This window comes from Bacillus sp. AFS040349 (genome assembly GCF_002577655.1).
Taxonomy (GTDB): domain Bacteria; phylum Bacillota; class Bacilli; order Bacillales; family Bacillaceae; genus Metabacillus.
This window is the reverse complement of record NZ_NUMC01000011.1, coordinates 4,742-61,126: the sequence shown is the minus strand read 5'-3', so window position 1 is coordinate 61,126 and position 56,385 is coordinate 4,742. Positions and strand designations below refer to the sequence as shown.

Here is a 56,385-nt window from a genome sequence, read left to right as displayed (position 1 = left end):
TATTGGGGGTTTGACCACAGTCACTTAAAAAATCCTCAACCGATAACTATTCATTGCACATTCCCCAAGCTGTTGTACAAGATGATAATTGGCTACACCACCAACAACAGCGCCGATTCCTGGAAGTATTTGCATTAGTTTTACAAGATCTATATAGTCGCGATATTCTTGTTGAAAGATACGCCAATCTAAGTCTTTGATTTCTACTTTTTTTGTTTCCCAATTTTCAATGATTGCAAGAGTGTCTTCTTTATGTGTATCACTAGAGAAGGCTAGTTGAAACACATAAAGCAAAAATAATCTTTCCTCATATTCCTTCGTACTGTATCCATAATGGTTTGCAACTTCAAAAAGAAACTTCATTTTAATACTAAGAAATAACGGAAAATCTGCTAAGCCTAAAAGAAGTCCACCTGCTCCCGTTGAAGCCCCTTCAATCGCAGCTGTTTTTTTGTACATTCCAATTGATTTTCTCACCAAGTTTTCTCGTTGCTCAAATGTTAGGTCCTCAACATTTTTAGGAAATGTTGTGATATTAGATCCTAGTAATGTTGCCTCGACCATCTTTTTAATACTCTCGGTAACAGTATGGTGTACTTTTTCTGGAATCATTCCGTTCATTTTGTTTTGTGCTTTCTTAGATGAACGCTCCCAAAATGATGCTTTTCTCAATAGCTTCTGTTTCCACATTTTCGCTTCTTCAGCAGCTTGTAATTCGTAGCTCATACCTAAACATCCTTTTCATTTTTCTTTATTCTATTTTTCATATAAATAAAAACAAAAAGATAGGAAAATAAAGCTGTTGCAATAAGGGTTCCGACAAAAATAGAAACAGTTGCAAAAAGGAATGTGATGAGTGAATAAATCACCGTTTGAATTAAAAATACTGTAAACATTATTTTTAAGAAGCTTGATAATCTTTTCTTTTCAGCATTTGGATATAAGTTAGTCAACTCTAATAATTCAAAATGTTTGTATAAACTCATGATCTGAATGCCAGTTAAAAAAATAAATAGAACGGATACAACGATGTAGCCTGTTAACTGTTCATTTAAGAATGACAAGATTATGCTTCCGATGATTATTAGCCGAACAATAATGCCCAAATAATCGCCTGATCGAATTAATGCACGCACATACAAATACTCATATACATTTTCCTGATGATACTTTACTTGCTTGACCATCCAATCAAGATAGGCACGACGTTTAGCCTGTTTCTTAAGCTTAGGCACATCGGTAAATAAGTTTGCAAGCTTATAAAAAGATTGCTTCTTTCCTTCTTCTCTTTTAATAAGCTGCTCCCATTTTAATGCCTTTTGTTTCACATTGTTTGAAAAGTACAAAACATACCCTGTCATAATAACAAACAGAACAATTAAGAAAAGGTAATCTTGAGAGAAAATAAAATAAATAACAGATACATTTAATACAAATCGTACAATTAGATCACTCCATTTTGCTGAAGCTTCTGTATAAAAACTCATTGCCCAGCTTACCCTTAAATTCCAAAACTTGACGAGTAGTAAGAGTCCCAAGCAAATAAGTAAGGTCCTTCCGTTTGCATCTGTTACCTTAAAATACAAGGGTGTAAATAATATTAAAGGAACAATAACGAGAAAGCTTTGTGTAATAAAACTGTATCTAAAAGCTTTTTGAAAATATCCTCTTAGTTTAAATTCCATCGGGAGTAAAAAAACAATGTCAGCTTCTTTCAACAATGTTCTAACACTTGACGTTATGACGATAAACGCAAAAGTTAATGTCATAATTACGATAGCCGGAAAATCAGGAGATAATGTTTCAAGCCATCTTTGATAAGTTAAAGCTCCACCCGCTCCTAAAAATATAAAAACAAAAAGAAGGTGGTCATTTAACATATACTTCAAGTACATTCTCGTTTCATTTATATGTTGATTTACTCGTGTCTGCCATATTTCATTAACGCTCTTCATCTTGATCTTCCTTTGTTAACTGAATATAAAGATCATCTAAAGTCGCATCTCTCATTCCAAATTGTTCCCTTAATTGAAGTAATGTTCCTTTTGCGCGAACTTCTCCGTTATGTAAAATAATAAAAGAATCACAATATCTTTCCGCTGTTGCTAATATATGTGTTGACATAAGAATGCCTGATCCTTGTTTTTTAGCTTGATCCATCATTTCCAATAATGAATTTATAGCTAATGGATCTAATCCAACAAAAGGCTCATCAATAATATAAAGCTCAGGTTCAACTAAGAAGGCACACATTATCATAACCTTTTGCTTCATTCCCTTTGAGAAATGAGCTGGAAACCACTTTAACCTCTTCTCCATCCGAAATTCCTTTAATAACGGCTGAAGTCGTTTTTCGAAAGTGTCCTTATCAATTCCATATGCCATCGCTGTTAGCTCTAAATGTTCATACAGTGTTAACTCATCATATAAAATGGGTGTTTCTGGTATAAAGCTAAATTGTGAACGATAGGCTGCAGAATCTAAAGCAAAGGTATTCCCATTAATGGAGACTTGTCCTTTATGAGCTTCCATTGTTCCAATAATATGCTTGATTGTTGTACTTTTACCAGCACCATTTAGACCGATAAGACCAACAATATTACCTTTTTCAACCTCAAATGAAATATCCTTTAAGACAGGTTTTCGAGTATACCCACCTGTTAAATGTTCAACCTTTAGAAGCGTCATGATCACGTTTCTCCTTTTACTGTTTAATTTGTTGATTTAAATTTAGCAGTAAAAATTGTAGAGTTTTTTCACTGCCTTCTTTTTATAGTATCAAAATTTAAAATCACTTGCCTAAACTTAGAAAGCTTTTTCGCATAATCTTGGTTTTCTGGGACATCATAATTAGTGAGGAAGGGTTAATTGTTAAAAACAAAACCTTTAAATGAGGTGTTTGTCCCAGACAATTTCTATTAACTCAAGGGATCATTGCTTTACCATTGAAAAAACACTCGCGAAATGAGGTGTTTACGGGCCGCTATTCTGTTGAATTAGATGCCTGCATGTAACATCATTTTGTAAATGAGGTGTTTGTCAAAGACAATTCCACTTTTTGTTATGTTATATAAACAACTAACAAGGGGATGATTGTATTGAACAATGGTCATCACACATCAGATAGCATTTAAATAAATGTTAAATGAGGTGTTTGTCAAAGACAATTATATTGTTTTTACCCATTGATGATTGAACTCTCACGAAATGAGGTGTCTACGGGCCGCTATTTTCTTAAATAAACGCTCTGTATAGCATCATTTTATAAATGAGGTGTTTGTCAAAATACAGTTTCCGAAATGTTAGAACGTTTATTTAGTAACAAGGGGATGATTGCATTGAACAATGGACTTCACACATCAGATAGCATTTAAATCTAAATGTTAAATGAGGTGTTTATCAAAGACATTTTCCCATAACATGAGTTTTTTTCCTTCCTCGGGAACAGGGTGAACATTCGTTTCACTCTGTTCTTTTTCTTTTCTCTTATGGTAAAATATAGTTGTTTCGTAACTAGTAGTTAAACATAACATACTTGCTTTACAAATAATGTTGAAAGCTGTTGAATAAGATTTTTTTTGAAGGAAGTGAAAAAAATGAGTGACTGTATTTTTTGTAAAATTGTTAAGGGAGAAATTCCAAGTGCAAAAGTATTTGAAAATGAACATGTTATTGCCTTTCTAGACATTAGTCAGGTAACGAAAGGACATACGCTTGTTGTTCCAAAAGTACATAGAGAAAACATTTATGAATTAACACCCGAAATTGCGAGTAAATTATTTGAGGTTGTTCCCCAAATTGCCAACTCCATAAAAGAACAATTCCAGCCTGATGGCCTAAATTTACTTAACAATAATGGAGAAAAGGCCGGACAATCTGTTTTTCATTATCATATGCATATCCTGCCAAGATACGGCAAGGGAGACGGATTTGGTGCTGTATGGAAGTCACATGCAGATCAATATACACCAGAAGATCTCCAAGAAATTGCTACCACAATTAAAGAAGGAATTAAATAAAAGGGCCATGACGGCCCTTTTGTTTTTTCAAGACAATAAATGAAATTTGTTTTTTCCTGCCTTCTTTGCGATATACATGGCTTCATCTGCCATCTTAATAAGTGAATGATAGTCTGTCCCATGTTTGGGCGATTGCGCAATCCCAACACTTGCTGATACAGTGATCATGATCTTATTGATTTTATAAGGTTCATTTAGTTTCTTAATCACTCTGTCAGCTAATATTCTTAATTGCTCTTTGTCCCTCTTCATATCTACAAGCAAAACGAATTCGTCTCCACCAAGCCTAGATACTGTATCCACCTCACGAACGACATGTTTAAGGCGTTCAGCTACAAGTTGCAGTAAAATATCACCTGTTTCATGACCATAAGAATCATTAACTCCCTTAAAACCATCTAAATCCATAAAAAATACAGCAAATTCTTCTTCTGCTGAAATTAAATCGTTCATTTTTTTTGTTAGATATCCTCTGTTAGGGAGATTAGTAAGGGAATCAAAATTTGCTCTTTTTTTCCATTTGTTATTATAGTTTTCAAGTGTTGCAAGCATATCGTTTATTTGCATGGCTAAGTGGCCAATCTCATCATCACCGTGACTACCAACGCTATGTCCATTATTGTTGTATGAACGAATGTTTGCAATGCTTCGCTTTAACGATAAGATTCGCGAAACGAATATCTTATCAAAAGTAAAATAAAGTACAGTACAAATAATTGTGACTAGGACTAAAAAGGAAAGAAGATTCAGTAGAATTAACATCCTGCCATTTTTATAAATGGTTCGTTCGCTTTTCACTTCAATATACGAAAGTGGATCACCTTTCAGATCCGTTAGAACACTGTAGCCAGCTATTGTAGTATCACTTACCTCGTCGATATATAAATTTTCATTTTCTAATTGCTTCACCTCTTGTTTAGTCAATTTCTTAGGTGAGTCTTGAAAAAAAGAAAGATCAAGCTCTATGATATTGCCTAATTCACTAACAAGTTTTTGATCTAATTTTCTAGTGAAAATTAGTGTTCCATTTGAAGGCCCTTCATATTGACTGTTTAAAATCGGGTGAGCGGATAATAGCATGATTCCGTCAGGAGTTTTAATTAAGCCGTTTATTTTTTCTTTTGAATGTAGAACTTTTTTAAGTTTATATATATCTAGCCAATTGCTATCAATATAATTTTTAATAGTTTTTCCTTCAGAATCCATTTGTTTAACATAAACAATCTGTCCCCTATTATTTATGAAGATCATATGATCAATATTGTTTTGTAGAAATGTCTCAGAGGTAAGATTCGATTGAATATAAAAATCGTTTTTATCTTCAATAAAAGAAATGGTGTCATCCCATGCAGCATAATCCAAATTCAAACGATCCAGTGATTTTAATTCATTATTTAATAAGTTACGTGTTTGGTTAATTTGCGTTGTAACCTGCTCTTGCTCATATATATGATGAATTCGACTCGTGATTATTCCAACCAATAGAACGATAATGAACATAAATAAAGAAATTATACTAATTGAAGCAATTAGTAGCTTTTTTCTTAGAGTCATGAAAACCTCCTTTTTGTATGCAGTTACTCATTGTATCATTTTAATATTTGGGAATGTTTATACAAATATCAACTTCCATTCAAGAATAGAATGTGATTTTTAACCCAAACTTCTTTACTATTTTAGAGTTTATCAAACTCCAAGTCATTAAGAAATGTTTTTCAAATGAAATGTAAACGTTTTCTGCACTAACATTCACAAAGATGAAAATTTTCAGTCTACATTTCCTTCTCTATTCATGATAGGATATGAGTATTATTTTACGTCCATATCAAGGAGGGCAATACATTGAGAGCATATAATTTTAATGCTGGACCAGCGGCAATTCCATTACCCGTGCTAGAGCGCGCACAAAAAGAGTTAGTAAATTTTAATAACACAGGTATGTCTGTTATGGAGCTTAGTCACCGAAGTAAAGACTATGAAGAAGTGCATAATCGTGCAAATTCATTATTAAGAGAGCTTCTAGGGATTCCTGACAATTACGAAGTCCTTTTCCTACAAGGTGGAGCAAGCCTACAGTTCACTATGATTCCAATGAACTTCCTTAACTCAGGTCAAACAGCACACTTTGTTACAACTGGTGCTTGGTCAGAAAAGGCTTTAAAAGAAGCAAAAACGTTTGGGGAAACTCGTATTTTAGCTTCAAGTAAGGAAGAAAATTACACACACATCCCAACAAATTACTCATTAAATGATGTTGAAAATGGTGCTTACCTTCATATCACATCAAACAATACAATTTTTGGTACTCAGTGGAAGGAATATCCTGAAAGCCCCATTCCTTTAATCGCTGATATGTCTAGTGATATTCTTTGTACTGAAATTGATGTAGAGAAATTTGATCTTATTTACGCAGGAGCTCAGAAAAACCTCGGACCATCTGGTGTAACTGTTGTTATTGTAAAGAAAGAGTTTCTAGAAACAGCAATAGAAGATGTTCCAACGATCTTAAAATATTCAACTCACTCTAAAAATAATTCATTATATAACACACCTCCTACTTTTGCTATTTACATGCTTTCCTTAGTACTTGAGTGGGTAAAAGAACAAGGTGGAGTGAAACAGATTCAAAAAATCAATGAAGAAAAAGCTGGCTACATCTACTCTGCAATTGATGAAAGTAATGGATTTTACAAAGGACATGCTGAAAAAAACAGCCGTTCTTTAATGAATATTACCTTCACACTTCAGAACGAGGAACTTACAAAAAAATTCCTTCAAGAAGCAAAAGAGCGTCAATTTATCGGCCTTGCAGGTCACCGCTCAGTAGGTGGATGCCGTGCTTCAACTTACAATGCTGTTCCTAAGGAAGCATGTGAAGCATTAGCAAAATTCATGACAGAATTTAAAAATCAAAACAGTTAATAAGATGTAAGGGGCTATTCCTTATTTGGAGGACAGCCCCTTTTTTTGGTATTAACACTCAAAGAAAAAACCTGTACGGAATAAGTAATTGTTGCTATAATAACGATAAGCTCTCGCAATAGGAAATGAGTTCACTATTGGGGAGATTAGTTTATGAGATTAGAAGAGGAGAGATGAGAAAATGAACACAAGAGTATTAGTTATTTTATCTTTATTTGCGGCAATTGGGGCTGTTTTGCATATGGTGATGCCTCCATTCTATAATGGAATGAAGCCTGACATGATTTTATTGATGATGTTTATCGGAATAATTATGTTTCCAAGTATGAAAAATGTTACTTTACTCGGTATCGTAACTGGATTTTTATCTGCGTTAACATCAACATTCCCTGGTGGATTTCTACCAAATATCATTGACAAAATCATTACAGCATTTTTATTTTACGGCTTATTCTTAGTCGTAAAGAAAATTGCCAATAAAGTTGCCACAGCTACTGTACTCGCTGTTATTGGTACAATTGTTTCAGGAACAATCTTTTTAACTGCTGCCTTATTAATTGTTGGACTACCAGGTGGTGTCGCATTTACAACATTATTTCTAACTGTTGTTCTTCCTGCCACTTTATTTAATGGAGCAGCCATGATAATTATCCTGCCAATTGTTCAAAGTATTTTCAAACGCTCAAAAAACTTAACAGTTGCTTAATAACGTATAAAGAAAAACCCCGATCACATTTGATCGGGGTTTTTCTTTCATTATTTTAAGTACGCAGATCTAAGTCATCTTTCACCCGGATCTCCATTACTGATTAAAAAACATTAAAATAACACCAATTAACAGCATGATGACTCCTCCAGTAGCAAGTACAGACACCTTTTGTTTCACTACCTTTTTAGGTGGATAAGATGTTGATTGTTGTAGAAGTTTAAAATAATGAAAAGCCCCAATAAATAGTAATAAGCTTATGACAAAAAATAAAAAGATAACACCTGACATGCTCATCCTCCCTTCAATCTTGATGCATTTTTGAAATTGCCGGCTTGGTGAGATCTTATTGTGTTTTGCCTACCCTGAAGCAAAATCTTAAAAAGAGCCTAAATGTACGAAAACCTGTCCATCGAAGCACGAACCGAAGTGGACAATAGTAGGAAGTAAAGAAGGACTTTCTAAATATTTATGCTAACTTTTATGTAACTATGTATAATGTTTAATGAAGACACCTTTGGGTATGTTGATAAGAGGTTGTACGAGTGTTTTAATGATCTACATAAAATATGGAGGGATAGGAATGGCAAATAAAAATTCTTTACTATTTGGTCTCGTTGTTGGAGGAGTGATCGGCAGCATTGCCACATTACTTTCAACTCCTTCTTCAGGAAAAGAATTACGCGGACAATTAAACTTAAATCGAAAGCAACTCGAAGATCTTTTACACCAGCTGAAAAATGAAAGCAAAGCATTGAAAGAACAAGTTATAAAAACGGTCAAAGATGGTTCAGTAGTTATGAAAGAGGTATCTTCTGACTTTAAAAAAACAGTAGAGCAATTTCAGCAAGAAATTGAACCACATAAAAATGACTTGATGAAGGAAATTGAAGAAATTGACATCAGAATAAAACAACTTGAACAAACCTTAAAGTAAAATATATCCTCTTAGGATATGAATTATTTTTCTATTTCATCGAAAAGTGTGATGGACAAGCATTGTCTTCACACTTTTTTTTATTCTTTAACCATTGATATTAAAGGGTTTACAAAAATTTTTAAAAATTTTGTAAATTTATATCTTTATTAATCTTTATTTTATTGGCATAATAGAGAATAATAATAGGGAGATCAGGGGTGACGGCTGATGAAACATAATGAAAGGGAATTTACAGTAAAAGAAGCCTTGTTATTTAGTCAACGCGTTGCACAGCTTAGTAAAGCACTATGGAAAACAATTGAAAAGGATTGGCAACAATGGATAAAGCCATACGATTTAAATATTAACGAGCACCATATTTTATGGATTGCCGATCATTTAAACGGAGCTTCAATTTCAGAGATTGCTAAATTCGGAGTTATGCACGTATCTACTGCCTTTAACTTCTCAAAGAAACTTGAGGAAAGAGGTTACTTAGAGTTTTCCAAAAAAGCCAATGACAAGCGTAACACGTATATTAAACTTACAAAACAAGGTGAGGAAATACTTTCAAAGCTTTTAGAAGACTTTAGTCCAGACAGAAACTCTGTATTAAAAGGTGCTTTACCACTTCAAAATTTATATGGGAAGTTTCCAGAAATGATGGAAATGATGTGTATTATTCGTAACATCTATGGCGAAGACTTTATGGAAATCTTTGAACAGTCATTCCACAGCATAGAGGATGCATTCAATGATACCCAAGGAAAAGAAAAAGAGTCTAAGTCTGAACAATTAATTTCATCAACTTAATGAACGATCACTACATTAATTCCAAAAAATCATCCATAAGAGGTCTGTATAATTTTTGCTTATGCAAAGCACGGATTGTTTCATATAAATCCAGCTTTGCATTTAATTGGCCGGCAAATTGCGTAAGGAGGTCTGTAAAGATCACTAACCCTTGCGCTTTTTGTTCATTATGGTTTTCACTAAGCTCATGACAAACGGTATGTATTTCTTCAATTTCTTCCTTCGATAATCCTTTACTCATCACCATATGATAAAAAGGAAATTTTTCCGGCTCAAGCATTTTAATGAATAACGTTTGATAATATTCCAATGTCTCCAAACGCTTCTCTATAGAATCCATTTGTTACCCTCTTTCTCGTACATTATTGTCCTTTATTTTATAGTATTAGCGAATTTTAAGAAAGTTTTAACGAATACTTTTGTTATTAAAAATTAAACAACTAGTATGAAGCAACATCTAAATTGATACTTTTTATCTAAAAGGGATCCAATTCCAAATTCCATATTGATTTTTTCTTTGCACCGTCGTACAGTATGGTAGTACTTAGTTTTAACAAACGTGGACGGTGAGACGATGAGCTGCTGGAAAACCATCAACCTTACAAAAGATATTGGACTATATAGAATCATATTAATATCTTTATTAACGATGATTCTTTCGTTTATTTTAACCTACTTACCTATTAATCTTCTTTATTCAAAAGTACATCTCAAAGACGGACACTTTTTAATGTTTGTCCTGTTATTAATTAGCATGCATCCTTTTCATAAACTGCTCCACATTATTCCTTTAATTCTTTGTGGCTGCAGAGTTTCAGCGAAGCTTAAACTTTTTCACTTATTCCCCACCATTCAATTAAAAGCATGTCAGGGAATGAAAAAAAATGAAATGATTGCTTCACTTCTAACACCTTTTGTCACTTGCTCGATTCTTTTTATACTTGGGAGTATATATTTGCCTACCTACATGCATTATTTTAGCATTGCAATGGCATTTCATATTGGACTTTGTGTTCCGGATTTTCTCCTTTTAAAACATCTACTCTTTGCTCCTAAGCAATGTTTTATCGAAGAATTTGAGGATGGTTACGAAGTTCTTGTTCAAAATAAATAGAAAAAGTGATAAGCTCCGGCTTGTCACTTTTTTATTTGTTATAAAGCTTTAACTTAGGGCTATAATAAGGGCAACTATGTGTCTGTAATTTCTACTAAGGCTTGCCTTTGCAGTGTTATCTTGACATATATTTGAAATGTAATAGTTGTCAATGCTATCTTTTTCTCCAATAGTCTGGTAATCTAATATGTATAATGAGGGAAGGGGGATCTCAAAATGATAATCTTCTTTATCTTGTTTGCAGTCTTTATCTTGTTTTATATAAACAAGCTTACAAATGCTTTATGCTTAGTTCGCGAGATTCCTGAAGACCGCCAAACAAAAGTTTTTAGAACAATAAATGTTCTTATTACCATTTTGTTAATCTCTTCATATATTGAAATTCTGTATACGTAATTCATATGTTTTATCTTCTTAGTAGCCTCGGTTAAAATGATCTCATGCTCCATTCTTGTAATCGTTATGTATGAGTGTCTTAAAAACGCATGTCTTTATTTTCCTCGGGGCTCGAAATTTCATAATGGTAAAATACAAAAACCATACATATCTAAAAGTTAAAAAGCTAACAGGGACACCCTGTTAGCTTTTCTTAATGTTTATCTTATAACCATGCTGCACCAACAATGATTAACAAGATGAACAATACAACGATTAACGCGAATCCACCTGTATATGCACCGCTCATTATTACACCCCCTTTTCAAGGTGATACAAATTATTTATATGACTTTATTAAAGGTAAGAAGCTCCAATAATAATTAATAGGATGAACAATACTACAATCAAAGCAAAGTTTCCTGTAAAACCGTGGCTCATAATTAATTACCTCCTTTATCTCTTTCCCTATATCTTATGGTCATTTGTACTAATGTGATTGGACTGTTGCCCAATTCCTTCATATTTATCTTAATGTCTTATAAAGACATTGTAAGATTTAAAGATAAGAAGCTCCGATGATGATTAACAGAATGAACAGTACAACAATCAAAGCAAAGTTATTTGAAAAACCAAAGCTCATAATGAATCCTCCTTTATCTTTTATACTTTATTCTATGGTCATTTGACTTGAGGTGATTGGACGTTTGCCCAATTTCTTCATATTTTATCCTAGTGTCTATTTAAGACATCTCATTAGTGTCGATTAAAGATAAGAAGCCCCAATGATGATTAGTAGAATGAACAGTACAACAATCAAAGCAAAATTATTTGAAAATCCAAAGCTCATAACAAGTACCTCCCTTATCTTTTTCTTTATCATAAAGGTCATATTTGTTCATAATGGTTGGATGGTTGCCTATGATTTATGTCTTGAACATACAATCAAGGACATCTCATTTTATTAAAGGTAAGAAGCTCCAACGATGATTAACAAAATGAACAGCACAACGATTAAAGCAAAGCTATTTGAATAACCAAAGCTCATAACTAATTACCTCCTTTTCTCTTTACACTTATATCCTATATAAATTCAGGCTTTTTGTTTGGACGTTTGCCCAGATTTGAGGAATTAGCTTATTTTTTCTTTAGGTATGCTTTGTTCATATACAAAGCCATAGTTAATGAGTTTTCTTTATTAATGATTTTAGCTTTCTTCTTATTTGGAGAAGATACATAATAGTATCCATTCTCCCATGGAATTCCTAATCTGAAAAAACTTTTTGAACTTGTCACATTATGGTATAGTATTTCTTGTACTATCTAAAATACATAGCAAGCTAGATACTGTTAAATTTCATAACTAGGAGTTGTAGTAAAGATGAAAAAGATCGCAATTGTATTAGCAGCAGCAACTAGCATACTTGCACTAAGTGCTTGCAACAATAATGCTGACTCTGAAGTTGTTGTAGAAACAAAAGCTGGTAATATTACGAAGGACGAATTCTACGATGCAATGAAGGCTCGTTTCGGTGCAGATGTGTTAACAGAGCTCGTTCATGAAAAAGTATTAAGTGAAAAATATGAAGTAACGGATGAAGAAGTTCAAAGTGAATTTGATAACTTAAAAACACAATACGGTGCTCAATTTGAAAGTGTTGTCCAAACTCAAGGTGAAGATGTTGTAAAACAAATGGTCAAAGTGGATCTGCTTAGAAAGAAAGCAGCTGAAGCTGAAGCCGAAGTTACAGATGAAGATATTAAGGCTTACTACGATACACTGGAAGGTCAAATTAGAGCAAGCCATATTTTAGTTGCAGATGAAGCAACGGCAAAAGAAGTAAAGGAAAAATTAGATGCGGGTGAATCATTTGAAGATCTTGCAAAAGAATACTCTACAGATCCTGGTTCAGCTCAAAACGGTGGAGATCTTGGATGGTTTGGTGAAGGTGCAATGGTTAAAGAATTCCAGGATGCAGCCTTTAAATTAAAAGAAGGTGAAGTAAGTGCACCTGTTAAGTCAGATTATGGTTTCCACATCATCAAAGTAACAGAAACAGTGAAACCACTTGAAGAAATGAAAGAATCCTTAAAAGAAGAAGTACGCAACCAAAAAATCCAACAACCTGATACAATTCAAAATGCGTTAGACAAAGCAATTGAAGAATCAAATGTAGAAGTGAAGGATGAAGATTTAAAGGATACTTTTAAAGCAGCAGAAGAACCAGCAGAAAAAGAAGAAGAAACAAAAGAATAATTCCAATAATTAAAGGCTCTCGTCGTTTTGACGAGAGCCTTTGTTTGTAGAAATATCTTAGCTTGCTGTTTGATCGTCTTGTAGCTCCGGTTGCTGTGTTAATAGATCTCTTTTTTTCTGACGTTCCTTTTCAATACGGTCAAGATACACTTGACCCTCCTGTTCAATGAACGTATCATCAATTTGTTTATCTTGTCGTGCTGTTTTAAACGCCATATATCCACTTACAAGAATCCCTATAATACATAAATAAATCCACCACGGCATAACAAACATTATACTTCCTCCCCTTTTAAAGACTTGTACACTTGAACAAGCTCTTTTGTAGGAGAATATGAACGAAATAGCGATTTTATTCCTATTTATTTATGAAATGTTGGCTTATAAAAGGAACGGTTATCAAGAGCAAATACTCTTTCTGTGTATTCCCCTGGCTTAACTCGTTCAAGGGCACGATCCATCATATTCATTTTTGCATCAAGATTATCAATATAATGTAAAATTTCTGCTTCTTTGATCATAGGTGGTTTTGGACTACCCCATTCAGCCTTTCCATGATGACTTAAAACGAGGTGCTGTAGGACTACTACTTCTTCCCCTTCGATTTGAAGGTGTTCAGCTGCTTTAGCAATTTCATTTACCATAATGGATATATGACCTATAAGGTTTCCTTCAACTGTATAAGTTGTGCTAACTGGTCCAGACAATTCAGTAACCTTTCCTAAATCATGTAGAATAACTCCAGCATAAAGAAGATCTGTATCTAGACTAGGATATAAAGCAGCTATTGATTTTGCCAAATCAAGCATTGAAACAACATGATAGGCTAAACCAGATACAAACTCGTGGTGGTTTTTTGTCGCTGCTGGATATTCAATAAAAGCAGCACCGTGCTTTTTCAATAAATATCTTGTAATACGTTGGATATTTGAGTTTTTCATTTCAAAAATGTATTGTGTAATCTTCTCATTCATCACTTCTTTTGCTATAGGTGCAGTTTCGAGAAGATCTGAAATCTCAATTTGCTCTTCGTCATGCTTCGGACGGATCTTGCGAATTTTCAACTGATTTCGTCCACGATAATGATGAATATCTCCTAATACTTTGACAATGCTTTGCGGGGAATAGAGGACTTCATCATCCTGTGATGCATCCCAAAGCTTTGCTTCTATTTCCCCTGATGTGTCTTGTAAAATTAAAGTTAAAAAAGCTTTACCATTGCTTGCAATTCCTTTAGTGGAAGTTTTGATTAGTAGGTGTACTTCAACTTGTTCTCCAACGTCATAATGCAAAATCCCTTTTCCCATTTATATATGCTCCTCTCGGTTGGATCTTCTTTATTATTTCGCTTCTTACATTTTTGGCATTGCTGTGATCGCCAATCTTTCAAACATCATCAATTTATAATCGTATGGCTAGTATAGCATAGTTCCTTTATTCTTTCGGCTGCAAAACACTTTCATTAACCCAAACTAACTAACATTTATTTGTGATAGGTTAACCATATTCTGAGACTGATAGGTATTTGCGATATGCTCGTGACATGTAAAATAAATCACTTGATTCTCTTCTTTAAGTCCATTTAATAAAGAAATGGTGTTTGATGTTCTGCGATGATCAAAATGTACAAAGCTATCATCCATAATAATTGGCAAATTCACTTGCTTGTTAATATTTTTTATAATCGCTAGTCGTATCGATAAATACAGTTGTTCCGAGGTTGCTTGACTTAACTCTTCAGCAAAAAACTTTGTTCCATCATGTCGTTCCACTATAAATGACTGCTTATCACTTGGTAAATATACATTGTGATACATCTTAGATGTAAGTCTTGTAAAAAAGTAAGTTATGGATGTCAGTAACTCAGGTAATTTTTCTTCTCTGTGTCGCTGAACTGTTTTTTGTAGCAAATCTTTAGCAAGTGCTCTAACCATCCATTTTTCTGCTTCCTCTTTAACAATAGCCTTTTTATTTTCAAAAGAATGCCTTAGATTTGAATATGTTCCGCTCTGTTCCATCTCTTCTAATTTAATGAGAGTACTGGATTGTTCTTGTTGGAGTTCCCTTTCACTTGCTTCAAGTACGTTTATTTCCTCCTCTATCTCTTGTAACCTTACCTCAATATCGTCAATTTTTGTGTTGGAAAGTGTTTCAATATCAATGTCTTTTTCTGTATCTAACTGTTTATCAATCCATTGCTTTTGCTTTCTTACTGCTTCTCGTTGTTCATGCAATTTTGCTTGTTTGCGGAACTCATCTTCTGTTTCACATCCACTACTTTTGATAAAATCTTCTTTTTGCTGTTTTAAAAATGTAGTGCTTTGAACATATTCACTAAGTTCTTCATCCAACTCTCTTCTTTTTTCTAATAACTGTTTTTGTTTTTCCTTCTTTGTTCCTTCTATGCTCAATTGCTTAAACAACTCATGAACAGTTTGTTCGATTGAATTTCCTTCAATATCACAAGCCTTTATGATCTCACTAACCATTTGTTCATACTTCAACAATTCCTGTTTTATCAACTTTTCCTCAGCAATAAATTTGTTCTTTTCAAGGATAAGATGCTGAAGTTGTTGCAATAACTCAAATGCTTCTAAAAGTGCCTCTGATGATGCATGTTCATCAATCTTCAACAACTTAGCTAAATGAGCTTGCTTTTGTTTTAATTGAAACTGAGTTTTTTCCCACTCCTCATATTGCTTGACAATTCTTTCGTAGTTTCTCTCTTGTTGCTGAAAAAGTAGTTGCTCATGGTGGAGCATTTGTTTTATTTTTTGGTCATGATTAAGAAGATGAATTAATTCTGGTAGCGATTGAGAAGAGGATGATTCATATGCCATTCCCTTTTTTAAATACACTTCAATTTTCTCAAGCTCCATTGTTAAATGCAGAAGAAGTGGATCTTTTTTCGTTTTTTTATTTTTCACTTGAAGAATGAAACTAACACCTATTGCGATACACACTAGTAAAAGTATCCAATGCTGCTGGATGAAGGACCATATCGTTCCAATTTGGGAAAGTATCACTAAGAAATAAATTAACATCGATCCTTGCTTTTTCTCCTGTTTATGCTCTTTCTTACGCCTAGTTAATTCATTTAAAAGTCTCTCTCGTTCTTGTTGAAGTTGATTCGTATTAAAATTTTTATATTCTTCGACCTTCTGTTCCAAATTCTTTCTTTCATCATCAGGCAGCTCTTCTTTATGCAACTCATTTATTTTCCATTCAGTTTCTTCAATTGAGTTTCTTGATTGCTCAAACTGCTCATCCAACATCTGCTTTCTTTGCTTGGCCTGCTGATCCTCAAGTATGATCTTCTTTATTGCTTCCTTCATAGGAATGGTTGCATGTATTTCCAATATTTCCTCATCACTAATATGTGGGTAGAGTCTTTGTTTAAGAAGTTCAATTTCATACTGTAGCTGTTCAATTCTCTTTTTTAAATGAGATTGCTTCTTTTGCTTTTCATCAAAAAGAGCAAATTGTTCACGTGCTTCATGAATCGCTTTTTTATTTTGAATATATGCCTCATTTATTAGTAAATCTTCCAGCTCTTTGTTCACTTGCTCTGAGTTACTTTTTAAAGAATTTAATTTGATCTCAATTGGCTGAATTGACATATTAAACTGATCTAGCTGCTGAATGGCATCCTCCGGAAAATGCTCTGTGTCAGGCAAAGATTTCAATTGTTCTAAGCACCAGTTTCTTTCCTTAATGAAGGGAATAACAGATTTTATTCTTTCTAACTCTCTCTGTAAAGACATATTTTCTTTTTTTGTAACTACTACTTGAGATAGCTTTTCCTTCAGGGATTCTTTTGCTTTTAATAATTGCTCGTAGTCACTATTTTTTCTTTTAGCTTCTAACATATTAGCAGCGCTATCCTTTAACTCTACTAGCTCTTCATTTAATGTTGGCTTCTTACCATTCGGCTTATAAATGAGTTCCTGTTGCTTTGTTAATTTGTCCTCAATCGTAAATAATGCATCGGCACCATAAATGCTTGATAAAAATAAAAATTTCCCAACTTGGTCTGAACTCATTTTATGAATTTGCTGTAGGCCATGAACATCAAACGAGAAGATAGATCGATACGTTTCTTTATCTAATCCAGATAATAATTCACCTAAATATTCTTCATCTTTTGTTGTTCCATCCTCCATCTCAATTGTGACCTGCCCACCAAATTTTCCTGGTACTCTTTCTATTTTAAGTCGCCTGTTCTCTTCACTTCTTAAAATTAAATAACCTCCATAGCTTGTTGCTCGTTTAGGCTCATAACGATTTTCTGCTTGTTGTTTAGTGGGAAAGCCAAATAAAACGCTATGTATAAATGACATAATTGTAGATTTTCCGGCTTCGTTTTCCCCATAAAATACAAGTAGGTTGGATTTGCCTAAATAAAAATGCTGATTTTCAAATTTACCGTAACCATAAATATGTAATTCTTCAATTTTCAAAGAGTTCACCTCACTTTATTTCACCTTGTTGTAAAAGTTCGTTTTGCAATAATTTCTCCGCTTCCTTCAGTAGCTGCTTTTGTTCTTCTAAGGTGTATTCTTTAAAATATTTCCGATATACTGGGTGCTTAATAAGTGGGTTTATCACTTCTTCAAATGAATGATAGTCATCTACTGTTTTTTGCAAATCAGTATAGAAAGTGGAAAGCTTAGGAGCATCAATCCTCTTTTTGTATGTTTTATTAATAAGTTTCACAATCCAAACAAAGTTTTCCTGCTCCTCAGCACGTTCATTAAAAATATCTATAATATCCTGAGCAATGTCCTGTTGCTGCAGAGTATTGGCTAAAGAACCTGCCCCTGTTAAATCGATTGTTAAACATGTTGGCTGAGCTTTCTTTCGAATGGATTCAATGGCTGTCTCACATTTGTTCAGTAATTCTGAAAAGTGATGAAGTCCATCAATTGATATTTCAACGTTTTCCCACAAGATTTCTTCAGTAGAAACAAACGTACTTTTCGTTTCTCCTTCTTCCAATTCAACTAAATAACAGCCCTTTTCTCCAGTTTCCTTACGATGTCGTCCTTGAATGTTTCCTGAATAAGCAATCACTTGATGATTTTCATATAAAATCTGACGCTTATGAATGTGTCCTAGAGCCCAATAGTTAAATTCTTTGTCAATTAGCTCATGAAGCTTAAACGGACAATACACATCATGCTCTTGACTGCCCTCTATCGACCCATGCAGCATACCAATATGATACACAGAAGGATTTTCCTTTTTTATATATTGAGAGGTTATATTTTCCTGAAGAGATCGGGTTGGATAACTATATCCATAAATATAGGCGAGCGGTATATCATTTTTACGATATTCCTTCATTTCAACAGAATGACTTGAAAAAACATAAACATTTCCAGGCCACTTCAGATCAATCCACTTCCCACTCATATGATCATGATTTCCATGTATAATGTAAACTTGGATTCCCGCTTGCTCTAATCGCTCAAATTCTCTTCTTAGCTTTAACTGGGCCTTTAAACTTCTCTCATCTTCATCGTACAAATCACCTGAAAGTAATAAAAAATCCACTTCTCTTTCAATCGCAAGTGATATCATTCTAGAAAATGCTAAGAACGTACTTTCTCTCACTCTTTCAAAAAGATTAGAAGGCATATGCTTTAATCCGATAAACGGGCTGTCCAAATGGAGATCAGCAGCATGTATAAACTTGATTGAACTCATATTTGTCCCATCCTTTATAAACCACGTAAACAATTAATATTCCCTACTTATATAGTATCATCTCTAAAATACGAATGCACGTTCTGTGAAGATTAATTTTCGTACATGAAACTTATCGTTCTCCTATGTATGAGAAAAACAGATTAAAATTGGAAATCATTATTGTTCTATGGCCTCGAAAATAAACTCGTATCTGCATCCTAAACACTTCCAATTTGGCAAAAGAATGTTTCATATTTCTGCAGGAAAAGTATAATAGAAGTAAGAATTATATAATTATAATGTTTACAACAAGGGGAGGAAATGAAGATGGGGACTTACTATTTAACGGTTTTTGAAAAGAATGGGGAAAAAGTTTTAGATGAGAGCTTTGAAGCTCAATCTGAAAATGAAGCAAAAGAAATTGGACAACGTAAATTAGAAGAACAAAATTATACAGATAAAACACACCGCTGTACATCTGCAGCTGGGAAGCTCGTGTTATTTGGAAGATAAATTGAGGAACTGCCTTAGTGAGGCAGTTCCTTTTTAATTTGGGTAGTTTGTCCGTTTTTTGACTAATCCTAGAAAAACCTTCAGGAATCGTTGATAAATTCTTATAATCGAAGATAAACCTCCTGGAAAGGAATCGGAGATAAGTCCTCCAATTTAATTAATTTCCGATAAAATGAGCCGGGCGTTTTTCTAAAAACGCCGCAACTCCTTCACGATGATCTTGTGTTCTTCTCATTTCTAATTGTTTTTCAGTTTCAAGGTCTAATGTTTCAAGCAAGAGCTGTTTTTCTTGTTCACTATATATCATTTTTGAAGAGATCATTGCCTTCAATGGACGCGCTTCCAATTTTCTTTTTACCAATTCAAGCTGTTCTTCTGTATCTCCTTCATAAGCCATGTCAATAATCCCTGCCTTTAATGCTTCATCAGAGGTCATTGATTTGCCTTCCCAGATTACTTGCTTAGCTTTGTGTTCTCCTAATCTTTTCTTTAAAAAGAAATGCCCTCCACCATCTGGAATAAGACCGATATTAATAAAATTCATGGCAATCTTCGCATTTTTCTCCGCAAATACTTGATCACATGCTAAAGCAAAACTTAGTCCTAAGCCAGCTGCAGCTCCGTTAAGAAAACTTACTGTTACCGCAGGCATTGTGTATAAGCTGACAATAATGTTTTTTATATTGTTCATCACAGTCTGAAAGCCTGATTCGTCTGCGTTAGAAAGCATCGTTTTTAAATCACCGCCAGCTGAAAAGGCACGACCTCTTCCAGTAACAAACAAAAGCTTTACATTAGAAGCAGCAACATCAGCTAAGCACTCAGCTAATTCCTGAAGCATTTCTACGTCCATTGCGTTTAATGAGTTAACTCTGTTTAGATATAATGTAGCAAAATTCCCCTCTTTGACCAGCTCAATCGTTTGATATGTCATTCTCATCCACCCCTAAAATGTATTTCAATATATTAATTCAAGAAAGCTGGTTGATATCCTGCTTGTTAACGTATTAGTATCTTGATAATTTTAGGCGGAAAGAAAAAACAACAAGGCATATACAAATAACGATTAAGCGATTTCCAACTCTTCAAGAATCGTTTGGAAAAGTTCTACTAAAATAAGCGGAAAAATTCCTCTTAATGAGGAATTAACACGAAAAACAGATTAAATAGACGGAAAAATTACGCCTATTTAATCGTAAAAGCTGAAAATGGACTCTTTTACTTTACTTAACCGGAAAAACTCCGCTTATATCCCCCAAAAAGAGTTCCATTTTTCAGTATAACCGGAGAAACTCCGCTTATTTAAAACGATCGTTTCTCGGACAAACAAGAGGGTAGCTTTATTTATCCGCCTCTCAGACTTCATCACCCATCCCCTGATAGTTACATATCTTTTTTGCACGCCAATAGAATAACAATGAGCTTACAAATTTTCATGCTGACAAAAACTTATATCATCATGTTAGAATGGGTTTGAATTTAGAGCACAGTTACCGTCTATTTAATTAACCCCCATATAGATCTACAAAAAAGAAGCAGTCCTATTCAGTTGCGAATAGGACTGCTAATTGGTGTGCTAATTTAGTTTTTGTATTCGGAAACTGAACCCGTTCATTTACAAAACCTTGCTGTTTACATTCTTTATTTAGAGAACAACTCTTCTAGAATAGAGATTTTTTCATTTGTATAATGTTTAAAACCATCATTATATGATTTTGGATCCTTTGGATTGGCAAAGTGAGTAATTTTCCTTGTCACAGGATGAACAAACTTACTTGCAGCTCCGCATCCAATCCCAATAATCGTTTGCTGTTCTTCCATAATCATGATGTTATAAAGACTATCCTGCCCTTTTAAGGCATAACCAACATTCTCTAAATTTCCGAGGATGTTTTTTTGACGGTATAAATAATATGGGGTATATCCATGATCCTTTGTCCAAGAAACTGCATGGTCCATCATCGTTGTAATTTCTTCACGGCTTGCCACTTTATACTTATGTTTGTTTTGCGTCATTTCTGATGCACGCTTAAAAGAAAGTGTGTGAACCGTCAATGACTCCGGCATCAACTTTGCTGACTCTGCAAGAGAATAATCAAATTCGTCAACACCTTCACCAGGTAAGCCGATAATTAAATCCATATTAATATTATTCATCCCCATACTTCTGGCTAAATGAAACTTCTCTATTGTTTCTTCAACAGTATGATGGCGTCCAATCGCCTTTAATGTTGCCTGTGTATAGGATTGAGGATTAATACTAATACGATCGATTTTCCACTTATTTAAAATATCAAGCTTTTCCTTTGTTATAGTGTCCGGTCTGCCTGCTTCTACTGTAATTTCTCTAATATTTTCTAGATGCGGGAACGATTCGGCCATTTCTTCATACAACATATCCATCTCTTCTGCTGTAATACTTGTCGGTGTACCCCCACCATAATAAACAGTTGTAATTTTAATGTTCTTTTCCTTTAACCAACGACCGATTTCTCTCATTTCATAATGAAGGCCACCTAGGAAAGAAGTAACCGATCCTTGTCTACCATTGATTGCATACGCTGGAAACGTACAATAAGCACACTTTGTTGGACAAAAAGGGATGCCAACATAGATACTCACCTCATTAGAAAGGGAATCTAAATCCGGAATGACTTCTAGCTGTCGTTCAACGATCTGCTTCATAAGATGAATTTTTTCATCTGACAACAAGTATTCTTCCTTAAACATTTTGTGGATGTTTTCTGTTAACATTCCTTCTTGCCGCTTTTTATGGTAAAGCTTCGTAGGACGTATTCCGGTTAAAATTCCCCATTTTTGAATCATACCTGTGTAATCCTGAAGAAGAGTTAAATAAACAAACGAAAGAGTGTTTTTCACTTGTCTTAATCGTTCCTTCCCTTCTACATGAACAGGAATTTGCTTCTCCTTGTTTGCCTCGTATCGCTTGCCATCCTCTGTTAATAAATTTCCTGTGATTGAAACACGCTCATCATCTTCTTGAATAAAAAACTCTGCTTCAAGAGTATGATCATCTTCTATAAAGCAGAGCTCTGTTTCTTCAAAAAATAAATTTCCGATTAATGTGAGCGGACGATGGAAACGTTCATCTTCAATACCTTTTATATATATTTTCATTTCATAATCACCCTATATCTTTTTCAAAACTCATTTTAGTTTCTAATACTATCATCCATGAAAAACTTATACTTTCTGATAGTACAAAAAACAAGTGTCTCGGTCAATGTTATCTTTATACAGAAGCCTTTTGTAGGACAAAGCCTTTCTTTTTCATTAAATGTTTTAATGCTGATTGAAATGTAGAAAAAGACTCTGCTTTTATCTGCACACCAGTCGAGACAATCTCCTTAATAAGCTGTGGAGAAAGACCAACATAGTAAGGCTCGACCCCCATTAAAAAGATCGCATCTGTTAATTGATGGATTTCGTTTCCTAATTCTCGCATACCAATTTGTTCAATTTTATCTAATGTAATATCTGTCATATCAATAATAGCCGTCTCAATATCATGTGTTTGGATATACGATAAAATCTTAATTCGAATTTTTTCAAATCTTTCTTCAAGGAGAATGCCTGTAATCGGCACTAAGATTGTATCTGGTACAATTGATGGAATAATTGGTGCTGACATTTCTAAGATGACTTCTTCATATTCTTTGATTTTTGTTTCTAGCTTCTCTACATATTCTTTGTTCATATTTTGCCCCTTCATTTTAACATTTATATATATCTACTTGCTATTTGAATGAGAATGAATAATTTCTTTCCACTAGTAATAGTAACAATTACTCATGTACAGTAACAAGCGATATTAGGAAAAATAAATATTGATAATATTATCCACCAGTAAGGTCATAGAATAATAATAAGAATATAAATATAGGAGGCAATCGCTGTTGAAAAAAATTGCTCCAGTTATCATTGTTGCAGTAGTTGCTATGATAGGTTATCTAGATTCTCCACAATTTTTTGAGAAGGAACAAGCCATTGTCAGTATTCCAGTACCAGCTGATGATGCTGAAACTGCTACAACTGAAACAGAAGAGTCTGTTGCTTTACCTGAATTTGAAAACAGGCTAGTCGATTTGAAAGAAGAGGATGGATATGCTGTAGAAGTATATCAAGAGTATGAGGTTTATAAGGACGAGCAAGGAAATGTTATAGAACGAATTCCGACGGAGAATTACCATTATTTACGATATAAGGAGTAATAAAGAGTAGGTTCTATAACAAGAAAAAATGGGACTGTCCATTTAGACAGCCCCTTTGGTTACATAAACTCATAAAAATAACGGATAACATGGAAAAATACTGGTGAGGTATATGTTAAACTATCAACACGTGTTAAATAACTTTTTTGTACGTTCTGTAATTTTTCACGGTCCCCTATAAGCAAGTCACGTTTTAAAACTGAAATGGTTAAACTTCCAAAAAATCCACTTAAGCTAATCAAAACACCTGATATGATACCAAACTTTAAGTCGAGAGGCGTTAAGTAAGGATAAATAAAGTATGCAATTGTTGTTGTGACGATGGTTGCACCTACATACCCTTCCCATGTAATGGTAGGATTCGCTGAGGGTACTACCTTTCTTTTTCCTATATAGATCGAAATCAAATAATGAACAACATCATTCACTTGTGTTAACACAACTAGAAAAAGAACTAAATTTGCTCCGTATTCAGGTGTTGCGAATTGATAATACGCTAAATGACTTAACCCAAACACCATTAACATTAATCCCCACTGTGTTGAGCTTACTGAACGCAAAAAGCCACTTGTACCTTTACCTAATAGCCTTGGTAGAGGTAAAAACAAGAAAACATAGACAGGAATAAACACAATAAACATTCCATACCATCCGATATAAATCCAATAAAACTGTAAAGGAATCGCTAAATAAGACCAAAGAAATAAACGTCGATCAGCTTTTCTCGTTTTCATCATAGAAAAATACTCTTTTAGAGCAAAAAAACATAAAACCATTAATGAAAGCAATGAAACAACAGGATTAAATAAAGTAGCCATACAAAATACCGCAAACATTCCCCACCAAGTTTTTACTCTTAAAAATACAGCGGTAAAATCCTTCTCTGGCTCCCTCTTGCTCATGAATATAAAAACAATGCTCACACTACTTAATACAAGTAAAAAGATCGATAAAGTCCAAAGCGTTGTAATCAAGTTTTCACCCACCAAAAAAATGAATTATTGTATAATTAAGGATAGAATATTTCGGGAAGATATAAAAGAGGGAAGTAATAATATGACAGCCAAAACATATGTTTATATATTGCTCACTGATACTGGGACGTTATTTACAAAATCTATCAAAAAATATACAAAGGCTCCATACAATCATGCCTCCATAGCCTTTGATCCAACATTAAAAGAAATGTACAGCTTTGGTAGGAAAAACCCCAGTAATCCAATTAACGGTGGATTTGTAAAAGAAGATGTTTATACAGGAACTTACAGTAAGTACCCTGATACAACCTGTGTTATTTATAAGCTTGAAGTGTCAAATCGTGATGTTGAAAAGATGAAACGTGTGTTAAACGTTTTTATTAAAAATAAAAAGAAGTTTCTATATAACCTCTTTGGAGTTTTAGGTGTCTCCCTCAATGAACCAGTAGAATTTAGTAATTCCTATTTTTGCTCACAATTTGTGGCTGAAATTCTTCAACGCTCAGGAATTAAATTATGGGATAAACTCCCAGCATTAATTACTCCTGACGATTTCCGAAAAAGCGATGAGTTGCAGCTTGTTTATGAGGGAAAATTAACAGAATACCCTGCTATTAAAAGAAACCATTCTTAAATAACAAGAAGGGAGAGTCTGCTCTCTCCCTTCTTGTTATTTATCAATTTTAATTTTCCGTAAGAAATCCTGTCTTTGCTGCTTGCGAAAATGCTCTTTTACCATATAAGCAACACCTTGCTGATTATTAGAACGTGTTACCCAGTCAGCTGCATGCTTCACTTCAAACGGTGCATTCCACATTGCTACCCCCAAGCCTGCTGACTTAATCATTTCAATATCATCATCTGAATCACCAATAGCCACAGTTTCATGCAGTGGTATCTTCAAATGGCTAGCAAGGGCACGCAAGCCGTTTTCCTTTGAAACCCCTTTTCTAACAATCTCAAAACTTTTAGATTTGCTGTTGGTTTTTAGATTAACCTCATCAAAAGCCTCTTGTATTAATTTTTCTGCCTCTTCTTTTTCTTCATCATATTTGAAATGAACATCGATTTTCGTGGCAGAAACCGGCTCATCTCTAAGAGTGTCTCCTAAGGAATCCACAAATTGAACCGGATAAAACATGGAATCTGATGTATTAAGGATTGACTTACTAAGTAAATTGGAAGCAATTTTTTTTCGATTTCCAATTGAAAAGCGTTCATGTGTAAGACGAATATTGCAATTAAAATTCTCCAACACTTGAACAAGATTAAACGTTAAATCTTCAGATAGTCGCTTCTCATAAAAAGGCTCATCTAGATTTTCGGAAATAAATGCTCCACCATGAGTGACTAAAAATGAATCTAGTTTTAATGCTTTCGCAAGCTTTTTGGCAGATTGAAAATGCCTATTTGTTACAAGAGTCACGTAGACCTCTTTTTCTTTCACAAAATCAATTGCTTCCTTCGTCGACGCTTGAAGACGACCATTTGAACGAAGCAAAGTTCCATCGATATTCAATGCAAGTAATCGGTAAAAAGTCACAGCGAGTCCCCCTTCTACAGATGTCTAAAACCTATTATGAGGTTATGTCCCTCTTTCGAAAAATAGAACAAGAGTGGTGGTGTTGTGATGAAATGTTTGGGATTTGTGTGTGTTTCGATCGTATACAAACATAAAAAAGCAGAATGGTTTTCCCATTCTGCTAAAGAACGAACATTTTTATGTATGTCTTATAAGCTTCCGTACATTTCCTCAAGTGGTTTCATAATAATTTTATTTAGTTCTGTAACAACCATGCTCAAGCGTTGTTCTGCCGCCATCAGTTGGGCAATTTTTTCATGTTGTTGAACAAGTTGAACAGATTTTTGCGCCTGTTCAATTTCTTCTTGCGTAATTTCCTGCCCAGACATTTGCTTCTGTTGAAGATTTAGTTGAATGTTACGGAAGTTTTCGAACATCTTACTTGCTGATTCATCTGCGTTCACTTCATCGTAAAGATTTTTTAACGCTTTGAAATCATCACTTTCACGTAGAGCTTTTTCTAAATTGTATGCAACATCATATAAGTTTTCAGGCATATGATGAGCCTCCTTTCTAGTATTAACCTATGTAGGCTCCTTCTCCACTATAACAAACTATTTTCATCTCTGCATAGAAAACCAGCTATTTTATTGAATGAGCATGACAATTATAGCTTGTAATCCCCCAATGATCCCTCCAAGTAGCGCTCCAAGATAGGTAATCATTTTAAATTCTTTCCTTGATATTGAAAGAATAATGTCCTCTAGTCTCTCTACTGCAAAAGATTCAACTTGTTCCCGCACAACATCTTCAAGCTTCAACTGTTGTAAAATATCATCTAAATGAGATATAAGGTATTTAGTTGAAACATCAACTACCATCGGAAGCCATTCTTTTAAAATTCTCTCTTCATTTGGTTTTAAGTAAGTTGAGATTGGCTTGGATAGAAGTTCATCAACATTCAATGTATCAATAACAGCATCAAGAATGCGGGATCCTTTTTCAACAATACCCCATTTTTGATCAAGCTCATCAAAGGTTATGTCTTGAATAGAATTCCATTCACGCCCAATTAACGTTGTAACTAAAACTTTCGTTTCGTCGTTTTTCAAAAACTTAATAACTTCTGGCTGTACTTTATCAACCAGGCTTTCGTTTCCTAAAAACATCCCAATCATATTACCAAGCATTCCTCTAGTTGCAAGAAAATCTTCAATCATTTTGCCAAGCTTTTGTTTACCTTCCTTGCTTTCAAAATATGAAATGCCTTTATCAACAATAAATTGAGCCACCTTTGGAATAACAACATAAACATCATCTAGAACATTTTTAGAAAGTACCTCATTTAACGGCTTTTGGGAGTTTTCCTTTACCACTTTTTCGAGTTTTCTAGAAAGAAAATTTCTTACGGTATCATTTACTACTTTCTCAGGTTCATTAATATTTAATGAAATCATAAGTTGTGATGGAGTTTTTTCAGAAATCACAAGCTTTCTAATCTGTGCTTCTCCCCAAGTAATAACCTGGTCTCTAAATTGTGATTGTAAAAATTTCCGTTTCATCCCTTCTGCTGTTAACAAATGCTGAACAACCATTTTTCCTAACTGTTCAGCAAGCTCCTCTCTCCGCTTCGGAATCAGTCCCGGTGTAAAAGGAACTCTTTTCCCTAAAAAATAAAGAGGTTTATAAGGACGAAAAAGCATTTTAATTGCCAATGAGTTCGTAACTCCCCCAATAGCCGCACCGATTACAATCATTATCACTGCCATAATTACATCTTTCATTACCATCTACCTTCCACAACATCACCTTTTTTTTTCAAAAACATACGATGTTATATCAACATCTGCCTAAGAACATTATAGAGCTTGTCTGTTAGGCGAGCAAATAAGGGGTTTCTATGATGCAAAGTATGATTGAAATAAAACAGTTACCATCAACTTTTAGATCAAATATATGTGAAATGAGTGAAGGGCTCCGTGTTCATTTAGGTCTCCCTAAATTAGTTCATTCCCTGAAAATTAGTTGTGGAATGCATACTGTGTCCTGTCCAATCGTATTTATAGATGAGGAGAACTTTAGTTTGTCCGTTTCGAAGGAAACGTATGAATTGCTACATCTGCCAGACAAAACATTATCTCTTCATGGAGAACTCAAGAACCGTAATCAACTAAAGCTTGGGCCGGTAATTGGCCTGATAACTGAGATAAAGAAAAAGGATCAAGGTGTCCATTTTGGCTCCATTCATGATTTTTGCAAAGAACTCGCCTTATTTTCTGAAAAAAATGGCTGCTTTTTCTATGTTTTTTCGTTTTCAACCTACAATAAGGAAAAAATGAGTGGCTACTATTTACAAGACAATCAGTGGGTAAAAGCTACATTGCCATACCCTGATGTTGTTCATAACCGTATTCATTCTAGAAAACTGGAAAAATCAAAAAATTTCTTAGATATCACAACTGACTTTATTGAAAATAAAATACCATATTTTAATGATCGTTTTCTAAATAAATGGGAAATTCACCAAATTCTATCTGCAAGTGAACATCTTATTCCTTATTTACCTGAAAGCATGCTCTTAGAGTCTAAATCTAATTTGGAAGATATGCTTAACGAAAAAAAAGATCTTTTCATTAAACCTATTAACGGAAGCCAGGGGAAAAGAATTTTTAGAGTAATAGAACATGAAGACAGCTCCTACTCTCTTGATTTTACTACTTTTTCCGGTGAAATCAAAAAAGAATATGATAGCTTTGATCAATTATTCACCGCTCTTTACCCTCGCTTAAAAAAAGAAGGGTTTCTCCTTCAAGAAACGATCAATTTAAAACAATATCAAAACCGAACATTAGATTTTCGGTTTTTATGTCATAAAAAAGACCTGCATCATTGGAAAGTTTCTTCTGCTGTTGCCAGAGTGTCAGGAGATCAGCAATTTGTTGCTAATTTAGCAAGAGGCGGAGAAATCTTTAAAATAAAAAGCTTGCTTAATGAATTATTTGGAGAAAAAGAAGGACTTCATTTAAAGAAGCTATTATCAGAGCTTTCTTTAGAAATTGTTGATGTTGTATGTATTCAAGCAGGTGGAGAATTCGGAGAGTTTGGCATTGATTTAGCACTGGACGATGATGGACACCCTTGGATCATCGAAGTGAATACAAAGCCTTCTAAATCAGAAGATGATCCGAAAAAAAGCAAAGTTCGTCCATCTGCTAAATCAGTTATAAACTATTGTCAGTTTTTATATGATCAAAAATAAATCTACCTGCTTTACAAAATGAAAGGAAACGAAAAGGAAGTGACTTAAATTGCACCAAATTACATTAGGTTTTTTAGCTGTACATTTACATCATGAAAATGGATATGCAACAGAAATTGCCAAACGAAGTGCTTCATTTAATATCGAGTGCGTTCGTTTTGAACCTACCTCCATTGATCCTTCTACATTAACCATTAACGGTGAAAAATATGATTCAATAACTCAAACATGGAAGATTGCTTCCTTTTCAATTCCTACTTTTATTTATGACCGCTGCTTTTATAACAATCAACAAGCATCAAAAAAAAGCAAGCCAATTGTTGAATGGTTAAAGCAAAACCCTTCAACTACATTTTTAGGGTTTGGATTGCCTGATAAATGGCAGATTTATTCAGCCATAAAAGCTAGTGAGCCCATCAATTCCTACTTACCTGAAACCGAAAAACTAACAACATCTGCACAAATTATAAAACACATCAGAACTAATTCTAGTTGCATTTTAAAACCTACATCTGGATCTAGAGGAAATGGAATTATTGCTGTTAGGCAAACTTCAAACGAAGTAAACATCACTTATCATAAAGGTCACGATAAAAAGACACAATCATTTCATTCATTACAGCAATTTTCAGATTGGTGTGAAAGACTTCTAAAGCAGCAAAGCTATCTTCTTCAACCTATTCTTTCCCTTACAGATCAGGAAGGTTATCCGTTCGATATTCGCTTACTTCTTCAAAAGAATCGAAATGGAGAGTGGATTCTTGTAGAGAAAGGGGTACGGAAAGGGTATCAAGGATCGTTTTTATCAAACTTAAACAGTGGTGGTGCTCCGATCACATATGAAGAATGGTCAAAGTCTTTAACAATGAAACAAAAATTTTTACTTGAAGATGAGCTTTCTACGATTATTACCCATTTGCCTAAGCTGCTTGATATGAAGTTTAATAGATTGTTTGAAATAGGAATTGATATAGGTTATGCACAGGATGGATCCACATGGATACTTGATATTAATTCAAAGCCGGGCCGAAAAACCTTTGTTGAAACAAAGCCACATTTAAAAGATATTCTCTATGAGTCTCCATTAGCATATTGTCATTATTTAATGAACCAAAGAAATAACAAAGGAGCTGAAGTCAATGAATAAAATCTATTCCATTCAAATAAGAGATACAGAGAAATTAACCATTTCTTTACCTATAACTGCACAACATTTCGGTAAGATTGGATTCGTTTCTTTCGGTACGATTACCCTACCATGTGATGTAATGTATGATGAGACACTTATTGATAACATTGTAATACCAAAAGAATTATCAGAACAGCTGCTGCTTCGTACCTTAGGAAAGACTCACCTTATCATTCATGACTATACATTACACCTAGGTCCTTTGGTTGGCATTTTTACTGCAGGCTTTACAGAGTCCTCATTACGCCCAATTGGTGAGCGTTCTCTATTCTTTGCTAAGTTTTTATCCATTGATCAGTCACTCGGCATCTACTCCTTTGTGTTTGGTGCTCATCATATAAACTGGGAAGAAGGTACAATTGAAGGTTACACATATGGAAAAAACGGTTGGAAAAGAGGAACCTTTCCTTTTCCTAATGCTGTATATGACCGACTACCAAATAGAAGAATTGAAAACCATCAAGCACTTAAGCTTGTAAAAAAACGGTTAACAGAAGAGTATACAATTCCATGGTATAATCCAGGCTTTTTTAATAAATGGTCCATTCATCAGCTTCTTATCCAAGATACTGAGGCTTCACATTACTTACCTGAAACCATTCACAACCCTTCTATAAGTAGGATGGAGGAAATGCTTTCATCGTATCAAAGCATTTATTTAAAGCCTGCAAATGGAAGCTTAGGATTAGGAGTGTTTCAGCTTATGTATTCACGTGAAGAGAATACATATTATTCACGTTACCGAGATGATAAAGATATTAATAGACTTAGAAGATATTCATCTCTTGAAAGCTTCTTAAAAGCTTCTTTTAAAGACAGACTTCTATCAAGTTATCTTGCACAGCAAGGAATTAAGCTTATTCGATTTGATGGTAAAGCAATCGATTTTCGAATTCATACAAATAAAGATGATTACGGGAGCTGGAAGGTTACCGCACTAGCTGCAAAGGTTGCTGGTCGTGGCAGTGTAACTACCCATTTAAATAATGGTGGAGTTGTTAAAACACTTGAAGAAATTTATGATGACCCTCAGGAGAGAATGAAAACATTTCATAACTTAACCGAGGCAGCTATTACACTAAGTAAAAAAATTGATCAGCACATTAAAGGCTTTATCGGAGAAATAGGTTTTGATTTTGGGGTAGATCAAGACGGTCGAGTTTGGATGTTTGAGGCCAACTCAAAGCCTGGAAGATCCATTTTTTCACATCCTGAGCTTAAAGACGCTGACCTTACAACAAGAAAAGCATCCCTTCAATATGGTGTTTACTTATCGAAAAAAGCAATATTTCATCCAGAGGAATTAGTTCATGAAGAAAGCTGATTATGTTCCTCTTGTAGGAATTCTAGCAAGCAAAGGTGGCAAAAACCATATTTTCCGTGGTAATGCTACAGTTTTCAAAAATATTCAAAGTGAACTTTCTAAATTCGGTGGGTTATCCTTTGTCTTTACAACAGATGGTGTTGAAGAAAATGGTGTTACTGGCTATGTTTATTTTTTTGAAGAGAAGAAATGGGGAAAGATTTCTTTCCCTTTTCCTGATATCATTTATAATAAAATCTCGTCTCGAAGTGAAGAAATTTCAGATGAGGTTGTAGCCCTAAAAGCATTATATGAACAGCAAGGAAAACCTTTTTTCAACTATGGTTTTTTCAACAAATGGGAAACGTACTCTGCTCTGTCTCAGGATAGAGAAATGCAATCTTATATACCAAAAACATGGCTACATACTAATATAGTACATATATCCGACCTTCTTAATTCTTATTACTCTCTTTATGCTAAACCCCAAAATGGCCATAAAGGATCTGGCATTTATCAGCTGTCACGAAAAGAAGATCATTACACAGTCCAATCAAATACAACCACTATTTACTACAATGAAGAAAACTTTAGGACATGGGTTAGCAGCCATTTACATAAAGAAAAATACCTTCTTCAAGAAGAAATTATGACGGATAAGATCGAAGACTGTAAATATGATTTACGCGTTATTTGTTTATATCGAGACAATGAATACAAACCTGTAGGAATCGGTGTACGGAAGGCATCAAAAAACTCGATAATAACACATGTCCCAAATGGTGGCGAAATCATTCCATTTGAAAAGGTTAGGGGGCGATGCTCAATCAAACAAGTCAACTGGCTCGCAAACAAAGTTGGGACACTTATAACAAAAGCATTTGGCTTTGTTGGTGAATTTTCGTTGGACATCGGTCTAACTCCAGAAGGCTGGCCTTATCTTTTTGAAGTGAATTCAAAACCAATGATTTTTGATGAGCAAGAGATTCAGAAGCAACGGATCACTGAGCTAGTACAATTATTTATTGAATTAGAAAAATACCATAAATAGGTAGAAGGAATTCTCCCATTTTCGCCGTATTATTTCTATAATGGTTAGGAAGGGAGCGATAAGCTTGATTACACATTTTCAATACAAACCATTGTTCAAACAAGCAAAGTTACCTGGCTGGCGTATTTCATTTTATTTTAGAGGTTCACATTATGATGGGATTTACCATAAAAATGGACAAATTGAATGGGGATCAGTAACACCCCAAAAAGAAGATGAAACAAAGCTACAAACTCAAATTCATGAATTAATGCTATTTCACGTTTATGAGTAAACATGAATGATCATTTCCTCTTGGACACAAAATAGTGTACAAGGAGGTTGGTACTGCTATGAAAGATAGAGATGAAGCTGTTAAACAGGATATAAATTATGAAGGAAAAGATAAAGCCTATCTCGATATTGATCGAATGATCAATGAAGGCTTATCAGGTGGATCTGTTCATATGAGAGAGGATTCAACAAATATTGAAGAAGCAAGAAAACTTGTTGAAGAAGAGCCACCAAATACCATTGATGATTAAAAGCTGCTACTTGCAGCTTTTTTTATTTGCTCTAAAACAGTATGATATATTTCAAATCCTTTTACTTGTTTATAAGGGTGTAATCTTTTACCATTTATTTTATATAAGATTGATTTTATAGAAAAAAATCAACATAGATCAAGACCAAGAAGGAGCCCTTGTATGTTAGAAAATTTACAGAAGCACTATGGAGAGGCGCTAACAACAAACTATAATCGACATGATACAAATTTCGAATGGTTTCAGACAGATCTTGGTAAACCTTTTGGAATTTTAAAATCCGAATTAAGTTCTGAAGAGATAAACTTATTATCCTCACTCTTTCAATCAATAAAAGTTATTGATGAAGATCAATATACAATCAATCAGCGGAAATGGTATGATTTTCTATTCAGTGATCATGAACATCGCGAATCCCCACTTTCTAGTGATCATACTACTTCTTTACGCTTTTATTATTTTTTCCTTAAGCAGCCAATTGATGATAAACAAAATTTCGAAGAAGCCGTTAAAGGAATTATGAACACAGATCTTGTTATCTGGTTAAATCTTTCACATGGAATTATGATCGAGGAAAAGCCTAACCACATATTAGAGATTGATTCACTAAAGGACTTAAGTGATACACTTACAACTGATTTTTATGTAGAACCGTTTATTTACATAGGCCAATTGCAAAAAAACGATCATTCTCTAAAAGAAAAATTTTCACTTGAACATGCCTGCTTTCAAAGCATTCATCGTTCCAGTAACAAAGAAAAAGTACTTAGCTTTTATGATGTGTTACCTATCTTTATCTTGAGAGCCCCTTCTATGTTAAAAAAAGAAATATTATCAAATCATTTTTTAGAAATTATAGAAGATAAAGAGCTCCACCACACAATTGAGGCGTTTTTTCATTCAAATTTAAATGCTTCTTCAACTGCTAAAAGGCTATTTATTCACCGTAACAGTCTGCAATATCGCTTGGAAAAACTACTTGAAAAAACCGGGTTGGACATTCGCATTTTTTCAAATGCAGCCTTTATTTTTCTTGCCATTATTTTAGCACAGCATGAAAATTAAGATAACGTTTACAAGTTGCACAAAAGCCCCTTCCTATTTTCGTGCAACTTGTACGTTTACTTCTTAAACTGAAATCCCTTACAATGAAAACAAGTTAAAACGCTTTCAAATTAAGGGAGGAATTAGTAATGGCTGAATTACAATTAAACAATATTTATAAAATTTATGATAATAAAGTAACTGCTGTAGAAGATTTCAATCTTCACATTCAAGATAAAGAGTTTATCGTATTCGTTGGTCCATCTGGTTGTGGTAAATCTACTACACTTCGTATGGTTGCAGGATTAGAAGAGATTTCAAAAGGTGATTTCTTCATTGATGGAAAACGTATGAATGATGTTGCACCAAAAGATCGTGACATCGCAATGGTATTCCAAAACTACGCTTTATATCCACATATGAACGTATATGATAACATGGCATTTGGTTTAAAACTTCGTAAGTTACCTAAAGATGAAATCGAGCGTCGTGTAACTGAAGCTGCGAAAATCCTAGGTCTTGAACAATACCTACAACGTAAACCAAAAGCGTTATCTGGTGGTCAACGTCAGCGTGTTGCATTAGGTCGTGCGATCGTTCGTGATGCAAAAGTATTCTTAATGGATGAGCCGTTATCAAACCTTGATGCTAAGCTTCGTGTAGCAATGCGTGCGGAAATTACAAAATTACACCAACGCTTACAAACAACAACAATCTATGTAACACATGACCAAACTGAAGCGATGACAATGGCTACTCGCCTAGTTGTATTAAAAGATGGTATCATCCAACAAGTAGGTTCACCTAAAGAAGTTTATGACAAGCCTGAAAATGCATTCGTTGGCGGATTCATCGGATCACCTGCAATGAACTTCTTTAAAGGAACTCTTACAGATGGTAAATTCTCTTTCGGTACTACTTCAGTAGCTGTACCAGAAGGTAAAATGAAGTACCTTCGTGAGCAAGGCTATGTAAACAAAGAAATTCTAATGGGTGTTCGTCCAGAAGAAATCCATGATGAGCCTGTATTCATCGAATCATCTCAAGGAACTAAAATCACAGCTAAAATTGAAGTAGCAGAGTTAATGGGTGCTGAAACAATGCTTTATTCTGAAATCGATGGTCAATCTTTCGTAGCTCGTGTTGACTCTCGTACAGATGTAAAGCCAGGTCAATCACTCGACTTAGCATTAGACATGAACAAAGCTCACTTCTTTGACACAGAAACAGAAGTACGTATTCGTCCTGCTGGCGAAAAATAATATCTGATAGAAAAAACGAGAGGGACCGTTGGTTCCCTCTCGTTTTCTATTCCTGAATAATATTTGTTTCTTGATGCTGACAACTAGGACAATAAAAGTAATGCAAACACAAATGATCTTCTAGAGATGTTAATTGCCCGTCATACATCTTCATCATATCAATATCCATATATGCGCTATAATCATCAAAATAATCCGTTACCTTCCCCTTGTCTTCCATAACTGTTTTACAATTTGGACATTGAATGATCCTTTCCTCAAGTCCATTACATAAAGGACACAAATGCATCATTTCAGCCCCTTTATCAATCTCATATGTCTAGAATCTCTCAACAAAGAAGCTTTTATGTAGCTTCTTTCAGTTAAGTTTATAACTTTTTAAAATTCTTTTTTATATTTTTGCATACTTTCAAAGAAAGCCGCTCATAATACTAAACAATCAACCAAGAAAATTTCAGTTCAAATTATTTAGCAAAAACAGCAACTGAAAATTTCTCAAAAAAAAAAATGTATATAATAAAAAAAAAGATCCATAATACTTAGTAACAACAAACAAACACAAACAACACATCAACTTAAATTAATGGGTTACGCCGAGCAAGGCTATGAAGGACAAGCTTTCTTCATACGTTGGTGCAACTCCAACTAACCCAACCAAAAAAACCTATGAGGAGATGAATAGAAATGTCACAAAACTCAAACAACAGCAATTCGTCAAATCAACTTTTAGTACCTGGAGCTTCTCAAGCTATCGATCAAATGAAGTATGAGATCGCTTCTGAATTCGGAGTTAACCTTGGTGGAGAAACTACTTCACGTGCTAACGGTTCTGTAGGTGGAGAAATCACTAAGCGTTTAGTATCAATGGCTCAACAATCTATGAGCGGTTATACTCAACAATAACAATTTCATATAATTGGCTAAGAGGTCGGCACAATCGTGTCGGCCTCTTTCTTTTGTATGTATCAAACAAGTCATTAAAACCATATAGTATATAAACCTCATCTTTATTCGTAGTAGACTTTTCACACATTAAACTCTCCTGAAATATACAAAAAGGAGTTGAGATCCATGTTTGATGCGATTGATTGGAAACAAGTTGGATTTGTTGGATACACTTTATTTCATGAATATATTGTTCATATACGATTTCCCCAAATTCACTATTGGGAACAAGCAAAAAAGAAGCTTTAATCGAGCTGACATTTAGTATGTCAGCTTTTTAATTTTTTAATGTATACAGGATATTTTCCTAAAAATAAAAAGTTCGGTATAGTATTAACAAATGGAAAGAGGTGAAAATATGAAGAAGATTACCTTATTTGGAGCAACTGGCCGTGTTGGAAAGGAAATATTGAATTTTCTTTTATCAGATGGTTATTCTGTAACAGCTCTTGTCCGATCTCCTGAAAAAATAATCACCTCCCCTAATTTAAGAATCATAAAAGGTGATGCAACTAACTTTAAAGATGTAGGGCTAGCTATAAGCGACAGTGACGCAGTTGTGAGCGCATTGAACACTGATGGTCAACAAACTCTTTCTCTTGCCACTCCAAATATGATTGAAGCAATGGTAGCTAACAACATTACACGAATCATCACAATTGGCACTGCAGGAATTTTGCAATCACGTCTACAACCGGAGCTTTTTCGTTTTCAATCAACTGAATCACGCCGTAGAACTACAAGAGCGGCAGAAGAGCATTTAGCAGCATTTAATATGTTGAAAAGCAGCCCTTTAAAATGGACAATCATCTGTCCAACTTACCTTCCTGATGGAAAATTAACAAAACAATATCGTTACTCCACTGATTTTTTACCACTAGACGGAAAAGAAATTTCTGTTGAAGATACTGCTCATTTTACATATGATCAACTATTTAAAGAAGAGTTTGTTTATAAACGGGTAGGCATTTGTTATTAGTGATTAAGATAAGCTTTTTCGGAAAGATTGTTGTAATTTAATAGGGTGTTTAGACAAAGCAATTAAGGTTATTGGGGAGAATTTACGGGGATGCGAGGATTTGTGAAGGTAATGGCTGAAACTGGCTTTTTTGTTTTATTGAGGCATGATCTCTTTTTTTGCTCGGGACACAACCGCTATGCACACACCTTCCTCTGTACCGATTCCCCCACTATCGGGACACAAACCACCTTTCTCTGTCTCGATTCTCCCACAATCGGGACACAACCGTTACTCACACACCTTTCTTTGTCCCGATTCTCCCTCTATCGGGACACAACCGTTACTCACACGCCTTTCTCTGTCTCGATTCCCCCACTATCAGGACACAACCGTTACTCATACACCTTTCTTTGTCTCGATTGCCCCACTATCGGGACACAAACGTTACTCACACACCTTTCTTTGTCTCGATTCCCCCACTATCGGGACACAAACGCTATGCATACACCTTTCTCTGTACCGATTCTCCCTCTATCGGGACACAACCGTTACTCACACACCTTTCTCTGTCTCGATTCTCCCTCTATCGGGACACAACCGTTACTCACACACCTTTCTCTGTCTCGATTCCCCCACTATTGGGACACAACCGTTACTCACACGCCTTTCTCTGTCTCGATTCCCCCACTATCGGGACACAAACGCTATGCATACACCTTTCTCTGTACCGATTCTCCCTCTATCGGGACACAAACGCTATGCACACACCTTCCTCTGTACCGATTCCCCCACTATCGGGACACAAACGCTATGCACACACCTTTCTCTGTACCGATTCCCCCTCTATCAGGACACAACCGTTACTCACTCATCTTTCTCTGTCCCGATTCTCCCTCTATCGGGACACATTCGCAATCCACACACCTTCATCTGTCCCGATTCTCTTACTATCACAAAACTCTACACAACTTACTACCAGCGAGTTGACATAAATACGCTATATTCCTAAACAAATATAAATAACCCCAGTCACTATGCAACTGGGGTTATTATCCATGATCATCGCTCTACTCTTCTACTGTTACAGCTGTACCATATGCAATTATTTCTGAAGCATTTTGCATAACAGCTGAGGATTCTAACCTCATACAAACAATCGCGTTAGCTCCTTTTGCTTTTGCATCATCAACCATACGACCGATTGCTTTTTGTCGGGCTTCTTCCATCATTTCTGTGTACTCCTTGAGTTCTCCACCGACAATGGTTTTTAGTCCCGCCATTAAATCTTTTCCAATGTGCTTAGATTGAACAGTACTTCCCCTTACAAAGCCCTTATATTCCTTTGTTTCCTTACCTGGTACAGTTTCAGTAGTCACGATAATCATTTTTGTCATCCTCCTTTTTTTCATCTAGTCTTATTTTTATAAACGCAACGACTAAAATAAGTAATGAAATAAAATAAGCTAAAAATAGTCCAACTGCGATCGTTATGTTTATAAATAAAAAGATAATACCCGCGATCTGTGTGAAGACTGCAGAAAGCATGCTTATGTATTTTACTTTTTCCATCCCCAACTTCCTTTCTCTTCCACTACCTATAATATACCGTTTTTCCTAATAAAGATGAATGTTTTCCATGGCTTTTTTAATTGTTTTTTTACCATCTTAGCAACAGCGTATTCCAATAAGGACTATAGTAGGATTTTTATGTTGTTAGGTTTCTAAATTTAATTATGGAGGTATGTATCCGTAAAATAACCAACACATTCTTTCTATGGAGGAATTCATATGAATAAATTAATTACTTTTAGCTTAAAAGTCGAAGAACAAATTCGTATTGATCAGGTTATGAAGATCACTCAACTGGCGAAATCATATGAAGGAAAAATCTACTTAGTTACTAAAAACAAACATGTAATCAATACAGCAAATCTTCCAGCTTTACTCACTTATTTATTAATGATTAAAAATGGACAAGAAATAAATATAGCGATTGATGGACCTTATCCTCACTTAAAAGTAAATGACTTTAAAGAAATATGTTCTACAAATACTGCACAGAAAAGGCAGCGTATCATTCAACCAGCGATGAAAGTGAAACTTTAATTTTATGGAATGGAGGATGTCACTATGATCAGAACTTTGTTTATGATTGTTGGAGCCATTGTCGTTATTGGCTTTTTACTTAATTTAATTTTTTAACAGATAAAGCTTGATTAGATATATACAAATAGGGTAAAGAACAAATAAGAAAGGATGATTGAGTTGAATTCATTAAAACATGTAGTTGTTGCTTTTGATGGAACAGATGATAGTAAAGAAGCACTAGAATTAGGAATTCGTATGAGTAAGAAAATGGACTCCAACCTTTCTGTTATTTATATTCATAAAGAGAACTTGTTTACAGAAGGTGTTGATCAAGCTAGCACTCCATTGTTATCGCCTGTACACTCGTACCCTGTTGGCGGAGTAGGAAATATTCCTGTTGTCCCAATACCTAAGGAACACAGTAGCGATAGAGAAACGGTTGTAAACAAAAAAAATAGTCAGCATATAATGGCATTAGAAAATGAAGCCAAGCAAATTTTAGATCGTCATCATGTACAAGCAGACGTTGCCGTTTCATATGGTGAACCTTCTGAAGGAATTGTTACTTATGCAAAAGAAAACAATGGAGATTTAATTGTCGTTGGTAGTCGAGACATGAGCGGCCTAAAAAAATTAATCTTTGGAAGCGTTAGTGAAAAAGTATCACAACGTGCTTCCATCCCAGTATTAATAGCTAAATAATCATACACATTGGTGGAAGAGATACTCTTCCACTATTTTAATTTTTAAATTTCTGTCAAATCACTTCATATTTACCTTAAACATGCCGATATACCTAATAAGTATAAATTTTGAAATGGGGAATGGATTGATGGGAATTTTGTTTAAAAAAGAGAAAAAAACAACAACATCGGCACTAAGTGACAGCATTAGGAATCAACACGTTTCTGCAGTTGTTTTAAATATATCAGAAGTTGAAGTAAAAAAGCAGATTGGAATGATCGATTTAACAAAAGATGATTTGGTAACTGCTTTATCAATACAACCATATATTGAAGAAAATATTGAGGAAATTGTTCGCGCATTTTACTCTTCATTTGAAGCAGATAGTGGTCTTATGGGCATTATTAATGAACATAGCTCAGTAGAGCGTTTACAGCAAACCTTAAAAACACATATTATGAAAATGTTTAACGGTAATCTTGATGATGAAGATGTAAAACGAATGAGAAGAATTGCTCATATTCACGTAAAGATCGGTCTTGAAGCAAAATGGTATATGGCTGCTTTTCAGCAACTACTTAATTCAATCATTGATACAGTGGAACCTCATCTTAATACAAAGAAAGAAATCATTACCGTTGTTCAAAGTATTAGCAAACTCTTTAATTTGGAACAGCAAATTGTTTTAGAAGCATATGATAATGAATATGCTAAAGTTCGTGATGAAGCAGAAGCTGCCAAGGAGCAAATACGTGCCGAGGTAAACCAACTTGCAATCCAGCTAGCTGAAGCAAGTGAGAATACAAATGCATTTATTCAGGAAATTCTTGCTCAATCGCAAGAAATTGCTTCTTATTCAGCAGACCGCTATGAAGCAGCTTCAACTGCAGAAGGACAAGCACACAACGGAAAAAATGACCTAGAAAAACAAAATGACCTAATGTCTTCTATCGAGAAAAGTACAGTTGAAATTCTACAACAAATGAAGTCGCTAGAACAAACGTCTGAAAAAATTAATCAAGTTGTTTCAATTGTAACCGCTATTGCAGAACAAACAAATTTACTGGCTCTAAATGCTGCTATTGAATCAGCACGTGCAGGTGAATATGGTAAAGGTTTCGCCGTTGTTGCGAGTGAAGTTCGTAAGCTTGCTGAAGAAACAAAAAATTCAGTTCAAGGTGTATCAAGCTTAATCACAAATATTCATAACCAAATTGATAGTATTTCCGGTTCTATTAATCATGTTGCCGAGCTAACAACTAAAGGAACTGATCAAATGAATGACATGAACTCATTCTTTGATAACATCCTTGAAATCATGAATAAAAACAAACAGCAAAGCGAACAATCTAAAACAGATTTAATGAACTTTACAAATGTTATTAACGATGTTTCAAATAACGTAAAATCAATTGCTGAAACTTCCGAAAATCTAAAAGTAATGGCTAGAACAATATAGAGTTTTGTTTAAGACCAATGGGATTTCATTGGTCTTTTTTATGCACTTCAATTTCAAAAAAGAATAGTATATCAATAAAACAAAACACATAATATCTTTATATATTAATCATTTTCTATTTTCGATTGACAGAAAAAACTAGATTGGTATAATACTTTTGTACGAAAAAGCACAAAAGCGTTCAAGCTATAAAGGAGTATACCATGAATGATCAAATAAAAAACTTTACTTTTCAACAATCGTTACTAATCTTGTTACTGGTATTAGCAACGATATTTGCCAGTTTATTTGTATTAAAAACAGAACCACATATTGCCTTACTTATTTGTTTAGTTCTAATCTCAATCATTGGCTTACTTAATAAATTCAAATGGAAAGAATTAGAGACAGGTATTGTCCAAGGAATTCAAAATGGAATTCAACCTATTATTATATTGGCACTTATAGGTGTATTAATTGGTGCTTGGATGAGTAGCGGGACAATTCCAACAGTTATGGTTTATGCTTTAACTGTTATTAATCCAGAATACTTATTAATGACTTCCCTTTTTTCATGTATGGTCATTTCAAGTTTAGTAGGAAGCTCCTTTACAACAGTTAGCACAATTGGTGTTGCTTTAATGGGAGCAGGTATGGCAGCAGGCTTACCAATTGAATGGGTTGCTGGGGCAATTATTTCAGGCGCATGCTTTGGTGATAAAATGTCTCCAATGTCCGATACAACAAACTTCGCTTCTGGTGTTTCATCTGTAGATTTGTTTACTCATATTAAACATATGACATTCACTACTTTACCAAGCATTTTAATTGCAGCCCTGATCTTTTTTATTTTAGGTCGAATTACTCCTATTGACTTTACGTCAATCGATGACATGAAAAACATGATTTCTATTATTGAATCTCAAGTTAACATTAGCTTTATCACATTGTTTTCACCTCTTATAGTTATTATTCTGGCTATAAAAAGAGTCGCGGTTATCCCATCTTTAGTGATTGGTATTATAACAGCAGGAATAACAGCCATCGTTTTTCAAGGGTTAATGCTGAATGAATTTCTAACAGTTTTACAAAATGGAACTTCTTATTCTATAGAAAATGAACAGGTTAGTAATATGCTAAACCGTGGCGGCCTACAATCAATGATGTGGTCCATCTCACTTATCTTAATTGCCTTTGCCTTTGGTGGATTACTTAATACATTAAGCATTATCCCTACACTATTAAATGGATTAATTGAACGTATACAGTCAAAGGGACAGCTTATACTATCAACTGCCGCTTCATCGTTTGGCGTAAACCTATTAACCGGTGAACAATACTTATCAATTCTTATCCCAGGTCAAACGTTTAAAGGTCTTTACGATAAAATCAAGCTAGATCGCAAATATTTATCACGAACACTTGAAGATGCCGGAACATTACTTAATCCCTTAATTCCATGGGGAGTTAGCGGAGCTTTCTTCGCTCAAACACTTGGTGTACCCGTTTTAGCGTTTTTACCATTTGCGTTCTTTTTATACCTATCACCAATATTCACAGTTATATATGGATTTTTAAGTAAACGTGTATAAAGAAAGGGGCTGTCATTTATTTTGACAGCCCTCTTTCCTTTACAAGTTTCTATCAATCTAGATAATTTTCGACAAACGAAAACAATTGGTTGATTATTTTGTATATGTGCTATATCATGGAAATATATCTAATTATAACTATATATTGATTTATTAACCAAAACAAAAAACTATATATTGTATTTTACGAGATTCAGGTGCCAATTAAGGCTGAAAAGGGAATCTGGTGCAATTCCAGAACTGTCCCCGCAACTGTAAATGTGACGAATTGAGAAATCCACTGTACATATTAGGTATGGGAAGGACTCATAGTAGGACGAGCATAAGTCAGGAGACCTACCTGCATCTTGTGGAAGTTTCAATTTCTTCGGGGACTGAGAAGGTGAGACGATAGCTGATCATTCAAGCTTTTTTTGCCTTGAACTCTCCTCTGTCGTTTTATCTCTCCCCCTGAGTTACTAATTCAACAGATGGAGGAATATTTATGAGCATCGCAACATCCCCTATTATTTATAACAACAAAAACAACCAGGAAGCATTTGACATATCTAAATTAACTTCATACATTGAAAGCATTCATCAAAACTTCCCTTCTCTACATATAGATGACTACTTAACACGAATCCAAAACACGATCGTACAAAGAGAGTCTTATACTACGGATCAACTTACTAATTTACTCATTCTAGAAGGATTATCAAATATAAATGAACAAGAGCCGGAATGGACATATTTTTGTGCGCAAATCTACTTATCAAAATTGTATAAAGAAGCTGCAGAAAACAGAGGTTATGACAAAAAGCAAAAATATGGAGATTTTTATGATTTAGTAAACACTCTCGTCTCAAAGGGACTTTACAGCTCAAAGCTTCTTGACCAATATTCTCAAAGTGAACTTTCACAAATTGGTTCCTTTATTAAGCCGGAAAATGACAACCTCTTTACATATATTGGACTAAGAACATTAGCAGACCGTTATTTAACACGTGACTTTAGTAAACAAACATATGAACTGCCTCAAGAGCGTTTTGTCATTATTGCAATGACATTAATGGCAAATGAAAACAAAGATCATCGTCTTGAGCTTGTAAAACAAGCGTATTGGGCAATGAGCAACCTTTATATGACCGTTGCAACACCTACTTTATCAAATGCAGGAAAACCTGTTGGTCAATTATCGAGTTGTTTTATTGATACAATCGATGATAGTTTACAAGGAATTTTTGATAGTAACACTGATATTGCCAATCTTTCAAAATCTGGTGGAGGTGTTGGTGCATATCTTGGGAAAATTCGAAGCCGTGGTAGTGATATCCGTGGATTCAAAGGGGTGTCTTCTGGTGTTATTCCATGGATGAAGCAGCTTAACAACACTGCTGTAAGCGTTGATCAATTAGGTCAACGTAAAGGAGCCATCGCTGTTTACTTAGATGTGTGGCATAAAGATATCTTTTCATTTCTTGATTCGAAGTTGAACAATGGTGATGAAAGAATGCGGACACATGACTTATTTACCGGTGTGTGTATTCCTGATGTATTTATGGAGCAGGTTGAAGCACGTGGTGATTGGTACTTATTTGATCCACATGAAGTTCGTAAAGTAATGGGCTTTAGCATCGAAGATTATTATGATGAACAAAAAGGTCAAGGAAGCTTCAGAGAGCGCTATTGGGACTGTGTTCAAAATGAACAGTTATCTAAGGAAAAAGTCCCTGCGATTGATATTATGAAACGAATTATGATCAGTCAGTTAGAAGCTGGTACTCCATATATGTTCTATCGAGATGAGGTAAACCGCAAGAATGCCAACTCACACCAAGGAATGATTTATTGCAGCAATTTGTGCACAGAAATCACACAAAATCAAAGTCCGACAACAGTTGAAGAGCAATTCACTGAGGATGGAAAAATCATTACAGTAAAAACACCAGGTGATTTTGTTGTATGTAACCTTTCCTCTATTAACCTTGCAAAAGCTGTTACAGATGATGTTTTAGAAACACTTATTCCTATCCAGGTAAGAATGCTGGACAATGTTATTGACCTTAATACAATTCCTGTTCTTCAAGCTAGATTAACAAATGAAAAATATAGAGCAATCGGTTTAGGAACATTCGGATGGCATCACCTTCTTGCCCTGAAGCAATTAAAATGGGAAAACGAGGAAGCTGTTACCTACGCGGACAAGCTATATGAAAGAATTTCTTATCTAACAATTCAAGCTAGCATGGAGCTTTCAAAAGAAAAAGGTGCTTATCCTGTATTTAAAGGCTCTGACTGGGAAACAGGCTCCTACTTCGAAAAAAGAGGTTATTCCTCAAACGAAAGTGATATTGATTGGGATTCTCTCAAGAAAGATGTTCAAAGTCATGGAATTCGTAACAGTTATTTAATGGCAGTTGCGCCTAATGCATCAACTTCAATTATTGCAGGCAGCACGGCTAGTATTGACCCAATATTCCAAAAGGTTTACTCAGAAGAAAAGAAAGATTATAAGATTCCGGTTACTGTTCCTGATTTGAATCCTGAAACAACTTGGTATTATAAATCGGCCTATTTTATTGACCAAAAATGGAGCATCAAACAAAATGCTGCTAGACAGCATCATATTGATCAATCCATTTCATTTAATATATATGTGCAAAACACGATTAAAGCTAAGGATTTACTTGATTTACACATAACAGCATGGAGAGAAGGATTAAAAACTACGTATTACTTACGTTCAACTTCCAGCACAATTGAAGAATGTGACTCATGCGCTAGTTAACAAGAGAGCGTCTTTAGTTTTGAGACGCTCTATAAACTTTTTTCAAATAAAGGAGTAATAAGTATGCAGAACACCACATTATCGAAACGCAAAATTATGGATGCAAATGCTCCCAATCGCTCAACAGCTATTATTAATGGAGAAAGCTCAAACGTTTTAAACTGGGATGACGTTGCGTTTCCTTGGGCATATCCTCGTTATAAAAAAATGCTTGCAAACTTCTGGACGCCATTTGAGATCAATATGGCTCAAGATATTAAACAATATCCAAGCTTAACAAATGATGAGCAGGATGCATTTTTAAAAATTATTGGTCTTCTTGCCCTTTTAGATAGTATTCAAACTGATTATGCGGGAAAAGTATCAGATTACATTACTGATTCAAGTATTAACGCATTAATGATCATGCTAGCACAACAGGAAGTTATTCATAATCACTCGTATTCTTATGTATTATCTAGCTTAGTATCAAAACAAAAGCAAGATGAAGTTTTTGAATACTGGCGAAATGAACCAATATTAAGAAAGCGTAATGAGTTTGTCACAAACGGATATCAATCATTTGCTGAACAGCCAACTGTTGAGCACCTTCTAAAATCAATTGTTTATGATGTGATATTAGAAGGTCTTTTCTTCTACTCGGGTTTTGCCTTCTTCTATAATTTAGCACGCAATCAAAAAATGGTAGCAACTAGCACTATGATTAACTACATAAACCGTGATGAGCAAATTCATGTTGATTTATTTGTTCAAATTTTTAAAGAAGTATTAAAACAATATCCTGAGTATGATAACGAAGAGCTTGCGTCGTTTGTCAAAGAAACGTTCATTACTGCTGCTGAGCTAGAAATTGAATGGGGACGTTTTATTATAGGCAACAAAATGGATGGAATTAATATTCAAGATGTTGAGGACTATATTAAATTTTATGCAAATGTCCGTTGCAATCAGTTGGGATATGAACGCCCATTTGAGGGATATCGCTCAAACCCTTTAAAGTGGATCAAAGCATATGAAGAAGTAGATCTTGGTAAATCAGATTTCTTCGAACAAAAATCACGACAATATACGAAGGTAAATCATGCTGATAACGGCTTTGATGACCTGTAATGACCAAGGTATAAAGTTTAAACAAACGTTTATTTAACTGTTATCTACCTCATTACAGCTTTACTTATCACATATCTTATAAAAACCTTAAACAAAATTTCTACATCTTTTTACATAAAGTCGTTTAACAGTATACTCTATGTGGTAAATAAATAGAGAGCGATAAAGTAAAGGATGATACTATGAGGTTTTCAAAACTATCAGATAAAACTTTATTAAATAGTTTTCAAGAAGCTAGTGAATTACATTTAAGTCCAGATTTTATTAAGCTGCTAGAAAAAGAGATTACCGAAAGAGGACTTAACAAGCCAAATATCCTAAAAAAACAATTTAAAAAAATTAATTAATATTCATAGGCTGCCCCATTCAATGGGACAGCCTGTTTTGTCGATACTTTTTTTTTGATGATGGAACTTGAGGAAGGTTGCAACAAACTTTATACTTCTTTACCTTTCTCTCTCTCAATGATATCAATGATCTCAAATAAATCCGTAACACAATAATCAGCAGCAGGAGCATGGCTAAAATGGGTATTTTTCTTCCAGATAGTTTTCATCCCCGCTTTTTTTGCAGCTTCAATATCATTTACTGGATGATCCCCTACGAAGATACTTTCCTTTGGAGATACTCCCAACTTAGATAACCCTCTCATAAAAATCTCGCGATCAGGCTTTTTTATTCCCTCGTATTCAGAGATCAGTATAGTATCAAAATAATGATCAATTTTTAACGCTTTAATATTGTCCATCTGAAATTGACTAAATCCATTTGAAATCATACCAAGTTTAATATTTTGTTGCTTTATTGTGACTAACATTTTTTCTAGATTATCAAATGGAGTACAATGCCTTGGGAAAAACGAAAGGTAATCCTTAAGTAATTGAGAGGCTGTTAGATCCTTTATTTTCAACTCTTCAATTAATTTAGCATACACTTTATCTTTCCATACATATCCGTGTTGATCTAGTTTTATAAAACGACTAATGTATTGGTCGATTGGTATATGCTTTAAATTTAGGCGTATGTGCTGATCCTCAATAAACTTTCGAAGCGATAAATTACGGTTTAACAATGTACCATCTAAGTCAAACAATACAGCTCTTATCATACGATCCTCTCCCAAAGTGAATTCTCTCTATAGTGTAAAATTATACCACTTGAACTAAAATAAAGGCTCAAATGATCATCTCATTTGAGCCTTTGGTTTTTTATTCATTCACAGAATCATCAGATGTTAAATCACTACCCGACAGCAGGTGAAATGATTGATCTAGAACTAAAGCCGTATGATTTTTTTCCTTAGGATGCTGAACAACTTGAGCTTGAGCAAATACTTCATTATCATAAAATTCTTGTTCTTTTTGATCCATTCGTATTCACCTCCATTCTTTCAATCACTACCATTCTTCCACTAATACTTTTCTTTATGTAACAAAAAAGAGAGGTTATCCTCTCTTTATACAGGTTGCTTTGTTAATGATTGTTTTGCTTGAATTTCTTTTTGCTGCTCTGTTTTTGGTGTACTTGAGCTTCTTAAAGGGATTTCTTTTAAGAAGAAAGTAAGAACTACTGCAGCAATCATGACTATTGTTGCCGTCATGAATACGCCCGACAGAGCAAAGCTTAATGAGTCTTGAAGCATAGTAACGAACTTCTCAAATAAACTTACCATTTCAGCCGGCATACTTTGCTGAATTTGTGATAGCTTTTCATGATCTAATAGTAACTGTGGATTTTGCAATGCTTGTAAGTTTTCCTGCATCTCCGGAGGAACAGAAGCAGCTTGCTGTTGAACCCCTTTTAATGATTCAGCCATATTATCGCTCATACGTTGATTTAAAACTGTTCCCATCAAAGCAACCCCAACAGTACCACCAATTGAACGGAATAATTGTGATGTTGCTGTTGCAACTCCTAAAAATTTTTGCTCAACTGCATTTTGAACAGTTAGCGTAAATACTGTCATTCCTACTCCAATACCTATTCCTACTAAAACAAGATAAGAGATTAACGTCCATTGTGATGTTTCAGCGTCCATTGTTGTGAACAAGAACATCCCTACAGTTGTTACAATTAGGCCAATAATTGCTTGAAGTTTGTATTTCCCTGTCTTAGAAATGATTTGTCCTCCAACACTACTTGCAAACACTAAACCTAACGTCATGGTCATTGTTATAAAGCTTGAGTGAGTTGCAGTAAATCCTAATACCCCCTGCACAAAGTATGGGATATACATAACACCTCCAAACATGGCAACACCAATTGCAAATCCAATCACATTTGAAATCGTAAAAATACTGTTTTTAAACAAATATAAAGGTAAAATTGGACTTTTTGCTTTTTTCTCCACTAAAACAAAGATAACGAAAGACACAATTGCTCCTGCAAATAAACCAATAATTTGTGAGGAATTCCAATCATATCTTGTTCCTGCCCAAGAGAAAGCCAATAAGGCGGGAACAATTGTCCCAGTTAGAAAAATTGAACCAAGATAATCAACAGACTCCCCTTCCTTTTTCTCCATTTTAGGAAACAACCTCCAGATAAGAATAGCCGCTACAATCCCTAATGGTAGGAACACCCAGAAAACCCATTTCCACTCAAGATTATCAACAATGTAGCCACCTAAAGTCGGACCGAATACACTTGAAATTCCGAATACAGCACCCATTGCCCCCTGCCAGCGACCTCTTTCACGGGGTGCAAACAAGTCTCCTACAGCTGTAAAGGCTGTTGACATAATCATACCTGCACCAAATCCTTGGATTCCTCGATAAATAATCAACTGAATGATATCCTTAGATAATCCTGATAAGAAGGCACCAATCATAAAAATAAAAATACCAGTTAAAATAAACGGCTTGCGTCCATATATGTCGGATAATTTCCCAACTAAAATCGTCGTAATCGCTGAAGTTAGCATATAAATGGTAAACACCCAACTATAGTAATCCAATCCACCTAAATCAGCAATAATCTTCGGCAGCGCATTTCCCACTATCGTTTGGTTAACTGCAGCAAAGAACATTGCACCAATAATGGCGATCATAATTGTAACTTTTTCCTTATGACTTAAGTGCTCCATATTTACACCTCAATTTATTATAATTAATTAATATTTAACTAGATTAAGTATTTAAGAAAATAAAAAGCAGTGATTACTCTTATCACTACATAATACTTAACTTGAATAATATTTAACTGATTGCATGAATTATTATATTCCGCTATTTTTAAAAAAGCAATACTTTAGCAACTAAAAAAGCTATCCAGTTGGATAACTTTTAATTTGTATGAGGATTTTTAAACTTTTTCACAAGGAAATATACAACCGCCATTAATATAACGAAGCATGTAAGTGGAAGAAAATATGGTTTTGCTGTTTCTTTAATATACATCCAGTTATTTCCTAATTTCACACCTAAATATAGAAAGAAAATTGTCCAAGGAATCATAGCTGCTACTGTGTAAAATGTAAACTTCCATAATGACATCTTTGATATTCCCGCTGGAATACTAATTGCATGTCTCACAACTGGAATAAACCTAGCTCCAAAAATAACACCTGAACCGTATTTTTCAAACCATTCTTCTGATAATTCTAAATGGTGTTTATTAATCAGTAAGTATTTCCCATACTTTTCAAGAAAAGGCCTCCCACCTAAGCTACCAAGCCAATATAAGAAAAGTTGAGCAATCGTTCCTCCCACCACTCCAGCTACAATAGCTCCAATGAAGCCAATTTTTCCCAGCACGATCATGTACCCACCATAACCAAGTACAATCTCACTAGGAATAACCTCAAGCATAAGACCAATTGCAATGCCTAAATATCCAAAACTTGTAAGCCAGTCCAATACATTAAGAATTAAATCCTCCATTCTCTCCCACCCTTACCTATTCTTGTCCATTAATTATGGGTATGAAAGGAAGTAATGAAATAGTCTAATTTGAAATGAAAATTTTGCTCAAAACAAAAACTCTATAGTCAGCAACTATAGAGTTTCTATATTTAATGAATATCTTTCTTTTTAAATCGGCCACCTCTTACTTCAGCAATATTTGCGACAGCCAAAAAGGCGGACTCGTCTAAATCTTCAACGATTGATTTTAATTTGGCTTCCTCCAACCGCGTAATCACACAGAAAATCACTTTTTTGTTATCACCAGTGTATGCACCTTCACCGTTTAAAAATGTAACACCACGACCTAAACGAGCTAGTATTGCATCACCAATTTCTTGATAATTATCACTAATGATCCATGCTGATTTTGATTCATCCAAACCTTCAAGTACGATATCAATCGTTTTAAACGCTATAAAATAGGCGATTAAAGAATACATTGCTCTGTTCCATCCGAACACAAATCCAGCACTACCAAGAATAAAAATATTGAAGAACATAATAATTTCTCCAACTGAAAATGGTAGTTTTTTATTGAAAAGAACAGCCAATATTTCCGTACCATCCAGAGATCCACCGTACCTTAGAACAATTCCTACTCCTATACCAAGAATGATTCCACCAAATACTGTTGCTAGAAGAACATCCTCTGTAAAAGCAGGAACAGGGTGCAATAAAGCCGTTGCTACTGATAAAACAGATATGCCAAATACTGTAGAAAGGGCAAAAGTTTTCCCTATTTGTTTATATCCTATAAAGAAAAAAGGTATATTTAAAAGGAAAATAAATAGTCCAAGCTTCATACCAAGCAAATGCGATAATATAATCGAAATCCCTACTATACCACCATCAATAACCTTATTAGGCACTAGAAAGATTTCCAAGCCGACTGCCATTAAAATAGCACCTATAAATATAAAAAGTGCTCTTTTAATAATTTTGGATTTAGACAAACCTTGATGCTTTTTCATTTGTTTCTGGACTTCCATCGGTATTTCTGCCATCAAATTCCCCCTTTATTACTTGTACATTGTAATTTTATATAAATGTTTTTGACTTCTTATCATATCTCTATATTATACCCTAGAATAGGGTATAAGTGGATTAATACGCTCCTCTTCTATTATTGAATCGTATTGTTCATGTCCTGATATCCAAGAATCCTAGTTTAATAAACATCATGTCTGAACAGCTATAGGAAAAATATGATAAGATAATAACGAAGCAAAAATTTACCTATCTAATGAATGAAAGCTTTATCAGACCCTTTCAAAAATGAGGTGATATCATGGCATGGAGGGTTCATGAATTTGCCCGCTTCCTTCTTGAAGGAGATCAAGATGCAGCATGGGATATCTTGATTCACGAAGTAGATGAGGAAATCACTCGAAAAGAAGTATTTGAGGAACTCATTACAAAAGCTATGCAATATATTGGTGACCTTTGGGAATCTAATCAAATTACTGTCGCTGATGAGCATCTTGCTACATCCACTTGTGAGTACATACTCGCAAGGTTTAACTACTATACAAAAAACAATCAATTCTTACAAATGAAACCAAAGAAAGCAATGTTTTTATGCCTAGAAAACGAACAACATGATATTGGCCTTAAAATGGTCGCACAATTGTTTGAAGAATATGGTTGGAAAACAAAATTACTTGGAGCAAATTTACCTTTAGAGTATGCCGTAAAGGCAGCTGACAAATGGCAACCAAGTGTGATCGGACTTTCTTTTTCTATTTGGTATCATGCAGAAATTCTTAAAGCTTATATAAAAGTTTTAGAGGAACTTCCACATAAACCTACTGTTATCGTAGGAGGTCGTCTATTATCAACATATGACTTTACCTCGCACTGCTCTAGCAAAACTGAATTATTTCCATCACTAACAGAACTTCAAGGATGGCTCGCGCAACATTCAATACAAGGAGTGTAACTTTCATGCTTACAATCAAACATATCCCGCTCCCTTATTTCACTATCGATCAAGAGTTTAATATACTTGAAGCCTCTGACTTTGCTTGCGATATCTTTGGTGAGGCATTAAACTTCTTAGATATTGTTGATATTGAAAGCAAGAGAAAAGCCCAATCTTTACTTTCAGAGAAGGTCCTCACAACAGAGATTGTTATGAAAACTCAAGAATCACCTTATGCTCTTTTTCAAATTAAGGTGAACTGGGAATACAATCAAGGTCATTTAATTTGTATAGAACAAGACAATCGAATTCAAACTCTTATAGACACCGTTGCACTTCATCGAAGGCGACTTTCTGAAACGAACTTCGAATTGCTAGAAAAGAAAGAGCAGCTTGAACAATCTCTTACAAAAATCGTCGAATTATCGGCACCTTTTATATGTCTAACAAAAGGGCTTGTTCTTGTACCGTTGTTTGGCGAATTAAATGAGAATATGATTAGATTAAATCATTATCGTTTGTTATCCGAGGTTTCCCAAAATCAAGTAGAACGTGTTTTATTCGATTTTCATGGAATCGGGGAGATAAAGAAAGAGGGTATTCAAACATTCAAAACACTAGTAACTGAGTTAAAATTAATGGGAACAGATTCTTACATGATTGGTTTATCCCCTTCACATGCAAGATTAATTAATCAATTAGGTATTAAAGCAGGTACTTCGTATATGAAAGATCTACATGAAGCTATTAAAACGTTTATTGTGTAAATTAGATAGAAGAGGATTTAAGCTCAGACACCAATTAGAATTCTTATAAATAAAGATCTAACCATTTTGGTTAGATCTTTTTATGTTACCCTATGCCGTTTATTATTCCTAATCTACTTCAACTAATTCCGTATATACGACTAACCTTTCCTCATGTGTCCCTTTTTCCCGATTAAAATCACCTGTACATGTAATTAGATTTAAATTACTTCGGTAAGAAAAACCAAATATTTTATCTACAGGTGCAGATTCAGTGTCAAAACTCTTCTTATCGTAAACAATAAAAGTAAGTTTCTCTCCATCTTCATTCATGACATGAACTTCATCTCCAACTTCTAGTTTATGAAGATGATAAAAAATGGCCGGACCTGTTTTACTATCCACATGACCTGCTAAAACGGCATTACCTTGCTCACCTGGTAATATGCCTTCTTTATACCATCCAACCTGTTCAAATTTTTCTGGAACACCCATTTGTCCATTTTCAAGTAAGCCTACCTTTTCAATGTCGGCACTCACATCAATAGAAGGTATACTAACTTTGAATGGTACGATTCCTTCTCTATTGTCTTTAATAATTGGACTATCAATCTCGTCGTTTTGGTACTGATGAGTTATTTTCTGTTCTGATTCTGCAGTTGTCTGTATCGTTTCAATGTGTGATCCCATTTCTTCATTAACACTCTGAGCTCCTTGGCAGCCAACAATGAATATACTGAGGAAGGCAAATAGGTAAATGCGTTTCATTGCATACACCTCAATTTTTTTAAGAAATCACGGTTTCGCAAATTGTGAAACCGTGTAAATTTCCTTTTAATTCTTCGCAAATCTTTTTCGAATAACAAGACCAAGACTAACTATAACAGCAAGCACTAGCCCATATGCAGCAAAGTCTGCGGCGTTCATGCTGTTTGCTGTTCCACCCATACCTGTTTTAGGCATTTCTTCAGGCATCATGGACTTAAATTTATCAGGGAATTGATCAACAAATGCAGCCGATAAACCTTTTGCAGGATTTAGCATATGTGCATATGCCCCGCGAACATCTTCATATGCTTTCTCATAATCTCCAGCTACATATGAATCAAATGCAGCAATAAGCTGATCAACATGCATTTGTAATCCATCTGCAAGAGCGTCAGATTGTAAACGTCCTTCGGTTGCTGTTTCTAAGAATTTTGAAAATCCCCCTCTATAACCATCTAGTTTTTCTAAAGCCTGTGCTTTCGCTTCCTCATCACCTGCACCTGTTGCTTTTACATATTCAACAAAGAAGCCGATATGATCTGACCACATTTTCTTGAACTGTTCTCCTGCTTCAGCTCCATAAACAGATGAGATAGCTGCAGTTAATTCTTCTGTATTTGCATTTAAGGCATTCGCAGCTGCTTCAAAATCATCAGCACCGTCTGCCCCTTGTTGCATAGCGACTACAGCCAATCCTGCATGCTCCGTTAATAAATGATTTAAAGATGCTCTAAGATCTGCTGCAGGTGTTACTGCATTTGTTTCCTCAAATTTATCTGGATATTGATCTGCTATGGCATTTGATAGACCTTTCGCTACCATATGCATGTGATTAATTGCTTCTCTTTCATATTCATAAGCTTTCTCATAGTCTTTTGCTAAGTAACGGTCAAATGCACCTACAAGCTGATTAACATGCATTTGTAATCCATCAGCCAAACTACTTGCCTCTAATCGTTCACCGGTTGCTGTTTCAAGAAATTGAGAAAATTTTTCACGGTAAGTATCTAAATTCTTTAAAGCTTCTTCTTTTTTCGCTTCATCATTTTCTCCAGTAGCTGTTACATAATCAACGAAGAAGCCGATATGTTCTTCCCACATTTGTTTAAACTGCTGACCTGCTTCATCTCCATACACAGATGTAATTGCTTTCGATAAGTCCTCAGTATTTGCATTTAATGCCCCGACTGATGCTTCAAAGTCCTTTGTTCCTAAGGCACCATTTCTCATTACCTCTACCGCGAGATATGCATGCTCACTAAGCAAGTGGCCCAAGGTTGTTCTTAGTTCCACTGCTGGAGTTTCTACTGATGGAGCTGTCATTGCGGAATGATTAGAATGATCCTGCGCAAAAGCTCCTTGAACTGGTACTAATAATGATAAACTTAATGGTACTGATAGAAGTGTTTTTTTAAGATTCATTTTTAAATTTCCCCTTTCTGGTTTTCTATTAAGCTAACGAAAGGGAATTTGAAATGGATCACTTTTTTTAAAAAAAGTTTTAAGTTTTTTGGTAAAGGGCAGAATTTATAGATCATTTAAGGTTTTGATTCTCAATTATGACATGTGTATGATGAGGTTTTTCTTGTGGAGACCTTTTCTGTCCTGATTTTCTCTGTATTGGGATACATCTTTCTTTGGAGGACCTTTTCTGTCCCGATTCTCTCCGTATCGAGACACATCTTCCTGCTGAAGGACCTTTTCTGTCTCGATTCTCTCTGTATCGAGACACATTTTCCTGCTGAAGGACCTTTTCTGTCCCGAT

General features: G+C 34.7%; 64 protein-coding genes, 1 pseudogene and 1 riboswitch. Of the genes and pseudogenes, 32 read left to right on the top strand and 33 right to left on the bottom strand.

The window, feature by feature from the left end; all coding sequences use genetic code 11:
* Positions 1 to 24: 24 nt before the first annotated feature.
* The 3 genes from COD11_RS03135 to COD11_RS03125 are packed head-to-tail and all read right to left on the bottom strand — an operon-like array spanning position 25 to position 2,688.
* Entirely contained in the window at positions 25 to 726 is a 702-nt protein-coding gene (locus tag COD11_RS03135; RefSeq protein WP_098795304.1) for an EcsC family protein, read from the bottom strand.
* 2 nt (positions 727 to 728) lie between these two features.
* Entirely contained in the window at positions 729 to 1,955 is a 1,227-nt protein-coding gene (locus tag COD11_RS03130; protein WP_098795303.1) for an ABC transporter permease, read from the bottom strand.
* On the bottom strand, positions 1,942 to 2,688 hold the full coding sequence (locus tag COD11_RS03125) for an ABC transporter ATP-binding protein (protein WP_098795302.1): 747 nt from the start codon (positions 2,686 to 2,688) through the stop codon (positions 1,942 to 1,944). Before COD11_RS03125 ends, COD11_RS03130 begins: the two co-directional genes overlap by 14 nt.
* 908 nt (positions 2,689 to 3,596) lie before the next feature.
* On the opposite strand from COD11_RS03125, the gene COD11_RS03120 reads away from it, so the two are divergent.
* Positions 3,597 to 4,019, top strand: coding sequence for an HIT family protein (locus COD11_RS03120; RefSeq protein WP_098795301.1), 423 nt, complete (start codon positions 3,597 to 3,599; stop codon positions 4,017 to 4,019).
* A 27-nt stretch (positions 4,020 to 4,046) separates the two neighbouring features.
* Here the strand turns inward: COD11_RS03120 and COD11_RS03115 are convergent, their stop codons facing one another.
* On the bottom strand, positions 4,047 to 5,573 hold the full coding sequence (locus tag COD11_RS03115) for a sensor domain-containing diguanylate cyclase (RefSeq protein WP_098795300.1): 1,527 nt from the start codon (positions 5,571 to 5,573) through the stop codon (positions 4,047 to 4,049).
* Between the two features lie 288 nt (positions 5,574 to 5,861).
* Here COD11_RS03115 and serC point away from each other — a divergent pair, with 288 nt between their 5' ends.
* A complete protein-coding gene (gene serC, locus COD11_RS03110; RefSeq protein ID WP_098795299.1) occupies positions 5,862 to 6,941 on the top strand; it encodes a 3-phosphoserine/phosphohydroxythreonine transaminase in 1,080 nt (359 codons plus the stop codon).
* A gap of 181 nt (positions 6,942 to 7,122) precedes the next feature.
* Complete coding sequence (locus COD11_RS03105; protein ID WP_098795298.1) at positions 7,123 to 7,647, top strand: tryptophan transporter; 525 nt, start codon at positions 7,123 to 7,125, stop codon at positions 7,645 to 7,647.
* 96 nt (positions 7,648 to 7,743) lie between these two features.
* Here COD11_RS03105 and yhzF read toward each other — a convergent pair whose 3' ends face one another.
* Positions 7,744 to 7,938, bottom strand: a complete 195-nt coding sequence (gene yhzF, locus COD11_RS03100; RefSeq protein ID WP_098795297.1) for a membrane protein YhzF — start codon at positions 7,936 to 7,938, stop codon at positions 7,744 to 7,746.
* 292 nt (positions 7,939 to 8,230) lie between these two features.
* Between yhzF and COD11_RS03095 the strand changes: the two genes are divergently transcribed.
* Positions 8,231 to 8,584, top strand: coding sequence for a YtxH domain-containing protein (locus COD11_RS03095; protein ID WP_176550959.1), 354 nt, complete (start codon positions 8,231 to 8,233; stop codon positions 8,582 to 8,584).
* A 210-nt stretch (positions 8,585 to 8,794) separates the two neighbouring features.
* Positions 8,795 to 9,379, top strand: a complete 585-nt coding sequence (locus COD11_RS03090) for an HTH-type transcriptional regulator Hpr (RefSeq protein WP_098795295.1) — start codon at positions 8,795 to 8,797, stop codon at positions 9,377 to 9,379.
* Between the two features lie 10 nt (positions 9,380 to 9,389).
* Here the strand turns inward: COD11_RS03090 and COD11_RS03085 are convergent, their stop codons facing one another.
* On the bottom strand, positions 9,390 to 9,719 hold the full coding sequence (locus tag COD11_RS03085) for a DUF1878 family protein (protein WP_098795294.1): 330 nt from the start codon (positions 9,717 to 9,719) through the stop codon (positions 9,390 to 9,392).
* A gap of 234 nt (positions 9,720 to 9,953) precedes the next feature.
* Here COD11_RS03085 and COD11_RS03080 point away from each other — a divergent pair, with 234 nt between their 5' ends.
* Positions 9,954 to 10,493 (top strand): DUF3267 domain-containing protein, encoded by a 540-nt coding sequence (locus tag COD11_RS03080; protein WP_098795293.1) that lies wholly within the window; start codon positions 9,954 to 9,956, stop codon positions 10,491 to 10,493.
* A 216-nt stretch (positions 10,494 to 10,709) separates the two neighbouring features.
* Complete coding sequence (locus COD11_RS03075; protein WP_098795292.1) at positions 10,710 to 10,889, top strand: hypothetical protein; 180 nt, start codon at positions 10,710 to 10,712, stop codon at positions 10,887 to 10,889.
* 205 nt (positions 10,890 to 11,094) lie between these two features.
* Here COD11_RS03075 and COD11_RS03070 read toward each other — a convergent pair whose 3' ends face one another.
* The 5 genes from COD11_RS03070 to COD11_RS03050 form a co-directional block, all read right to left on the bottom strand.
* Positions 11,095 to 11,178, bottom strand: coding sequence for a YjcZ family sporulation protein (locus tag COD11_RS03070; RefSeq protein ID WP_098795291.1), 84 nt, complete (start codon positions 11,176 to 11,178; stop codon positions 11,095 to 11,097).
* 47 nt (positions 11,179 to 11,225) lie between these two features.
* Positions 11,226 to 11,309, bottom strand: coding sequence for a YjcZ family sporulation protein (locus tag COD11_RS03065; protein ID WP_098795290.1), 84 nt, complete (start codon positions 11,307 to 11,309; stop codon positions 11,226 to 11,228).
* A gap of 118 nt (positions 11,310 to 11,427) precedes the next feature.
* Entirely contained in the window at positions 11,428 to 11,511 is an 84-nt protein-coding gene (locus tag COD11_RS03060) for a YjcZ family sporulation protein (RefSeq protein WP_098795289.1), read from the bottom strand.
* Positions 11,512 to 11,634: 123 nt separating this feature from the next.
* On the bottom strand, positions 11,635 to 11,751 hold the full coding sequence (locus COD11_RS03055; RefSeq protein ID WP_304362971.1) for a YjcZ family sporulation protein: 117 nt from the start codon (positions 11,749 to 11,751) through the stop codon (positions 11,635 to 11,637).
* 81 nt (positions 11,752 to 11,832) lie between these two features.
* Positions 11,833 to 11,916 carry a YjcZ family sporulation protein gene (locus COD11_RS03050; protein WP_098795287.1) on the bottom strand — a complete coding sequence of 28 codons (84 nt, stop codon included), beginning with the start codon at positions 11,914 to 11,916 and terminating at the stop codon, positions 11,833 to 11,835.
* Between the two features lie 333 nt (positions 11,917 to 12,249).
* Here COD11_RS03050 and COD11_RS03045 point away from each other — a divergent pair, with 333 nt between their 5' ends.
* On the top strand, positions 12,250 to 13,125 hold the full coding sequence (locus COD11_RS03045; protein WP_098795286.1) for a peptidylprolyl isomerase: 876 nt from the start codon (positions 12,250 to 12,252) through the stop codon (positions 13,123 to 13,125).
* Between the two features lie 57 nt (positions 13,126 to 13,182).
* Here the strand turns inward: COD11_RS03045 and COD11_RS03040 are convergent, their stop codons facing one another.
* The 4 genes from COD11_RS03040 to COD11_RS03025 form a co-directional block, all read right to left on the bottom strand.
* On the bottom strand, positions 13,183 to 13,401 hold the full coding sequence (locus tag COD11_RS03040; RefSeq protein WP_098795285.1) for a sporulation YhaL family protein: 219 nt from the start codon (positions 13,399 to 13,401) through the stop codon (positions 13,183 to 13,185).
* A gap of 86 nt (positions 13,402 to 13,487) precedes the next feature.
* The gene (gene yhaM, locus COD11_RS03035) at positions 13,488 to 14,432 is read right to left on the bottom strand and encodes a 3'-5' exoribonuclease YhaM (RefSeq protein ID WP_098795284.1); all 945 of its coding nucleotides are present in this window, start codon (positions 14,430 to 14,432) and stop codon (positions 13,488 to 13,490) included.
* Positions 14,433 to 14,597: 165 nt separating this feature from the next.
* Entirely contained in the window at positions 14,598 to 17,585 is a 2,988-nt protein-coding gene (locus COD11_RS03030) for an ATP-binding protein (protein WP_176550958.1), read from the bottom strand.
* 10 nt (positions 17,586 to 17,595) lie between these two features.
* Positions 17,596 to 18,834 carry a metallophosphoesterase family protein gene (locus tag COD11_RS03025; RefSeq protein WP_098795282.1) on the bottom strand — a complete coding sequence of 413 codons (1,239 nt, stop codon included), beginning with the start codon at positions 18,832 to 18,834 and terminating at the stop codon, positions 17,596 to 17,598.
* 309 nt (positions 18,835 to 19,143) lie between these two features.
* On the opposite strand from COD11_RS03025, the gene COD11_RS03020 reads away from it, so the two are divergent.
* Complete coding sequence (locus COD11_RS03020) at positions 19,144 to 19,329, top strand: YhzD family protein (RefSeq protein WP_098795281.1); 186 nt, start codon at positions 19,144 to 19,146, stop codon at positions 19,327 to 19,329.
* 157 nt (positions 19,330 to 19,486) lie between these two features.
* Here the strand turns inward: COD11_RS03020 and COD11_RS03015 are convergent, their stop codons facing one another.
* The 3 genes from COD11_RS03015 to COD11_RS03005 form a co-directional block, all read right to left on the bottom strand.
* Positions 19,487 to 20,263 (bottom strand): enoyl-CoA hydratase, encoded by a 777-nt coding sequence (locus tag COD11_RS03015; RefSeq protein WP_098795280.1) that lies wholly within the window; start codon positions 20,261 to 20,263, stop codon positions 19,487 to 19,489.
* Positions 20,264 to 20,970: 707 nt separating this feature from the next.
* On the bottom strand, positions 20,971 to 22,467 hold the full coding sequence (locus COD11_RS03010) for a coproporphyrinogen III oxidase (protein ID WP_098795279.1): 1,497 nt from the start codon (positions 22,465 to 22,467) through the stop codon (positions 20,971 to 20,973).
* A 115-nt stretch (positions 22,468 to 22,582) separates the two neighbouring features.
* Positions 22,583 to 23,047: an STAS domain-containing protein gene (locus COD11_RS03005; RefSeq protein WP_098795278.1), complete on the bottom strand. Its 465-nt coding sequence runs from the start codon at positions 23,045 to 23,047 to the stop codon at positions 22,583 to 22,585.
* Between the two features lie 199 nt (positions 23,048 to 23,246).
* On the opposite strand from COD11_RS03005, the gene COD11_RS03000 reads away from it, so the two are divergent.
* The gene (locus tag COD11_RS03000) at positions 23,247 to 23,561 is read left to right on the top strand and encodes a hypothetical protein (RefSeq protein ID WP_098795277.1); all 315 of its coding nucleotides are present in this window, start codon (positions 23,247 to 23,249) and stop codon (positions 23,559 to 23,561) included.
* Between the two features lie 59 nt (positions 23,562 to 23,620).
* Here COD11_RS03000 and COD11_RS02995 read toward each other — a convergent pair whose 3' ends face one another.
* Positions 23,621 to 24,463, bottom strand: coding sequence for a phosphatidate cytidylyltransferase (locus COD11_RS02995; protein WP_098795306.1), 843 nt, complete (start codon positions 24,461 to 24,463; stop codon positions 23,621 to 23,623).
* Positions 24,464 to 24,617: 154 nt separating this feature from the next.
* Between COD11_RS02995 and COD11_RS02990 the strand changes: the two genes are divergently transcribed.
* Complete coding sequence (locus COD11_RS02990) at positions 24,618 to 25,172, top strand: hypothetical protein (protein WP_098795276.1); 555 nt, start codon at positions 24,618 to 24,620, stop codon at positions 25,170 to 25,172.
* Between the two features lie 36 nt (positions 25,173 to 25,208).
* Here COD11_RS02990 and COD11_RS02985 read toward each other — a convergent pair whose 3' ends face one another.
* The 3 genes from COD11_RS02985 to COD11_RS02975 form a co-directional block, all read right to left on the bottom strand.
* The gene (locus COD11_RS02985; RefSeq protein ID WP_098795275.1) at positions 25,209 to 26,081 is read right to left on the bottom strand and encodes a Cof-type HAD-IIB family hydrolase; all 873 of its coding nucleotides are present in this window, start codon (positions 26,079 to 26,081) and stop codon (positions 25,209 to 25,211) included.
* 188 nt (positions 26,082 to 26,269) lie between these two features.
* Positions 26,270 to 26,617: a YlbF/YmcA family competence regulator gene (locus COD11_RS02980; RefSeq protein WP_098795274.1), complete on the bottom strand. Its 348-nt coding sequence runs from the start codon at positions 26,615 to 26,617 to the stop codon at positions 26,270 to 26,272.
* Positions 26,618 to 26,707: 90 nt separating this feature from the next.
* Entirely contained in the window at positions 26,708 to 27,844 is a 1,137-nt protein-coding gene (locus tag COD11_RS02975; RefSeq protein WP_176550957.1) for a DUF445 domain-containing protein, read from the bottom strand.
* A gap of 119 nt (positions 27,845 to 27,963) precedes the next feature.
* Between COD11_RS02975 and COD11_RS02970 the strand changes: the two genes are divergently transcribed.
* The 8 genes from COD11_RS02970 (at position 27,964) to COD11_RS02935 (ending at position 35,692) form a co-directional block, all read left to right on the top strand.
* A complete protein-coding gene (locus COD11_RS02970) occupies positions 27,964 to 29,319 on the top strand; it encodes a YheC/YheD family endospore coat-associated protein (protein ID WP_176550956.1) in 1,356 nt (451 codons plus the stop codon).
* Between the two features lie 49 nt (positions 29,320 to 29,368).
* The gene (locus COD11_RS02965; protein ID WP_098795271.1) at positions 29,369 to 30,466 is read left to right on the top strand and encodes a YheC/YheD family endospore coat-associated protein; all 1,098 of its coding nucleotides are present in this window, start codon (positions 29,369 to 29,371) and stop codon (positions 30,464 to 30,466) included.
* On the top strand, positions 30,459 to 31,832 hold the full coding sequence (locus tag COD11_RS02960; protein WP_098795270.1) for a YheC/YheD family endospore coat-associated protein: 1,374 nt from the start codon (positions 30,459 to 30,461) through the stop codon (positions 31,830 to 31,832). The genes COD11_RS02965 and COD11_RS02960 overlap by 8 nt, the downstream gene beginning before the upstream one ends.
* Complete coding sequence (locus tag COD11_RS02955) at positions 31,819 to 32,862, top strand: YheC/YheD family endospore coat-associated protein (protein WP_098795269.1); 1,044 nt, start codon at positions 31,819 to 31,821, stop codon at positions 32,860 to 32,862. Before COD11_RS02960 ends, COD11_RS02955 begins: the two co-directional genes overlap by 14 nt.
* A gap of 64 nt (positions 32,863 to 32,926) precedes the next feature.
* On the top strand, positions 32,927 to 33,136 hold the full coding sequence (locus COD11_RS02950) for a YheE family protein (RefSeq protein ID WP_098795268.1): 210 nt from the start codon (positions 32,927 to 32,929) through the stop codon (positions 33,134 to 33,136).
* A gap of 58 nt (positions 33,137 to 33,194) precedes the next feature.
* Positions 33,195 to 33,386 carry a hypothetical protein gene (locus COD11_RS02945; RefSeq protein ID WP_098795267.1) on the top strand — a complete coding sequence of 64 codons (192 nt, stop codon included), beginning with the start codon at positions 33,195 to 33,197 and terminating at the stop codon, positions 33,384 to 33,386.
* Between the two features lie 162 nt (positions 33,387 to 33,548).
* Entirely contained in the window at positions 33,549 to 34,451 is a 903-nt protein-coding gene (locus COD11_RS02940) for a PucR family transcriptional regulator (RefSeq protein ID WP_098795266.1), read from the top strand.
* A gap of 128 nt (positions 34,452 to 34,579) precedes the next feature.
* Entirely contained in the window at positions 34,580 to 35,692 is a 1,113-nt protein-coding gene (locus COD11_RS02935; RefSeq protein WP_098795265.1) for an ABC transporter ATP-binding protein, read from the top strand.
* Between the two features lie 46 nt (positions 35,693 to 35,738).
* Here the strand turns inward: COD11_RS02935 and COD11_RS02930 are convergent, their stop codons facing one another.
* Positions 35,739 to 35,981: a hypothetical protein gene (locus COD11_RS02930; protein ID WP_098795264.1), complete on the bottom strand. Its 243-nt coding sequence runs from the start codon at positions 35,979 to 35,981 to the stop codon at positions 35,739 to 35,741.
* A 395-nt stretch (positions 35,982 to 36,376) separates the two neighbouring features.
* On the opposite strand from COD11_RS02930, the gene COD11_RS02925 reads away from it, so the two are divergent.
* The 3 genes from COD11_RS02925 to COD11_RS02920 all read left to right on the top strand — a co-directional run bounded on the left by COD11_RS02925 (position 36,377) and on the right by COD11_RS02920 (position 37,616).
* On the top strand, positions 36,377 to 36,595 hold the full coding sequence (locus COD11_RS02925; protein ID WP_098795263.1) for an alpha/beta-type small acid-soluble spore protein: 219 nt from the start codon (positions 36,377 to 36,379) through the stop codon (positions 36,593 to 36,595).
* A 168-nt stretch (positions 36,596 to 36,763) separates the two neighbouring features.
* Positions 36,764 to 36,886, top strand: a complete 123-nt coding sequence (locus tag COD11_RS27345; protein WP_255301523.1) for a hypothetical protein — start codon at positions 36,764 to 36,766, stop codon at positions 36,884 to 36,886.
* Between the two features lie 109 nt (positions 36,887 to 36,995).
* Positions 36,996 to 37,616, top strand: coding sequence for an NAD(P)-dependent oxidoreductase (locus COD11_RS02920; protein WP_098795262.1), 621 nt, complete (start codon positions 36,996 to 36,998; stop codon positions 37,614 to 37,616).
* A gap of 1,049 nt (positions 37,617 to 38,665) precedes the next feature.
* Here COD11_RS02920 and COD11_RS02915 read toward each other — a convergent pair.
* Complete coding sequence (locus tag COD11_RS02915) at positions 38,666 to 38,983, bottom strand: YbjQ family protein (protein WP_098795261.1); 318 nt, start codon at positions 38,981 to 38,983, stop codon at positions 38,666 to 38,668.
* Positions 38,964 to 39,167, bottom strand: a complete 204-nt coding sequence (locus COD11_RS02910) for a hypothetical protein (protein WP_098795260.1) — start codon at positions 39,165 to 39,167, stop codon at positions 38,964 to 38,966. The genes COD11_RS02915 and COD11_RS02910 overlap by 20 nt, the downstream gene beginning before the upstream one ends.
* A 219-nt stretch (positions 39,168 to 39,386) precedes the next feature.
* On the opposite strand from COD11_RS02910, the gene COD11_RS02905 reads away from it, so the two are divergent.
* The 8 genes and pseudogenes from COD11_RS02905 to sda all read left to right on the top strand — a co-directional run bounded on the left by COD11_RS02905 (position 39,387) and on the right by sda (position 47,627).
* Positions 39,387 to 39,704, top strand: a complete 318-nt coding sequence (locus tag COD11_RS02905; protein ID WP_098795259.1) for an HPr family phosphocarrier protein — start codon at positions 39,387 to 39,389, stop codon at positions 39,702 to 39,704.
* Positions 39,705 to 39,863: 159 nt separating this feature from the next.
* The gene (locus COD11_RS02900) at positions 39,864 to 40,388 is read left to right on the top strand and encodes a universal stress protein (protein WP_176550955.1); all 525 of its coding nucleotides are present in this window, start codon (positions 39,864 to 39,866) and stop codon (positions 40,386 to 40,388) included.
* Positions 40,389 to 40,470: 82 nt separating this feature from the next.
* Positions 40,471 to 41,067 (top strand): annotated as a pseudogene (locus COD11_RS28125) (protoglobin domain-containing protein); the annotation flags it as partial.
* 243 nt (positions 41,068 to 41,310) lie between these two features.
* On the top strand, positions 41,311 to 41,829 hold the full coding sequence (locus tag COD11_RS28120; RefSeq protein ID WP_483296272.1) for a methyl-accepting chemotaxis protein: 519 nt from the start codon (positions 41,311 to 41,313) through the stop codon (positions 41,827 to 41,829).
* Positions 41,830 to 42,032: 203 nt separating this feature from the next.
* On the top strand, positions 42,033 to 43,400 hold the full coding sequence (gene nhaC / locus COD11_RS02890) for a Na+/H+ antiporter NhaC (protein WP_098795256.1): 1,368 nt from the start codon (positions 42,033 to 42,035) through the stop codon (positions 43,398 to 43,400).
* A gap of 178 nt (positions 43,401 to 43,578) precedes the next feature.
* A riboswitch (cobalamin riboswitch) is annotated at positions 43,579 to 43,758 on the top strand.
* Positions 43,759 to 43,884: 126 nt separating this feature from the next.
* Complete coding sequence (locus COD11_RS02885) at positions 43,885 to 46,170, top strand: ribonucleoside-diphosphate reductase subunit alpha (RefSeq protein WP_098795255.1); 2,286 nt, start codon at positions 43,885 to 43,887, stop codon at positions 46,168 to 46,170.
* 63 nt (positions 46,171 to 46,233) lie between these two features.
* The gene (locus tag COD11_RS02880) at positions 46,234 to 47,280 is read left to right on the top strand and encodes a ribonucleotide-diphosphate reductase subunit beta (protein ID WP_098795254.1); all 1,047 of its coding nucleotides are present in this window, start codon (positions 46,234 to 46,236) and stop codon (positions 47,278 to 47,280) included.
* Positions 47,281 to 47,462: 182 nt separating this feature from the next.
* Positions 47,463 to 47,627 carry a sporulation histidine kinase inhibitor Sda gene (sda, locus tag COD11_RS02875; RefSeq protein ID WP_098795253.1) on the top strand — a complete coding sequence of 55 codons (165 nt, stop codon included), beginning with the start codon at positions 47,463 to 47,465 and terminating at the stop codon, positions 47,625 to 47,627.
* Positions 47,628 to 47,716: 89 nt separating this feature from the next.
* On the opposite strand, the gene COD11_RS02870 is transcribed toward sda, so the two are convergent.
* The 5 genes from COD11_RS02870 to COD11_RS02855 all read right to left on the bottom strand — a co-directional run bounded on the left by COD11_RS02870 (position 47,717) and on the right by COD11_RS02855 (position 52,189).
* Complete coding sequence (locus COD11_RS02870; protein ID WP_098795252.1) at positions 47,717 to 48,388, bottom strand: HAD family hydrolase; 672 nt, start codon at positions 48,386 to 48,388, stop codon at positions 47,717 to 47,719.
* 100 nt (positions 48,389 to 48,488) lie between these two features.
* Positions 48,489 to 48,650, bottom strand: coding sequence for a transcriptional regulator SplA domain-containing protein (locus tag COD11_RS26645; protein WP_176550953.1), 162 nt, complete (start codon positions 48,648 to 48,650; stop codon positions 48,489 to 48,491).
* Positions 48,651 to 48,736: 86 nt separating this feature from the next.
* The gene (locus COD11_RS02865; protein ID WP_098795251.1) at positions 48,737 to 50,365 is read right to left on the bottom strand and encodes an MDR family MFS transporter; all 1,629 of its coding nucleotides are present in this window, start codon (positions 50,363 to 50,365) and stop codon (positions 48,737 to 48,739) included.
* Positions 50,366 to 50,564: 199 nt separating this feature from the next.
* Positions 50,565 to 51,161, bottom strand: a complete 597-nt coding sequence (gene uptA, locus COD11_RS02860; protein ID WP_098795250.1) for an undecaprenyl phosphate transporter UptA — start codon at positions 51,159 to 51,161, stop codon at positions 50,565 to 50,567.
* A 131-nt stretch (positions 51,162 to 51,292) separates the two neighbouring features.
* Complete coding sequence (locus COD11_RS02855; protein WP_176550952.1) at positions 51,293 to 52,189, bottom strand: YitT family protein; 897 nt, start codon at positions 52,187 to 52,189, stop codon at positions 51,293 to 51,295.
* A gap of 284 nt (positions 52,190 to 52,473) precedes the next feature.
* On the opposite strand from COD11_RS02855, the gene COD11_RS02850 reads away from it, so the two are divergent.
* Both COD11_RS02850 and COD11_RS02845 read left to right on the top strand, forming a co-directional pair.
* Positions 52,474 to 53,124, top strand: a complete 651-nt coding sequence (locus tag COD11_RS02850) for a cobalamin B12-binding domain-containing protein (protein ID WP_098795249.1) — start codon at positions 52,474 to 52,476, stop codon at positions 53,122 to 53,124.
* A gap of 5 nt (positions 53,125 to 53,129) precedes the next feature.
* Positions 53,130 to 53,873 (top strand): STAS domain-containing protein, encoded by a 744-nt coding sequence (locus COD11_RS02845; protein WP_098795248.1) that lies wholly within the window; start codon positions 53,130 to 53,132, stop codon positions 53,871 to 53,873.
* A 108-nt stretch (positions 53,874 to 53,981) separates the two neighbouring features.
* Here COD11_RS02845 and COD11_RS02840 read toward each other — a convergent pair whose 3' ends face one another.
* The 3 genes from COD11_RS02840 to COD11_RS27235 all read right to left on the bottom strand — a co-directional run.
* Positions 53,982 to 54,620: a class F sortase gene (locus COD11_RS02840; protein ID WP_098795247.1), complete on the bottom strand. Its 639-nt coding sequence runs from the start codon at positions 54,618 to 54,620 to the stop codon at positions 53,982 to 53,984.
* A gap of 66 nt (positions 54,621 to 54,686) precedes the next feature.
* Complete coding sequence (locus COD11_RS02835) at positions 54,687 to 56,042, bottom strand: copper amine oxidase (protein ID WP_098795246.1); 1,356 nt, start codon at positions 56,040 to 56,042, stop codon at positions 54,687 to 54,689.
* Between the two features lie 135 nt (positions 56,043 to 56,177).
* On the bottom strand, positions 56,178 to 56,385 hold a 208-nt coding region (locus COD11_RS27235), incomplete at its 5' end, for a hypothetical protein (RefSeq protein WP_218012726.1).

Excerpts from the sequence above, each read along its gene's own strand:
- COD11_RS03135 (WP_098795304.1), bottom strand. The coding sequence starts at position 726 with ATGAGCTACGAATTACAAGCTGCTGAAGAAGCGAAAATGTGGAAACAG.
- COD11_RS03130 (WP_098795303.1), bottom strand. The coding sequence starts at position 1,955 with ATGAAGAGCGTTAATGAAATATGGCAGACACGAGTAAATCAACATATA.
- COD11_RS03125 (WP_098795302.1), bottom strand. The coding sequence starts at position 2,688 with ATGACGCTTCTAAAGGTTGAACATTTAACAGGTGGGTATACTCGAAAA.
- COD11_RS03120 (WP_098795301.1), top strand. The coding sequence starts at position 3,597 with ATGAGTGACTGTATTTTTTGTAAAATTGTTAAGGGAGAAATTCCAAGT.
- COD11_RS03115 (WP_098795300.1), bottom strand. The coding sequence starts at position 5,573 with ATGACTCTAAGAAAAAAGCTACTAATTGCTTCAATTAGTATAATTTCT.
- COD11_RS03105 (WP_098795298.1), top strand. The coding sequence starts at position 7,123 with ATGAACACAAGAGTATTAGTTATTTTATCTTTATTTGCGGCAATTGGG.
- yhzF (WP_098795297.1), bottom strand. The coding sequence starts at position 7,938 with ATGTCAGGTGTTATCTTTTTATTTTTTGTCATAAGCTTATTACTATTT.
- COD11_RS03095 (WP_176550959.1), top strand. The coding sequence starts at position 8,231 with ATGGCAAATAAAAATTCTTTACTATTTGGTCTCGTTGTTGGAGGAGTG.
- COD11_RS03090 (WP_098795295.1), top strand. The coding sequence starts at position 8,795 with ATGAAACATAATGAAAGGGAATTTACAGTAAAAGAAGCCTTGTTATTT.
- COD11_RS03085 (WP_098795294.1), bottom strand. The coding sequence starts at position 9,719 with ATGGATTCTATAGAGAAGCGTTTGGAGACATTGGAATATTATCAAACG.
- COD11_RS03080 (WP_098795293.1), top strand. The coding sequence starts at position 9,954 with ATGAGCTGCTGGAAAACCATCAACCTTACAAAAGATATTGGACTATAT.
- COD11_RS03075 (WP_098795292.1), top strand. The coding sequence starts at position 10,710 with ATGATAATCTTCTTTATCTTGTTTGCAGTCTTTATCTTGTTTTATATA.
- COD11_RS03070 (WP_098795291.1), bottom strand. The coding sequence starts at position 11,178 with ATGAGCGGTGCATATACAGGTGGATTCGCGTTAATCGTTGTATTGTTC.
- COD11_RS03065 (WP_098795290.1), bottom strand. The coding sequence starts at position 11,309 with ATGAGCCACGGTTTTACAGGAAACTTTGCTTTGATTGTAGTATTGTTC.
- COD11_RS03060 (WP_098795289.1), bottom strand. The coding sequence starts at position 11,511 with ATGAGCTTTGGTTTTTCAAATAACTTTGCTTTGATTGTTGTACTGTTC.
- COD11_RS03055 (WP_304362971.1), bottom strand. The coding sequence starts at position 11,751 with ATGATAAAGAAAAAGATAAGGGAGGTACTTGTTATGAGCTTTGGATTT.
- COD11_RS03050 (WP_098795287.1), bottom strand. The coding sequence starts at position 11,916 with ATGAGCTTTGGTTATTCAAATAGCTTTGCTTTAATCGTTGTGCTGTTC.
- COD11_RS03045 (WP_098795286.1), top strand. The coding sequence starts at position 12,250 with ATGAAAAAGATCGCAATTGTATTAGCAGCAGCAACTAGCATACTTGCA.
- COD11_RS03040 (WP_098795285.1), bottom strand. The coding sequence starts at position 13,401 with ATGTTTGTTATGCCGTGGTGGATTTATTTATGTATTATAGGGATTCTT.
- yhaM (WP_098795284.1), bottom strand. The coding sequence starts at position 14,432 with ATGGGAAAAGGGATTTTGCATTATGACGTTGGAGAACAAGTTGAAGTA.
- COD11_RS03025 (WP_098795282.1), bottom strand. The coding sequence starts at position 18,834 with ATGAGTTCAATCAAGTTTATACATGCTGCTGATCTCCATTTGGACAGC.
- COD11_RS03020 (WP_098795281.1), top strand. The coding sequence starts at position 19,144 with ATGGGGACTTACTATTTAACGGTTTTTGAAAAGAATGGGGAAAAAGTT.
- COD11_RS03015 (WP_098795280.1), bottom strand. The coding sequence starts at position 20,263 with ATGACATATCAAACGATTGAGCTGGTCAAAGAGGGGAATTTTGCTACA.
- COD11_RS03010 (WP_098795279.1), bottom strand. The coding sequence starts at position 22,467 with ATGAAAATATATATAAAAGGTATTGAAGATGAACGTTTCCATCGTCCG.
- COD11_RS03005 (WP_098795278.1), bottom strand. The coding sequence starts at position 23,047 with ATGAACAAAGAATATGTAGAGAAGCTAGAAACAAAAATCAAAGAATAT.
- COD11_RS02995 (WP_098795306.1), bottom strand. The coding sequence starts at position 24,463 with ATGAGCAAGAGGGAGCCAGAGAAGGATTTTACCGCTGTATTTTTAAGA.
- COD11_RS02990 (WP_098795276.1), top strand. The coding sequence starts at position 24,618 with ATGACAGCCAAAACATATGTTTATATATTGCTCACTGATACTGGGACG.
- COD11_RS02980 (WP_098795274.1), bottom strand. The coding sequence starts at position 26,617 with ATGCCTGAAAACTTATATGATGTTGCATACAATTTAGAAAAAGCTCTA.
- COD11_RS02975 (WP_176550957.1), bottom strand. The coding sequence starts at position 27,844 with ATGAAAGATGTAATTATGGCAGTGATAATGATTGTAATCGGTGCGGCT.
- COD11_RS02970 (WP_176550956.1), top strand. The coding sequence starts at position 27,964 with ATGCAAAGTATGATTGAAATAAAACAGTTACCATCAACTTTTAGATCA.
- COD11_RS02960 (WP_098795270.1), top strand. The coding sequence starts at position 30,459 with ATGAATAAAATCTATTCCATTCAAATAAGAGATACAGAGAAATTAACC.
- COD11_RS02955 (WP_098795269.1), top strand. The coding sequence starts at position 31,819 with ATGAAGAAAGCTGATTATGTTCCTCTTGTAGGAATTCTAGCAAGCAAA.
- COD11_RS02945 (WP_098795267.1), top strand. The coding sequence starts at position 33,195 with ATGAAAGATAGAGATGAAGCTGTTAAACAGGATATAAATTATGAAGGA.
- COD11_RS02940 (WP_098795266.1), top strand. The coding sequence starts at position 33,549 with ATGTTAGAAAATTTACAGAAGCACTATGGAGAGGCGCTAACAACAAAC.
- COD11_RS02935 (WP_098795265.1), top strand. The coding sequence starts at position 34,580 with ATGGCTGAATTACAATTAAACAATATTTATAAAATTTATGATAATAAA.
- COD11_RS02930 (WP_098795264.1), bottom strand. The coding sequence starts at position 35,981 with ATGCATTTGTGTCCTTTATGTAATGGACTTGAGGAAAGGATCATTCAA.
- COD11_RS02925 (WP_098795263.1), top strand. The coding sequence starts at position 36,377 with ATGTCACAAAACTCAAACAACAGCAATTCGTCAAATCAACTTTTAGTA.
- COD11_RS27345 (WP_255301523.1), top strand. The coding sequence starts at position 36,764 with ATGTTTGATGCGATTGATTGGAAACAAGTTGGATTTGTTGGATACACT.
- COD11_RS02920 (WP_098795262.1), top strand. The coding sequence starts at position 36,996 with ATGAAGAAGATTACCTTATTTGGAGCAACTGGCCGTGTTGGAAAGGAA.
- COD11_RS02915 (WP_098795261.1), bottom strand. The coding sequence starts at position 38,983 with ATGATTATCGTGACTACTGAAACTGTACCAGGTAAGGAAACAAAGGAA.
- COD11_RS02910 (WP_098795260.1), bottom strand. The coding sequence starts at position 39,167 with ATGGAAAAAGTAAAATACATAAGCATGCTTTCTGCAGTCTTCACACAG.
- COD11_RS02905 (WP_098795259.1), top strand. The coding sequence starts at position 39,387 with ATGAATAAATTAATTACTTTTAGCTTAAAAGTCGAAGAACAAATTCGT.
- COD11_RS28120 (WP_483296272.1), top strand. The coding sequence starts at position 41,311 with ATGTCTTCTATCGAGAAAAGTACAGTTGAAATTCTACAACAAATGAAG.
- nhaC (WP_098795256.1), top strand. The coding sequence starts at position 42,033 with ATGAATGATCAAATAAAAAACTTTACTTTTCAACAATCGTTACTAATC.
- COD11_RS02885 (WP_098795255.1), top strand. The coding sequence starts at position 43,885 with ATGAGCATCGCAACATCCCCTATTATTTATAACAACAAAAACAACCAG.
- COD11_RS02880 (WP_098795254.1), top strand. The coding sequence starts at position 46,234 with ATGCAGAACACCACATTATCGAAACGCAAAATTATGGATGCAAATGCT.
- sda (WP_098795253.1), top strand. The coding sequence starts at position 47,463 with ATGAGGTTTTCAAAACTATCAGATAAAACTTTATTAAATAGTTTTCAA.
- COD11_RS02870 (WP_098795252.1), bottom strand. The coding sequence starts at position 48,388 with ATGATAAGAGCTGTATTGTTTGACTTAGATGGTACATTGTTAAACCGT.
- COD11_RS26645 (WP_176550953.1), bottom strand. The coding sequence starts at position 48,650 with ATGGATCAAAAAGAACAAGAATTTTATGATAATGAAGTATTTGCTCAA.
- COD11_RS02865 (WP_098795251.1), bottom strand. The coding sequence starts at position 50,365 with ATGGAGCACTTAAGTCATAAGGAAAAAGTTACAATTATGATCGCCATT.
- uptA (WP_098795250.1), bottom strand. The coding sequence starts at position 51,161 with ATGGAGGATTTAATTCTTAATGTATTGGACTGGCTTACAAGTTTTGGA.
- COD11_RS02855 (WP_176550952.1), bottom strand. The coding sequence starts at position 52,189 with ATGGCAGAAATACCGATGGAAGTCCAGAAACAAATGAAAAAGCATCAA.
- COD11_RS02850 (WP_098795249.1), top strand. The coding sequence starts at position 52,474 with ATGGCATGGAGGGTTCATGAATTTGCCCGCTTCCTTCTTGAAGGAGAT.
- COD11_RS02845 (WP_098795248.1), top strand. The coding sequence starts at position 53,130 with ATGCTTACAATCAAACATATCCCGCTCCCTTATTTCACTATCGATCAA.
- COD11_RS02840 (WP_098795247.1), bottom strand. The coding sequence starts at position 54,620 with ATGAAACGCATTTACCTATTTGCCTTCCTCAGTATATTCATTGTTGGC.
- COD11_RS02835 (WP_098795246.1), bottom strand. The coding sequence starts at position 56,042 with ATGAATCTTAAAAAAACACTTCTATCAGTACCATTAAGTTTATCATTA.